Source organism: Inquilinus sp. CA228, assembly GCF_052078665.1.
Classification (GTDB): domain Bacteria; phylum Pseudomonadota; class Alphaproteobacteria; order DSM-16000; family Inquilinaceae; genus Inquilinus.
The window spans coordinates 1-44,634 of record NZ_JBQJIK010000070.1 but is presented as its reverse complement, the minus strand read 5'-3'; the positions used below and the strand labels follow the sequence as shown (position 1 = coordinate 44,634).

At 67.9% G+C, this 44,634-nt stretch carries 33 protein-coding genes and 1 pseudogene; 18 read left to right on the top strand and 16 right to left on the bottom strand.

Features of this window, described 5'->3' with window-relative positions; translation table 11 throughout:
* Positions 1-139 precede the first annotated feature (139 nt).
* The gene (locus tag ACTOWL_RS28640) at positions 140-1,678 is read right to left on the bottom strand and encodes a class I SAM-dependent methyltransferase (protein ID WP_441324690.1); all 1,539 of its coding nucleotides are present in this window, start codon (positions 1,676-1,678) and stop codon (positions 140-142) included.
* A 198-nt stretch (positions 1,679-1,876) separates the two neighbouring features.
* Here ACTOWL_RS28640 and ACTOWL_RS28635 point away from each other — a divergent pair, with 198 nt between their 5' ends.
* From ACTOWL_RS28635 to ACTOWL_RS28620, 4 genes are all read left to right on the top strand, one after another.
* Positions 1,877-2,482: a hypothetical protein gene (locus tag ACTOWL_RS28635; RefSeq protein ID WP_441324689.1), complete on the top strand. Its 606-nt coding sequence runs from the start codon at positions 1,877-1,879 to the stop codon at positions 2,480-2,482.
* An 84-nt stretch (positions 2,483-2,566) separates the two neighbouring features.
* Positions 2,567-3,232: a class I SAM-dependent methyltransferase gene (locus ACTOWL_RS28630; protein ID WP_441324688.1), complete on the top strand. Its 666-nt coding sequence runs from the start codon at positions 2,567-2,569 to the stop codon at positions 3,230-3,232.
* Complete coding sequence (locus ACTOWL_RS28625; protein ID WP_441324687.1) at positions 3,229-3,837, top strand: DedA family protein; 609 nt, start codon at positions 3,229-3,231, stop codon at positions 3,835-3,837. Before ACTOWL_RS28630 ends, ACTOWL_RS28625 begins: the two co-directional genes overlap by 4 nt.
* A gap of 81 nt (positions 3,838-3,918) precedes the next feature.
* Complete coding sequence (locus tag ACTOWL_RS28620) at positions 3,919-4,515, top strand: hypothetical protein (RefSeq protein ID WP_441324686.1); 597 nt, start codon at positions 3,919-3,921, stop codon at positions 4,513-4,515.
* 3 nt (positions 4,516-4,518) lie between these two features.
* Here the strand turns inward: ACTOWL_RS28620 and ACTOWL_RS28615 are convergent, their stop codons facing one another.
* From ACTOWL_RS28615 to ACTOWL_RS28605, 3 genes are all read right to left on the bottom strand, one after another.
* A complete protein-coding gene (locus ACTOWL_RS28615) occupies positions 4,519-5,853 on the bottom strand; it encodes an ATP-binding protein (RefSeq protein WP_441324685.1) in 1,335 nt (444 codons plus the stop codon).
* A gap of 11 nt (positions 5,854-5,864) precedes the next feature.
* Positions 5,865-6,572, bottom strand: coding sequence for a response regulator (locus tag ACTOWL_RS28610; protein ID WP_441324684.1), 708 nt, complete (start codon positions 6,570-6,572; stop codon positions 5,865-5,867).
* A 207-nt stretch (positions 6,573-6,779) separates the two neighbouring features.
* A complete protein-coding gene (locus ACTOWL_RS28605; protein WP_441324683.1) occupies positions 6,780-7,262 on the bottom strand; it encodes a MarR family winged helix-turn-helix transcriptional regulator in 483 nt (160 codons plus the stop codon).
* A 97-nt stretch (positions 7,263-7,359) separates the two neighbouring features.
* Between ACTOWL_RS28605 and ACTOWL_RS28600 the strand changes: the two genes are divergently transcribed.
* From ACTOWL_RS28600 to ACTOWL_RS28585, 4 genes are all read left to right on the top strand, one after another.
* Positions 7,360-8,190 carry a p-hydroxycinnamoyl CoA hydratase/lyase gene (locus ACTOWL_RS28600; RefSeq protein ID WP_441324682.1) on the top strand — a complete coding sequence of 277 codons (831 nt, stop codon included), beginning with the start codon at positions 7,360-7,362 and terminating at the stop codon, positions 8,188-8,190.
* Positions 8,191-8,251: 61 nt separating this feature from the next.
* Positions 8,252-10,099: a feruloyl-CoA synthase gene (locus ACTOWL_RS28595; RefSeq protein WP_441324681.1), complete on the top strand. Its 1,848-nt coding sequence runs from the start codon at positions 8,252-8,254 to the stop codon at positions 10,097-10,099.
* Positions 10,100-10,148: 49 nt separating this feature from the next.
* Positions 10,149-11,486, top strand: a complete 1,338-nt coding sequence (locus ACTOWL_RS28590) for an MFS transporter (RefSeq protein WP_441324680.1) — start codon at positions 10,149-10,151, stop codon at positions 11,484-11,486.
* A gap of 41 nt (positions 11,487-11,527) precedes the next feature.
* Positions 11,528-12,979: an aldehyde dehydrogenase gene (locus ACTOWL_RS28585; RefSeq protein ID WP_441324679.1), complete on the top strand. Its 1,452-nt coding sequence runs from the start codon at positions 11,528-11,530 to the stop codon at positions 12,977-12,979.
* A gap of 29 nt (positions 12,980-13,008) precedes the next feature.
* On the opposite strand, the gene ACTOWL_RS28580 is transcribed toward ACTOWL_RS28585, so the two are convergent.
* Positions 13,009-13,950, bottom strand: a complete 942-nt coding sequence (locus tag ACTOWL_RS28580; protein WP_441324678.1) for a LysR family transcriptional regulator — start codon at positions 13,948-13,950, stop codon at positions 13,009-13,011.
* A gap of 116 nt (positions 13,951-14,066) precedes the next feature.
* Here ACTOWL_RS28580 and ACTOWL_RS28575 point away from each other — a divergent pair, with 116 nt between their 5' ends.
* Positions 14,067-14,777, top strand: coding sequence for an SDR family NAD(P)-dependent oxidoreductase (locus tag ACTOWL_RS28575; RefSeq protein WP_441324677.1), 711 nt, complete (start codon positions 14,067-14,069; stop codon positions 14,775-14,777).
* A 28-nt stretch (positions 14,778-14,805) separates the two neighbouring features.
* Here the strand turns inward: ACTOWL_RS28575 and ACTOWL_RS28570 are convergent, their stop codons facing one another.
* A complete protein-coding gene (locus ACTOWL_RS28570) occupies positions 14,806-15,837 on the bottom strand; it encodes a LacI family DNA-binding transcriptional regulator (protein WP_441324676.1) in 1,032 nt (343 codons plus the stop codon).
* 285 nt (positions 15,838-16,122) lie between these two features.
* Here ACTOWL_RS28570 and ACTOWL_RS28565 point away from each other — a divergent pair, with 285 nt between their 5' ends.
* The 7 genes from ACTOWL_RS28565 to ACTOWL_RS28535 all read left to right on the top strand — a co-directional run bounded on the left by ACTOWL_RS28565 (position 16,123) and on the right by ACTOWL_RS28535 (position 22,798).
* Entirely contained in the window at positions 16,123-17,376 is a 1,254-nt protein-coding gene (locus tag ACTOWL_RS28565) for an ABC transporter substrate-binding protein (RefSeq protein ID WP_441324675.1), read from the top strand.
* A 23-nt stretch (positions 17,377-17,399) separates the two neighbouring features.
* Positions 17,400-18,221 carry a sugar phosphate isomerase/epimerase family protein gene (locus tag ACTOWL_RS28560; RefSeq protein WP_441324674.1) on the top strand — a complete coding sequence of 274 codons (822 nt, stop codon included), beginning with the start codon at positions 17,400-17,402 and terminating at the stop codon, positions 18,219-18,221.
* Positions 18,222-18,313: 92 nt separating this feature from the next.
* On the top strand, positions 18,314-19,201 hold the full coding sequence (locus ACTOWL_RS28555; protein ID WP_441324673.1) for a carbohydrate ABC transporter permease: 888 nt from the start codon (positions 18,314-18,316) through the stop codon (positions 19,199-19,201).
* Complete coding sequence (locus ACTOWL_RS28550; RefSeq protein ID WP_441324672.1) at positions 19,198-20,040, top strand: carbohydrate ABC transporter permease; 843 nt, start codon at positions 19,198-19,200, stop codon at positions 20,038-20,040. Before ACTOWL_RS28555 ends, ACTOWL_RS28550 begins: the two co-directional genes overlap by 4 nt.
* The gene (locus ACTOWL_RS28545) at positions 20,040-20,771 is read left to right on the top strand and encodes an SDR family oxidoreductase (RefSeq protein WP_441324671.1); all 732 of its coding nucleotides are present in this window, start codon (positions 20,040-20,042) and stop codon (positions 20,769-20,771) included. Before ACTOWL_RS28550 ends, ACTOWL_RS28545 begins: the two co-directional genes overlap by 1 nt.
* Positions 20,772-20,787: 16 nt before the next feature.
* Positions 20,788-21,969, top strand: coding sequence for a Gfo/Idh/MocA family protein (locus ACTOWL_RS28540; protein WP_441324670.1), 1,182 nt, complete (start codon positions 20,788-20,790; stop codon positions 21,967-21,969).
* A gap of 34 nt (positions 21,970-22,003) precedes the next feature.
* A complete protein-coding gene (locus ACTOWL_RS28535; protein ID WP_441324669.1) occupies positions 22,004-22,798 on the top strand; it encodes a VOC family protein in 795 nt (264 codons plus the stop codon).
* 278 nt (positions 22,799-23,076) lie between these two features.
* Here ACTOWL_RS28535 and ACTOWL_RS28530 read toward each other — a convergent pair whose 3' ends face one another.
* Genes ACTOWL_RS28530 through ACTOWL_RS28520 form a run of 3 tightly spaced genes read right to left on the bottom strand, consistent with a single transcriptional unit; the run spans position 23,077 to position 32,069 of the window.
* On the bottom strand, positions 23,077-24,855 hold the full coding sequence (locus ACTOWL_RS28530; RefSeq protein ID WP_441324668.1) for an adenylate/guanylate cyclase domain-containing protein: 1,779 nt from the start codon (positions 24,853-24,855) through the stop codon (positions 23,077-23,079).
* Positions 24,852-29,735, bottom strand: coding sequence for a PKD domain-containing protein (locus ACTOWL_RS28525; protein ID WP_441324667.1), 4,884 nt, complete (start codon positions 29,733-29,735; stop codon positions 24,852-24,854). The genes ACTOWL_RS28530 and ACTOWL_RS28525 overlap by 4 nt, the downstream gene beginning before the upstream one ends.
* A gap of 36 nt (positions 29,736-29,771) precedes the next feature.
* Positions 29,772-32,069, bottom strand: a complete 2,298-nt coding sequence (locus tag ACTOWL_RS28520) for a FecR domain-containing protein (RefSeq protein WP_441324666.1) — start codon at positions 32,067-32,069, stop codon at positions 29,772-29,774.
* Positions 32,070-32,542: 473 nt separating this feature from the next.
* Between ACTOWL_RS28520 and ACTOWL_RS28515 the strand changes: the two genes are divergently transcribed.
* On the top strand, positions 32,543-34,291 hold the full coding sequence (locus ACTOWL_RS28515) for a secretin N-terminal domain-containing protein (RefSeq protein ID WP_441324665.1): 1,749 nt from the start codon (positions 32,543-32,545) through the stop codon (positions 34,289-34,291).
* Positions 34,292-34,848: 557 nt separating this feature from the next.
* Here ACTOWL_RS28515 and ACTOWL_RS28510 read toward each other — a convergent pair.
* The 7 genes and pseudogenes from ACTOWL_RS28510 to ACTOWL_RS28480 all read right to left on the bottom strand — a co-directional run bounded on the left by ACTOWL_RS28510 (position 34,849) and on the right by ACTOWL_RS28480 (position 44,243).
* Positions 34,849-35,103 (bottom strand): hypothetical protein, encoded by a 255-nt coding sequence (locus tag ACTOWL_RS28510; protein ID WP_441324664.1) that lies wholly within the window; start codon positions 35,101-35,103, stop codon positions 34,849-34,851.
* Positions 35,104-35,111: 8 nt separating this feature from the next.
* Complete coding sequence (locus ACTOWL_RS28505) at positions 35,112-35,837, bottom strand: colicin D domain-containing protein (protein WP_441324691.1); 726 nt, start codon at positions 35,835-35,837, stop codon at positions 35,112-35,114.
* Positions 35,832-35,960 (bottom strand): annotated as a pseudogene (locus ACTOWL_RS28500) (RHS repeat-associated core domain-containing protein); the annotation flags it as partial. The pseudogene ACTOWL_RS28500 and the gene ACTOWL_RS28505, both read right to left, overlap by 6 nt.
* The gene (locus ACTOWL_RS28495) at positions 35,918-37,393 is read right to left on the bottom strand and encodes a hypothetical protein (protein WP_441324663.1); all 1,476 of its coding nucleotides are present in this window, start codon (positions 37,391-37,393) and stop codon (positions 35,918-35,920) included. The gene ACTOWL_RS28495 and the pseudogene ACTOWL_RS28500, both read right to left, overlap by 43 nt.
* A 144-nt stretch (positions 37,394-37,537) precedes the next feature.
* The gene (locus ACTOWL_RS28490; RefSeq protein ID WP_441324662.1) at positions 37,538-38,452 is read right to left on the bottom strand and encodes a PilN domain-containing protein; all 915 of its coding nucleotides are present in this window, start codon (positions 38,450-38,452) and stop codon (positions 37,538-37,540) included.
* A gap of 395 nt (positions 38,453-38,847) precedes the next feature.
* A complete protein-coding gene (locus tag ACTOWL_RS28485; protein WP_441324661.1) occupies positions 38,848-39,498 on the bottom strand; it encodes a hypothetical protein in 651 nt (216 codons plus the stop codon).
* On the bottom strand, positions 39,495-44,243 hold the full coding sequence (locus tag ACTOWL_RS28480) for an RHS repeat-associated core domain-containing protein (RefSeq protein ID WP_441324660.1): 4,749 nt from the start codon (positions 44,241-44,243) through the stop codon (positions 39,495-39,497). The genes ACTOWL_RS28485 and ACTOWL_RS28480 overlap by 4 nt, the downstream gene beginning before the upstream one ends.
* A 171-nt stretch (positions 44,244-44,414) precedes the next feature.
* Here ACTOWL_RS28480 and ACTOWL_RS28475 point away from each other — a divergent pair.
* Positions 44,415-44,634, top strand: a 220-nt coding sequence (locus tag ACTOWL_RS28475) for a hypothetical protein (RefSeq protein WP_441324659.1), incomplete at its 3' end; no start/stop codon positions are given.

Sequence of the window (44,634 nt, the reverse complement as noted above, 5' to 3'; positions counted from 1 at the left end):
GCCGTCGGCAAGTTCAAGCGCTTCAAGCGCATCGCCCTACGCTGCGAGAAGACCAAACGAAACTTCGCCTCCTTCGTTGCTCTCACCGCTGCCTTCATCTTGGTCAAATCCGTCCACAGAACCTAGCAGCCCTGCTTCCCTACCCGATCTGGAGCGCGCGAAGCAGCGCGTGTCCCCTGTCGAGGAACGCCTGCGCCGCGGGTGTGAACTCCTTGAGATGCTCCTCCTTCGATTCCACACGCTTGCCGTCCCGGATCAGCCGCTCGCCGACGCCGTCGAGAAACTCCCACATGAAGCCGGCGAGCTCGCTGGCGCCGCTCCGGCCCTGCTCCAGGGCCAGCATGAACATCTGCTGGATGTGCGGCACGGCGATTCCCCCGCCGGTGACCGGAGACGCCATGTGGTTGAGATCGGTGTTCATCAAAGCGCGCCGCCGCACATACTGGTTGAAGGCCCGGCACCTTTGGGCAATGTCTTCGGTGACCTGCTGGGCCGGTGCGGCGAAGCCGGCGCCGACCAGGACGACCAGCGCCTCGACGATCTCGTTGACCTTCAGTCCGCGCAGCGCGGGGTTCTTCATGAGATCGTCGATGCCCTTCGGCGCATAGCTGTTCTCGGCCAGCGCCTCGATCACCGGGGCGTAGATCCTCGGCGGCAGCTCCACCTCGCCCCGGGCGCTGGCGACCTTCTTCGGGACGTCCTCGCGGCACGCGGTGAGGACGAAGCGCTGCGCGTGCCATGCCTCGCGCTGCCTCGCCGCGGACATCGGCCTGGGGCCCTTGACGAACACGTCGCAGCGGAAGCGCTGGTTCACCAGATAGTCGCGAACCGTTTCCCGGAAGATCGGATGCTCGATGGTCATCAGCAGCTTCCGCCCATCCTCCGTCAGATGCAGGCCGTCGATCCTGCTGAGCAGCCGGGCCGAGCCGACGAAGGTCACCTTCGCCTCATCCAGGCTGCGGACCATCTCGGCGAAGCTGGGAATGTGCCAATCCGCGTTCAGGTATTCATGGGCGATGTAGTTGCGGCTGCTCGTCGCCATCCGCTCGAAGTGATGGATGGCGGAGGGGTTCTCGTGGAAATAGACCGGCTTGGTCTTGATCAGGCTGGCCGAGAACGCCAGGGCGCCCTCGATCGTCGACCGCGCGCCGGCCAGCGGCATGCCGCCATAGTCGCCATACATGGTCAGCAGCTGGCGGATCGGGATCGCGGGCGCCCAGCCCGGCAGGCAGTTGTAGCTGATATAGACGATGCCGCCGGGCCGGAGCCGCCGCCGGATGATCTCGGCCACCCGGTTGCGATTGTCCTCCGAGATCCAGCTCCAGATGCCGTGCAGGGCGATGATGTCGAAATCCGGCAGGTCGGTGCGCGCCGAAAGCTCCTCGAAGGACTGGTCGAACAGGCGGATGTCGGCGCCGGAGGCCGCGGCCAGCTCACGCGCATGGACCGCATGCTCCGGGTTGAAGTCGGTTCCCCAGAAGCTGCCATCGGTGGCCGCGGCGTGGATGGCGATGGGCAAGCCCTGCCCGAAGCCCAGCTCCAGATAGGCCGGGCGGTCGCTCAGCTGCGGCTCGACATTCCCGCACAGGCAGGCGAAGCGCAGGATCGAGGGGCTGAGCTCTCGATAATAGCCATGCGTATACCCAAGGTCGGTGACGTAGCCGTACGACCAGCTCATCCATCAAGCTCCAAATCATCGCTGAAGATCAAGAACGCCGCGCCGATTGCGGGACGTTGCCTGATAGGAGTCGGTTGTTTCCCCGGTGTGTCCGAGACTCTCTTCCACAACTTGCGTTCGCGGCTCTCTGCCGAAGAAACATCGCGGAAAACTACGGCCTGTATTGCTGGGATCTTCGGATCTCAGGAGAAACACGCGATGCGGACTATGCTCAAATATCTGGTGCTCGCGGCCCTGCCGGTCGCGGCGGCACCCCTGGCGCTGGCCTCCCCTCCCCGCCTCGCGGCCAGCCCGAACGCGCCGGCGGTCATCCTGACGCGGGAGGACGACCGCCGGCGCTCCCCCGACGATTGGATCGATGGGGCCGGCGCCGTGTGGGAACCCCAGGCCCGAGGCCATGACGAGACGGACGCGAAAGGCGGCGGAACGACATCGGAGGTCGAGCTGGCATCGGATCTGGCGCGGATCGAGGTCTATGTCGGGATCAGGGTCGAGCAGCTGGATTCCTGGCGCGACTACACCGCCGCGCTGCAGGATCTGCTGGCGCCCCGGCGCAAGCTCGAGGGCCTGCACGAGCAATCCCTCTTCAGTCCCCCCGGGCCGAAGGACCCGTTCGACCGCGAACAGAAGCTGGCCGAGGAGTTCGCCCGGCGCGGCCAGGCGGCCGAGCGGCTGACGGCTGCCATCGCGGCGTTGCGCACGACGCTGACGCCGGCCCAGCTGGACAGGCTCGCCTGGGCCGGCCGTTCGAAGTGGCTGCGCATTCCCCATGGTCCTTTCGGCAAGACGGAGCGGACCGACTGAGCGATCGCGCTCCGGCCGAATGTCGAAATCCACCGGAAACAATCAGGGGCGCATCTGGCGGTCTCATTCATCGGGAGACTGCAGATGCAAGCCGGCCCCAGCGACCATCGGATCGACCATGCCGCGGCGTCGCCGCAGGCCTGGGAGCCTGGAGATCCCCTCCACCGCCCCTCCGATGCCGCCCTGTTCTTCCGGGCGTGGCTGGACAATCCGCTGCGCGCCGGCGCCATCAAGCCCAGCAGCGCCGGGCTGGCGCGGGCCATGGCCGCGCGGGTCGATCCGTCCGTGCCGGGCCCGGTGATCGAGCTGGGGCCGGGAACCGGGGTCGTCACCGCGGCCCTCGTCGAACGCGGCGTCGACCCATCGCGGCTGGTGCTGATCGAGGCCGACCCGGTGTTCTGCGAGCTGCTGCGCGAGCGCTGGCCCCGCGCCCTGATCCTGCGCACCGATGCCTACACGGCGCCGGCCGTGATGCGGGACCTGGGGATCCCGGCCGCGGCGGTGGTGGCGGGGCTGCCGCTGCTGGTGCGTCCGCCCGGCGATCGCCTGAGGCTGGTGCTCGACTGCCTGCGCCAGGCCACGCCGGGCGCCCCGTTCATCCAGTTCACCTATTTCGTCCGATCCCCCGTCCCGGCGCCGCGCCCCGGCCTGCGGGCGCATGGCTCGGCCATGGTCTGGCGCAATCTCTGGCCCGCCAGGGTCTGGACCTACCGCCTGACGGACCGGCGCCCTGCCAGGGTGCGCCGATGATCCCGGCCGCGGACGGCCTGGTCGACCGGGTGCTGGGAGGGGTCGGTCTCCCCCAGGTGTTCCTGGCGGCGTTGGCCGAGAAGGCCATCCCGGTCCTCCCCTCCTACCTCCTGTTTCCCGCCATCGGCATGGGGGCGGCGACCGTCCCCGACCTGCTGCTGCGCTGCGCCGCCGCGACGCTCGGCTCGGTCGGCGGGGGCCTGGGCTGGTATCTGTCCGGAGCCCTGATCGGCCCCGTCCGCGTCCGGCGCCTGGTCAAACGCCACGGCCGATGGGTGCTGCTGCGGCCGCAGCTCTACGACCGCATGGCCGAAGCCTATCGGCGGCGGCCCTTCGCCATCACCGTCCTGGGCCAGCTGGTGCCGACGGTGCGGATCTTCCAGGCGCTCCCGGCGGGCGTGCTGCGCCTGCCGCTGCTGCCCTTCCTGGCCGCGACGGGCATCGGTGCCCTGTGCTGGATCGTCCCGCTCGCCGTCGCCGGCCACGTCCTGCACCGGTACGGCTGGACCGCATCGGAGGCCGGGGTGGCGCTGCTGCTGACCCTCCTGGTGCTCGAAGGCTCCGCCCTCCTGATCGCGCGCCACCGGGTGGCCGCGAAATCCTGACCAAGGGCGCGGGCGGAAATCTGCCGGAAACAGATCCGCGCGAGCAAACAGGCTGATCGAACGAACCGGAGTTGACCTCGCATGGCCGAAACACCCGAGCTGCTGCGGAGATGGCTGTCCAATGCGCATCCGATCGGGCCGGCCGTCCGGTCGGACTGGGCCCTGGCCGACCTGCTGGCCCGGCAGATCACGGCGGCGGACGCCCCAATCATCGCTCTCGGGGCGAGCGCCGTCAGCTTCGCCCATACCCTCATCCGCAACGGCATCCCGCCGGCGAAGGTCGCCCTGGTGGAGCACGGATCCGAGCTCTCGGCCGCGTTCCGGCAGAGATATCCCGAGACCAGGATCCTTTGGTCCCCTGCCGTCGCGCTGGCCTCGACCTCGCCGTTCGACGGGGAGAAGGCCGGCGCGATCGTCTCCGTCCTGCCCTTGCGGCATCTGCCGGTCGGCGAGGCTCTGGTGACGCTGAATGCGGCGTTCGGGCAGATCCGGGAGGGGGGCGCCTTCTACCAGGTCACCTCCGGCCCCCACTGCCCGGTGCAAGGCGACCTGCTCGACCGGCTGCGTCTCGATGCCTGTGAGGTCGACGCCACCGACGCGGATGACGTGCCCTTCACCCTGTATCGCCTGACCCGGAAGACCGCGATGAAGGGGCTGCGGCTCTTGGATGGCCGATAGGCCCTACACCGGGAGATGGACGCTCGCGCGCAACCCGCGGTCAACCCTGTTCTCGAGCAGGGCGCGCCCGCCATGGGCGATTGCCACCGACCGTACCAGGGCCAGTCCGAGGCCCATGCCGCCCGTGCTGCGGCTGCGGGAGGGCTCGGACCGGTAGAACGGTTCGAACACCCGCTCCAGCTCCTCCTGCGGCAGGCCGGGGCCGTCATCGTCGACCTCCACGATCACCTCCCTGCCCTGCTGCCGCAGCCGGATGCTGGCACCGCCGCCATAGGCCACCGCATTGTCGATCAGGTTGGTGAACAGGCTGCGCAGCCCGAGATGGTCGCCGACCAGCACGATCTCGGGGCCGTCCTCGACCACGACGTTGCGGCCCATATCGGCCTGGTCGTCGGCGATGCTGGTGATCAGGGACCGCAGCTCCTGCCGGGGCCGGTCGTTCTGCATCGTCTGCACGAAGGAGAGCAGCGCCGCCAGCATCTCCCGCATCTCGCCGATATCGTCCTCGGCCTTGGCCCTGACATCCTCGGCCACGGTGTCCAGGCGGAAGGACAGGCGGGTCAGCGGCGTCCGCAGATCATGGGCCACGGCGCCCATCATGGCGACGCGGTCGTCCACGAACCGGTTGAGCCGCGACGCCATCTCGTTGAAGGCCTTCGCCGCCCCCGCGATCTCGGCCGGACCGTCGAGGCGGAGCGGCGGCTCGCGCAGGTTGCGGCCCAGCCGCTCCGCCGCCGCGCCGAACCTGCGGATCGGGGCCGCGATCCAGGACGCCAGCAGATAGGCCAGGGGGACCGACAGCAGCACCGTGCCCAGCAGCCAGATCATCGCCCGGTCTTTCCACAGCGCCTTCAAGGAATCGACCGGGCTGACCACCCGCCAGCTGCCGTCCTCCATCCGCCGCCCGATCTTGAAATGGCGGCTGAAGATGAAGCTGTCCGGGTCGAACTGCCCGTCCTGCGGCGCGTCCTCCGGCAGCCAGGTGGCGGCGTCGAGGACTCCCTTGTCGGTCTTCGTCCCGGTCCGCGACGGGGAGGTGGCGAACTCCACGATCAGGTCGTCGGGCGCAACCCCCAGCCGCGCCGCGAGGCTGTCCCGAAGATCCCGCAGCTGGCTCTTCTGCGGCCGCATCTCCTCAGGTCCCTTCGTCCAGACCTGGAGATTGTCGATATGCGTCACCTTGTCCAGGGCAGCCTTGATGTCGGACACGGTGAAGACGGGGCCCGGCGTCGGCGGGAACAGCAGCACGGCCGCCAGGTTGAGGATCTGGACGACCAGCAGGCTCGCGACCAGAAGCCCGAAGACCCGGATGCCCAGGGGGAGGCGGCGGAAGACCATCGGCGTCCTCCTCACAGCTTCTGCGTCGCCGGCACGAACATGTACCCCTCGTTGCGGACGGTGCGGATCAGCTCGCCGTCCAGGGCCCTCAGCTTGCGGCGGAGACGGCTGACCTGGACGTCCACCGCCCGGTCGAAGGACTCGGAATCCGGGCCGCGCGCGGCGTCGAGCAGCTGTTCGCGGGTCAGGATCCGCCGCGGGCGCTCGACGAAGACGCGGAGCACCGCGAACTCGCCGTCGGTCAGGTGCACCAGGACGCCGGCCGGGTCCTTCAGCTCATGCGCCGCGAAGTCGACGGTCCAGCCGCAGAAGCCGACGCGCAGCACCGCGGGCTCGGCGCCGTCGCCGGCGGCGCTGCGCCGCAGGGTCGCCCGGACGACGGCCAGCAGCTCCCGCGGATTGCAGGGCTTGCCGAGATAGTAGTCGGCGCCGCTGTCCAGGCCGGCGACCCGGTCGGAGGGCCGGTCCATCGCGCTCAGCATGATCACGGGCTGCCGACGGGTCTCCGCCAGGCGGCGGCAGGCCGAGATCCCGTTCTCCCCCGGCATCAGGACGTCGAGGATGACCAGGTCGATGCGGCGCTCGTCGAGGGCGCGTTCCATCGCGCGCGCGTCCGGCGCGGTGAAGACCTGGAAGCCGTGCCCGCCCAGGCTCTCGGCGATCACCTCGCGAATCCCCGGATCGTCGTCGACGACGAGAATGCTGATCGCCTCGCCCATCCCAGCCCCTCTTGGTCTCCTGACCGGCCCTCCGGCGGGTCTGCAGCCGGCGGACGAGAGTGTGATGGCCGAACCGCCTGGTGGAAATGACATTGATGAACCCGAGCCCCATCGGCCGCCTCTCGGTCGAGCGAGGCTGCACCAAGCACCCGATTTGTTTCTGCCGGATGTCTCGCGGGGCCGGGCCGGATAGCGGAAGGATGGAGGTCAGAGTTCGGCGGACATCGCGCTCAACGCCCGCACGCAGTCCCTGAGATTGCTCTTGAGCTCGGCTCGCTGTCCGTCGTCCAGCCGTGCCAGCATCGTCGCCTCGAGGCTGTCGACGGCAGTGTCGCAGCGGGCCAGAAGCTCCGTGCCCTGCGGCGACAGGCTGAACAGGATCACGCGGCCATGCGACGGGTCCGGCTGGCGCAGCACCGCCCCCTTTGCCTCCAGCGCCTTGACCAGCGCATTCATCGATTGCGGGGTGATGAAGCTGCGCTCAGCCAGCCGGGCGTTCGACAGCGGGCCGCGCGCCTGCAGCACCGACAGCGCCGTGTACTCCGGCACGGTCAGCCCGAACGGCCCGACCGCCGCGGCGATGTGCCGGTGCAAGGCGCGATCCAGCCGGCCGATCAGATAGGCCACCCGGGGCGGATGCCGGCCGGAAGCAACGGATTCGGCTGGGGCGGCGGCGGGACGACGGGCCATGGCGAACCTGCTGTTGCAACGCGACGCCGATTATAACGCTTGCGTCGCGACTAAATATCAGTTTAACTGACATTAAAGCTGATTCATGGGAGGGCTTATGGCCAGGTATCAAGATCGCTGGACCTGCGTGACGGTCGAGGTGGCGGACGGCATCGCCTGGGTGACGCTGAACCGCCCTGACAAGCGCAACGCCATGAGCCCGACCCTGAACCGGGAGATGATCGACGTGCTCGAGACCATCGAGCTCGACGACGACGCCCAGTTGCTGGTGCTGACCGGCGCCGGCGAGGCCTGGTCGGCCGGCATGGACCTCAAGGAGTATTTCCGCGAGACCGACGGCAAGTCCGACATCGTGCAGGAGCGGATGCGCCGCGACTGCTCGCAATGGCAGTGGCGGCTGCTGCGGATGTACAGCAAGCCGACCATCGCCATGGTCAATGGCTGGTGCTTCGGCGGCGCCTTCTCACCCCTGGTCGCCTGCGACCTCGCCATCGCCGCCGACGAGGCGGTGTTCGGCCTGTCCGAGATCAACTGGGGCATCCCGCCGGGCAACCTGGTCAGCAAGGCGGTGGCCGACACCATGGGGCACCGCCAGGCGCTGCACTACATCATGACCGGCGACACCTTCACCGGCGCCGAGGCGGCGGCGATGGGGCTGGTCAACCGCAGCGTGCCGCGCGCCGAGCTGCGCCAGGCGACGGTCGAGCTGGCGCGCAAGCTGCTGGAGAAGAACCCGGTGGTGCTGCGCCACGCCAAGCACGGCTTCAAGCGCTGCCGCGAGCTGACCTGGGAGCAGAACGAGGACTACCTCTACGCCAAGACCGACCAGTCCAACCATCGCGACCGCGAGCGCGGCCGCGAGCAGGGGCTGAAGCAGTTCCTGGACGACAAGACGATCAAGCCCGGGCTGCAGAGCTACCGGCGCTGAGCCGGCCTGGTGCTACCGCGCGGAGATGCGGGGCGCGTGTATAAGACCAGAGGAGGATCCCATGTCGGAGGTGCGCTACCGCCCCGTCGCCCTGGGCGGCACCACGGCCGAAGCCGTCGCCGGGCCGGACGGCACGCTGCGCCTCAGCGCCCGGGAGGCGCTGGGGCCCTATCCGCCGCGGCTGATGGACCGGCTGGCCGAGGGCGCCGACCGCCACCCCGACCGGCTGCTGGCGGCGCGCCGCGGCGCCGGCGGCGCCTGGACCGGCCTGACCTATGCCGCGATGCGCGACCGGGCCCGGTCGATCGGCCAGGCCCTGCTGGACCGCGGCCTGTCGGCGGAACGGCCGTTGGCCATCCTGTCCGGCAACGACCTGGAGCATCTGCAGCTCGCCTTCGGGGCGATGTGGGCGGGCATCCCCCATAGCCCGGTCTCGCCCGCCACCTCGCTGCTGTCGCGCGACCACGCCAAGCTGCGCCATGTCATGGCGACGCTGACGCCGGGGCTGGTCTATGTCGCCGACGCCGCCGCCTTCGCCGGTGCAGTCGCCGCGGCGGTGCCGGCGGATGTGGAGATCGCCGCCGCCGGCGACCTGCCGGGACGGGCCCTCACGCCCTTCGCCGCATTGGCGGCGACGCCGCCCTCCTCGGTCGACGCCGCCTTCGCCGCCACCGGCCCGGACACGATCGCCAAGTTCCTGTTCACCTCCGGCTCCACCGGCGCGCCGAAGGCGGTGGTCACCACCCAGCGCATGCTGTGCAGCAACCAGCAGATGCTGCTGCAGACCTTCCCGTTCCTGGCCGAGGCGCCGCCGGTGCTGGTCGACTGGCTGCCCTGGCACCACACCTTCGGCGGCAGCCACAATCTCGGCATCGCCCTCTACAATGGCGGCACCCTTTACATCGATGACGGCCGGCCGACGCCCTCGCAGTTCGGCGAGACCCTGCGCAACCTGCGTGAGATCGCGCCGACCGTGTTCTTCAACGTGCCCAAGGGCTGGGAGGACCTGGCCGCGGCGCTGGAGGCGGATGCGGCGCTGCGCGACACCTTCTTCTCGCGGGTAAAGCTGTTCTTCTTCGCCGGCGCCGGCCTGTCGCAGGAGGTCTGGGACCGGCTCGACCGGGTGGCCGAGCGGCATTGCGGCGAGCGCATCCGGATGATGGCCGGGCTGGGCATGACCGAATGCTCACCCTCCTGCACCTTCACCACCGGCCCGGTCGCCAAGGCCGGCTATGTCGGTGTGCCGGCGTCCGGCTGCGAGGTCAGGCTGGTCCCCGATGGCGACAAGGCGGAGGCACGGTTCCGCGGCCCGCATGTCATGCCCGGCTACTGGCGCGATCCCGAGGCAACGGCCCGGGCCTTCGACGCCGAGGGCTGGTACCGCTCCGGCGACGCGGTGGCGCCGCTCGACCCGGCGCGGCCGGAGCTGGGGCTGCGCTTCGACGGCCGGCTGGTCGAGGATTTCAAGCTGTCCTCCGGCACCTTCGTCAGCGCCGGCCCGCTGCGCGCCCGGGTGATCAGCGAAGGCGACCCCTATGTCGAGGATGCGGTCGTCACCGGCATCGACCGGAACGAGATCGGGTTGCTGGTCTTCCCGCGCCTCGATCGGCTGCGCCCGCTCGCCGGCCTGCCGGACGCTGCCGGGGCAGACCGGGTGCTGGCCGCGCCTGCGGTGCGCGCCCTGTTCCAGGACCTGGTCGACCGGCTGCACCGGGGCGGCCAGGGCAGCGCGGGCCGGGTCGCCCGCGCCCTGGTGCTGCGGGAGCCGCCGTCGATCGACGGCGGCGAGCTGACCGACAAGCGGACGGTCAACCAGCGCGCCGTTCTGGCCCGCCGAGCCGCCCTGGTCGACGCGCTGCATGCCGGCAACCACCCCGACATCATCCTGCCCCGCCCGGCCGTCCCCTAGACCCGCCACCCCGCTTCACTGCCAGCCTTCCAACGACGAGGACCGCGCCATGTCCCTGCTCTCGTCCACGCCCGCCGCGACCGTCGCCGGACCTGCCGTCCGCTCCGGCCTGGCCTATGCCTGGTACATCACCCTGGTGCTGCTGTTCGCCTACACCGTGTCGTTCATCGACCGGCAGATCCTGGGGCTGCTGGTGCAGCCGATCAAACGCGACCTCGGCCTGTCCGACGCCGCCTTCAGCACCATCCACGGCTTCGCCTTCGCCATCTTCTACACCGGCATCGGCGTCTTCCTCGGCCGCATCGCCGACCACGGCAACCGCCGCAACCTGATCCTGGCCGGTGTCTTCGTCTGGGTGCTGGCGACGGCCGCGGGCGGCGCCGCGACCAGCTTCGCCGGCCTGTTCCTGGCCCGGGTCTTCGTCGGCGCCGGCGAGGCCGCGCTGTCGCCCGCCGCCTATTCCATGCTGGCCGATTATTTCCCGCCGGAACGCCGCGGCCGCGCGGTCAGCCTCTACTCCTCCGGCGTCTATGTCGGCTCGGCCCTGGCCTTCATCGTCGGCGGGCTGGTCATCGCCGCGACCGGCCAGGACACCATGACGGTGCTGCCGCTGCTGGGCAGCCTGCGGCCCTGGCAGGCGGCCTTCGTCATCGTCGCCCTGCCCGGCCTGCTGGTCTTCGCCCTGATGCTGACGGTGCGCGAGCCGGCGCGCAAAGCCGCCGCCGGCGACAGCCCGGCGCCCAGCCTGTCGCATGTCGCGCAGCATCTGCGGGTCTATGCCCCGATCTTCATCGGCTGCGCCGTCATCGCCATGATCACCTACGGCCTGACCGCCTGGCTGCCGGCCGTGTTCATCCGCCGCTGGGGCTGGTCGCCGGGGGAGATCGGCCCGGCCTACGGCGCCATCATCCTGACCTGCGGCATCGGCGGCATGCTGGCCAGCGGCTGGCTGGCCGACCGGCTGGTCGCCCAGGGCCGGCGCGACGCGCCGCTGACCCTGGCGCTGGCAGGCGCCCTGGTGCTGATCGCCAGCAGCGCCGCCGTCGCCATGGCCCCGGGCCCGATCTGGGCGCTCGCCGCCGTCGCCGTCACCACCTTCTTCCTGGGCCTGCCGGTGGCGCTGGGGCCGGTGGTGCTGCAGGCGGTGACGCCGGGCCGCCTGCACGGAAGGGTGATCTCGATCTACCTGCTGCTGATCAACCTGATCGGCCTCGGACTTGGGCCGTTCCTGGTGGCGGCCGGCACCGACTTCCTGTTCGCCGACGAGCTCGCGGTCGGGCTGTCGCTCGGCCTGGTCGGCGCCCTGGCGGCGGCGGTCGGGGCCGGCTGCCTGGCCATCGCCGCCCGCCCCTACCGCGCCCTGCTGCAGACCATGGCGTCCCGGTAGAGCCTGATCCCGACCTCCGCGCAACCCATGCGAGACATCCGATGTTCGACATCAAGCTGCTGATCGACGACCGGAACCCCGACGCCTCGGATGCCGCCGTGTTCGAGCGGCGCAACCCGATCAGCGGCGAGGTCGCGACCCGCGCCCCGGCCGCGACCATCGCCGATGCGCAGGCCGCCGCCGACGCCGCGGCCGCCGCCTTCCCGGCCTGGTCGGCGCTGGGGCCGGGCGAGCGCCGGGCCCAGCTGCTGCGCGCCGCCGAGCTGCTGCAGGCGCGAGCCGGAGAGTTCGTCGCGGCGATGGCGGAGGAGACGGGCGCCACCGCGGGCTGGGCCGGATTCAACGTGCATCTCGCCGCCAACATGCTGCGCGAGGCGGGGTCGATGACCACCCAGATCGCCGGCGAGGTGATCCCGTCCGACCGGCCGGGGGCGCTGGCCCTGGCGATCCGCCAGCCGGCCGGGGTGGTGCTGGGCATCGCCCCCTGGAACGCGCCAGTGATCCTGGGCGTCCGCGCCATCGCCATGCCGCTGGCCTGCGGCAACACCGTGATCCTGAAGGCGTCGGAGATCTGCCCCGCCACCCACCGGCTGATCGGCGCGGTGCTGCGCGACGCCGGGCTGGCGCCGGGCGTGGTCAATGTCGTCACCAACGCCCCGGCCGACGCCCCCGGCATCGTCGCGGCGCTGATCGCCCATCCGGCGGTGCGGCGGGTCAACTTCACCGGCTCGACCCGGGTCGGCCGCGTCATTGCCGAGACCGCAGCGCGGCACCTGAAGCCGGCGCTGCTGGAGCTGGGCGGCAAGGCGCCGTTCCTGGTGCTGGACGACGCCGACCTGGACGAGGCGGTGAAGGCCGCGGCCTTCGGCGCCTTCATGAACCAGGGCCAGATCTGCATGTCGACCGAGCGCATCGTCGCCGACGAGGCGGTGGCCGATGCCTTCGTCGCCAGGCTGGCGCAGAAGGCGATGGCGCTGCCGGCCGGCGACCCGCGCCGCGGCGACTTCGCCCTCGGCTCCCTGGTCGGGCGCGAGGCGGTGGAGCGGATCGAGGCGCTGGTCGCGGACGCCGTCGCCAAGGGCGCGACGCTGGTGGCCGGCGGCCGCGCCGACGGCACGATCATGCAGGCGACGGTGCTGGACCACGTCACCCCGGCCATGCGGATCTATGGCGAGGAATCCTTCGGCCCGGTGGTCTGCGTCGTCCGCGCCGCCGGGGTGGACGAGGCGGTGCGCATCGCCAACGACACCGAATACGGCCTGTCCGCCGCCGTGTTCGGCCGCGATGTCGGCCGGGCGCTGGCGGTGGCGCGGCGGATCGAATCCGGCATCTGTCACATCAACGGCCCGACCGTGCAGGACGAGGCGCAGATGCCGTTCGGCGGGGTGAAGGCCAGCGGCTATGGCCGCTTCGGCGGCAAGGCCGCGATCGCCGAGTTCACCGATCTGCGCTGGATCACCATCGCCGGCGGGCCGGGCCATTACCCGATCTGACGACCGCCGTCACGCCGCTTGCCATGCCGTCACGGATACGCCTCGCGGCCCACCGCCATGATGGTGTCGCGGAGCCAGCGGTGCGCGGGGTCGGCATCCAGGCGAGGATGCCAGATGGCGGATATGGCGAACTCCGGCGTTCTGACCGGCAGTTCGAAGCTCTCGAGCCCCAGATTGGCGGCATGATCGGCCGCCAGGGCATTGCCGAGGCAAGACCGTGGCACGACCGCCACCAGATCCGAGCGGCCGGCGATCCGCATCGCATCCGGATGTCCCGGAACGACGAGGAGCACCGTCCGCTTCAGGCCCAATTCCGCCAGGGCATCGTCGACCGGCTCAAGGAACTCTCCCTCGCGTGACGCCACGACATGGCTGCAGGCCGCATAGCGTTCCGGCGTCACGCCGCCGGCCGCCAGAAGCGGATGCCCGACCCGGGCGACGCCGACACGCCGGTCCCGGAACAGCAGTTGGGTCCGCACCTCCGGCGCCGAGGTTCCGAGCACCCCGATCTCCAGATCGATCAGCCCTTCCCGAAGCGGTCTGGCATCCTTGTCGGGCTTCGGCGCAAACCGGAGGCGGACATGCGGGGCGGCAGCGGTGATCGCCGCCACCAGCGGAGCGGCCAGGAGCTCCACGAACCCCTCGCCGGCGCGGATGGTGAAGGTCCGATGGAGTGCGGCAAGGTCCAGCCGGCCGGCGGCCGGCCGCAGCACCGCCTGGGCGTCATGGGCGAGCGCCTGGACACGCCCGCTGAGCGCTTCGGCATAGGGTGTGGCGGCGAGGGTGCGGCCGGCCTGTACCAGCAACGGATCGCCCGTCGCGAGGCGAAGCCGCGCCAGCGTCCGGCTCATGGCGGATGGACTCAGGCCGAGCCGGCGGGCCGCTCCGGTCACGCTGCGCTCGGTGAGCAGCGCGTCCAGCGCGATGAGGAGGTTCAGATCCACGCTTTGCACGGCCCTGGGATAGCCCATCGGCCCGCCCAGGCATAGCGTGGCATGCAATCATTCATTGAATCCTGTGCGTCTGGTGCAAGCCGGCGCGGTCCGCCATATAGCGGCCGGCTTCACCAGCGAAAGCATCGAGCCCAATGCCCCTCTCCATCGATCAGCACCGCCGCACCATTCTGCTCGTCGGCGCTTCACGCGGTCTCGGCCATGCCATGGCGGCCGAGTTCCTGAAACAGGGATGGAACGTCGTCGGCACGGTCCGCGGCGGGGGAACCCCGCTGCACGACCTGGCGGACGAGCATGGCGGCCGGGTCGAGATCGAGATCCTGGACATCTGCGAACCCGGTCAGATCGCGGCGCTGCGCGACCGCCTGTCCGGCCGGATGTTCGACATGCTGTTCGTCAATGCCGGGATCGCCAATCGAGACCCGACGCAGACGATCGGCGAGGTGTCGACCGATGAGTTCGTCCAGGTCATGGTCACCAATTCCCTGAGCCCGATGCGGGTGATCGAGAGCCTGGAGCCCTGCGTCTCCGCGACGGGTCTGATCGGGGTGATGTCGTCCGGGCAGGGCAGCATCGGCAACAACGAGACCGGCCAGCGAGAGCTGTATCGCGGCAGCAAGGCGGCCCTGAACATGTTCATGCGAAGCTTTGCGGCCCGCCGGGCCGGGACGTCGCGCCCCATGGTGGTGATGGCGCCGGGCTGGGTCCGCACCGACCTGGGCGGCCCGGACGCAAGGCTCTCCATCGAAGAGAGCGTTCCCAGCCTGGTGAACGTCCTCATCGCGAAGCAGGAAACCCCGGGCCTGCAGTATCTCGACTATCTGGGCCGCACTGTCCCCTGGTGACCTGTACCCGCCGAACCCTCGGTCAGGGCTATCGCCTCCGGGCCGGTGGCCGGCATGAGCTTCTGACCACGAGTTCGGGATCGATCGTCACCGTTTCCGGCGGGGGCAGGTCTCCCGCGGACTCGATCAGCGTCATCAGCCGCGCCACCGCCTTCTCGCTGATCGGGTGCGACGGATAGCTCACCGTCGTCAAGGGCACGTCGAGGAAGGCCGAGATCTCGATGTCGTCGAAACCCGCCACCGACAGTTCGCCGGGAACCTCCACCCCATTCTCGCGGCACCAGCGCAGGATGCCGATCGCCAGCGAGTCGGCCGAGGCCAGGATGGCGGTCGGCCTCGCGGCGGCGGCCATGACCCGCGTCATCGAACGATAGCCGCTTGGCGCCGAGGTGCCGGCCTCCGGGACGACGACGAGGCTGGTGTCGACGGCGACGCCGAAGGCCTCATGGGCCGCCCGGTAGCCATCGAACTTCTCGAGATTGCCATGGGCCTGGCCGGCATCGAGGAAGGCGATCCGGCGATGGCCGAGACCCAGCAGATGGCCGGTGAGCTTGTAGCTGCCGCTGCGGTTGTCGATCGAGACGAGATCGATCTCGCCGGCGGGCGCGCCGGTCAGCAGCATGACCGGATAGCCGCTCCGCCGCAACGCCACCAGGTGGTCGAGCCTGGTGTGGGAGGTCGGATAGATCAGGATCGCCTCGACCTGGCGGGCCCGCAGGGTGTCGAGGGCCTTCTGCTCGCGGACGAGATCGTTGCCGGTGGCCGCGATCACCGTGTCGTAGCCGTGCTCCGCCAGCTGCTGTTCGATCAGCTGCGCGCACAGCGTCAGGATCGGGTTGAGCAGGTTGCTGAGGATGATGCCGACGGTGCGCGTCCGCTGGCTCACCAGGGACCGCGCCAGCGCGTTCGGGAGATAGTCGAGCTCGCGCGCCGCCGTCTCGATGATGCGCCGCGTCGCCTCGGGGATCTTGGGGCTGCTGCCGCGCAGGACGACCGAGACCGTGTTGATCGAGAATCCGGTCTTCGCCGCGATGTCCTTGAGCCGGACGCGATGGCTCACGCGCAAACCCTCCGGGGACGACACTCGGCCGCCCGGGGCCGGACCGGCCCGGTGCTCCGATTGTTACGGCCTTCATAGCAGGCTCGACCGGAATCTTGCCAGGATTAACGTTACCCCTTGCTCTTTCTCCCGATTTCGGCTTTGCTTCGACATCAGGCAAAGACGACGGCGAAAGCCGCAGGCATCGGACGGTCCGCACAAACGGACCGCCGCAGAACAGCGACGCGCAAGATCGATCCAAGCGACTTCGGCACGACAGCCCGCGCGTCGTCAGGGGAGGATCGCATGAGAGACAGGACGCTCAGGGAGCTGCTGTGGCGATGCGTGACGATTCCGGCCCTCGCCGCCGGGCTGGCCTTGGCCGCCCCCGCTGCGGCGCGGGCGGCGGACGGCACCGTGACGATCTGGGTCGGCAGCTGGTGGGACCCGCAACTGCCGATCCTGCAGCAGCTGTGGCAGCCGGACCATCCGGAGCTGCAGCTGAACGTGCAGCCCCTGCCGATCAACGGCTATCTCGACAAGTTCACGGCGGCGGCACTGGGCGGCACGCCGCCCGACATCATCGATCTCGACTCCACCTGGGTCTCGACCGTCGCGGCGCAAGGCCTGCTGCAGCCGCTCGACGACGTCGCGGCGAAGCTGAACGTCGCCGACATTTCGCCGGCGATCTGGGGGGCCAGCCGCTATCGCGACGTGCAATACGCCATCCCGGCCCGCGGCGGGCCCGAGGTCTGGTATTACAACAAGACGGTCTTCGACAAGGCGGGCGTCCCCTACCCCACGGCCGAATGGACCCATGACGACCTGGTCCGGATCGCCAAGGCGCTGACCGTCCCGGGGCAGCAATACGGCATCGGCGTCCCGGCCGACGCCAGCGACCCGTCCAACGTGCTGTCGCTGTTCTGCCCGATCCTCTGGTATTTCGGCGGCGACTTCCTGACCGCCGACAACAGCGCGCCGGCGATCAACAGCCCCGCCAGCGTGAAGGCGATCGCCTACTGGTCGGACTTCTACGTCACCCACCACGCCTCGCCGGAGGGGACGCCGAACTTCTCGTCCACCCGCGACCTGCAGCCCCTGTTCATGGCCGACAAGCTGGGGCTGATCGCGAGCTCCTCGAACACCTTCGACGCCTTCTCGAAAAAGGCCGACCTGCGCTGGGGCGTGGTGACGGCGCCGGACAAGGTCAACCGCGCCGGCGGCTGGACCATGGGCGTCCCGGTCGGGGCCCGCAACCCGGAGGGCGCCAAGGTCTTCCTGGAATGGCTGGCGCGGCCGGAGATCCAGGCCAAGGTGATGAACCGCTTCCCGGCGAACCTCTCGGCCCGCAAGCTGCCGCCCTGGAGCGATCCGAAGTTCGACATCTTCCGGGAGGCCGAGGCCGATGCGCGATCGGTGCCGTCCGTCGCCGGCTGGTTCCAGATCCAGACCGCGGTGATCACGGAGCTGCAGAAGGTCCTGGTCGGCCAGAGCACGCCGCAGCAGGCGGCCGATGCGGCGGCGGCGCAGATCGAGACCATCATCGCCGAGACCAAGTGACGGGCCGCAACGAAGGAGGCGCCATGGTGATCCCGCTCGGCTTCAGCACGCTCGCCTGCCCCGACTACGATGTCGACCAGGTCATCGCCATGGCCCGCGACAACGGATATGCGGGGGTCGAGATCCGGTTCCTGCGCGGGACCGTCGACCTGCCGACGCTGGAGGAGCTGTCGCCGGGGCGGGTCGCCGAGACGCGGCGCCGCTTCGACAATGCCGGCGTCGCGGTCGTCGGCATCGACACCAGCGTCCGGATGACCTCGCTCGATCCGGCGGTGCGGGCGCAGCAGCTGGAGGCCGCCCGGGCCAATCTCGCGATCGCCGAAGGGCTCGGGGCCTGGTTCCTGCGGGTCTTCGGCGGCCCGATCCCGGCCGCGCAGGACCGGGAGCGGACGCTCGACGCCATCGCGAGCGGACTCGGCGAGGTCGCCGACCTGACGGCCGCGCGGGGCATCGCCACGCTGCTCGAGACGCATGACGACTTCTCGACCTCGCCGGCGGTGCTGGACCTCTATGCCCGCGGCGCGAGCGACAGCCTCGGAATCCTGTGGGACACGCTGCACACGTACCGCCACGGCGAGGACGGCGCCTTCACCTGGGACCGGCTCGGCGACCGGATCAAGCATGTCCATGTGAAGGATTCGAAGGCGGCGAACGCCGGCGGCTTCGATTTCGCCCTGACCGGCGAGGGGACCGTCCCGATCCGGTCTTTCATCGACCTCCTGGAAAGCGTCGGCTACCAGGGCTTCGTGCATTTCGAGTGGGAGAAGGGCTGGCATCCCGAGATCGCCCCGCCGGAGATCGCCCTGCCCCATTTCGCCCGGTTCATGCGCGGGCTGCGCCCGTGACCGTGCCGGCGGCCTTGCGGGGGGTGGAGGCGGAACGGCCGGGTGCCCCCTCCCCTCGCGCCGCCGCCCGTGCCCGGCGCCGATGGATCGCGATGCAGAAATGGGGCCGCGGCTACATCCTGGTCGCGCCCGCCTGCGTGCTGATCGGGCTGATGATGTTCTACCCGGTCATCCAGACCCTGCAGTTCAGCGTCAGCAAGGTGCAGTTGCCGACCTTCCGGACGGTGTTCGTCGGCCTCGACAATTTCATCAGAATCCTCGACGACCCCGGCACCTGGCCGCTGTTGCAGCGGACGCTGATCTGGGTGATCGGCACCGTCGTGCTGCGGTTCGCGCTGGGCTTCCTGGCCGCGGTGATCTTCAACGCCAGGGTGCGCGGCACGGTGTGGATGCGCGTGCTGGTGATCCTGCCCTGGACGATCCCGTCGGTGGTCGGCGCCAACCTGTGGCGCTGGATCGTGCAGACCGACACCGGCCTGCTGAACCAGACCCTGCGCTCCTGGGGCCTGGGCGATCTCGCCCTCAACTGGCTCGGCGACCCCGACATCGCCATCTTCACCGTCATCGTCGCCTATTCCTGGGCCGGCTTCCCCTTCGTCATGCTGCTGATCCTCGCCCGGATGCAGGGCATCCCGAACGAGCTGTACGACGCGGCGCGGGTCGACGGAGCCAGCTCCTGGCAGATGTTCCGCTACATCACCCTGCCGCTGCTGCGGGGCGTCATCATCATCGCCCTGATCCTGGAGACGGTCAGCGGCATCAACTCCTTCGACACGCTGGTGATCATGACGGGCGGCGGGCCGGCGGAATCGACCCGGGTCTGGGGCCTGGAGATCTACAAGGTCGGCTTCGGCGAGTTCAACCTGGGCGGCGCCTCCGCCTTGAGCGTCCTGCTGTTCATCGGCGTCCTGTCGCTGTTCGTCGTCTACGGGCTGGCGAGCAGGAGCGTCCAGGGCGGCCGGAGGGGTGCAGACGCATGACCGGGAAGGCGACACGAACCGCCGGGCGCTATCTCCTGGTCCACGGCTCCGGCCTGGTCCTGGTGCTGTTCAGCATCCTGCCGCTGCTGTGGGGCGTCAGCACCGCGCTGAAGGAGGAAAGCGACGTCTATGCCTTCCCGCCAAGCTGGATCCCCAGCCCGCTGACCTTCGAGAACTTCATCGGCGTGTTCCGCAACCCGGATCTGATCCGCAGCTTCCTGAACACCCTGATCGTCGCCAGCGCGACGACGATCGTGGCGCTCGTCGTCGGCGTCCTCGGCGCCTATGGCTTCTCGCGCTACCGCTTTCCCGGCCGCAACACGCTGCTGTGGTCGGTCCTGTTCACCCAGCTGTTCCCGCGCGTCGTCGTCATCGTGCCGTTCTTCGTGACGCTGCGGAACCTCGACCTGATGAACACCTATCAGGGGCTGGTCCTGGTCTATCTGATGGTGATCTTCCCGATCGCGATCTGGATGATCAAAGGCTTCTTCGACAACCTGCCGCGGGAGATCGAGGAAGCCGCCATCGTCGACGGCTGCTCGCTGCCGCAGCTGCTCTGGCTCGTCGTGATCCCGATGTCGAAGCCGGCCCTGGCGGCCGTGGCGATGTATTCCTTCATCCTGGCCTGGAACGAGTTCCTGTTCGCGCTGGTCTTCACCAACGGGCTGGACCGGCGACCACTGTCGGTGGCGCTGGCCTTCTTCATCGACGAGAACGGCATCCATTGGGGGCAGTTGATGGCCGCCTCGGTGGTGATGAGCATTCCGGCCGTCCTGGTCTTCACCTTCTCGCAGAAGCTCCTGGTCCGCGGGCTGAGCGAGGGCGCGGTGAAGGGCTGATGGCCGGCCAGGTCGCCATCGTCACCGGCGGCAGCCAGGGCATCGGCCTGGCGACGGTCGCCGCCTTCGCCGGGCACGGCCTGCAGGTCGCCGCGGTGGCGCGGGACCGCGGCCGCCTGGACGAGGCGATCGCGTCCCTGCATCCGGATCATCGCGGCAGGGTCGTCAGCGTCGCCGCCGATGTCCGGGACGAGGCCGAGGTCGCGGCGGCGGTGCAGGGGGTCGTCGACCGGTTCGGCCGCATCGACGTGCTGGTCAACAGCGCCGGCGTCAGCATGAGCGCGCGCCGCCGGCTGGCCGACACGACGCCGGAGGAGTGGCACCGGCTGATCGACACCAACCTGACCGGCACCTATCTGATGTGCCGCGCCGTGCTGCCCCATCTCGAACGGGCTCCGGCGGGCTGGATCCTCAACGTCCAGTCGACCGGGGCCTGGCGCAGCACGCCGGGCGCCAGCCTCTACGCCGCCACGAAATTCGGCGTCCGGGCCCTGACCGAAGCGCTGGTCGAGGAGTATCGGAACTCCAGCATCCGTGTCACCTCGGTCAGCCCCGGGCCGGTCGACACCACGATCTGGAGCCACAAGCTGGAGCCGCCGTCGGAGGCCCAGCGCGCCTTGATGCTGCGGCCTGCGGACATCGCCGAGATCTTCCTCTGGCTGCTCGACCGGCCGGCCCATCTGCACATCCCCGATATCACGGTCACGCCCTGGGGCGGCGGCCGGAGCTGAGAAGGCGAAGCGGCGCATGAAGACGATCTCGGTGGGGTTCATCGGCGCGGGCTTTTCCGCCCATCTGCATGTCGAGGGCCTCAAGCAGGTCCATGGGGTCGGCATCCGCTTGGCCACCGTGACCGCCACCAGGCCCGAGCGCGCCGCCGCCTTCGCCCAGGCCCATGGGGTGGCGAAGACCTGCGCGTCCTGGCAGGAGCTGCTGGCCGAGCCCGGCATCGACGTCGTCTGCCTGTGCGTGCCGAACGCGCTGCACGCGCCGATCGCGGTGGCGGCGGCGAAGGCCGGCAAGCATGTCATCTGCGAGAAGCCGATGACCGGCGCCTTCGGCAGCGCCGGAGGCTCGGCCGGTCCCGAGCGGGCGCGGCGGGAGCGCGAGCAGGCCCTGGCATCGGTCGGCGAGATCGAGCGGGCGGTGCGCGAGAACGGCGTGCTGTTCCTCTATGCCGAGAACTGGGTCTACGCCCCGGCGATGGCCAAGACCAAGCGGCTGCTGAAGCAGGCGAAGGGGGCCATCATCGACATCCGCGCCGAGGAGAGCCACAGCGGCTCGCACGCCCTGCGCTCCCGCCGGCGCGAGACCGCGGGCGGCGGGTCGCTGCTGATGCTCGGCTCCCACCCGATCGGGGCGGCGCTGCACCTCAAGGCCTATGAGGGCGAGATCGCCGGCACCGGCCCGATCCGGGCCACCTCCGTCACCGCCGAGGTCGCCGCGCTCTACGACACCGACGCCGTCCGCCGGGCCGGCCACAGCTGGCTGGTCTCGGACTGGCAGGATGTCGAGACCTGGGCGAATCTGGTGATCGGCTTCAGCGACGGCACCAAGGCCGTCGTCACCGCCTCCTTCGCCGCGCTCGGCGGCGTGCGCAACACCTTCGAGGTCTACACCACCAACGCCGTCTATCGCGGCGCGATGACGCCGAATGATGGGCTGACGGCGTTCACGCCCGACCCGGCCGCCTTCGGCACCGAATATCTGCACGAGAAGATCGAAAGCCGCACCGGCTGGATCTCCGTCGCCCCCGACGAGGACTGGGTGCGGGGCTATCCGCAGGAGATGCAGGACTTCGTCGAGGCGATCGCCCAGGCCCGCGAACCCCTCTCGGGCCTGGCGCTGGCGAGCGGCGTCGTCGAGGTGATCTACGCCGCCTACGTCTCGGCGGAAGAAGGCCGCCGGGTCGATCTCGACCGCAATTGACGCCACACCGCAGGAAACCAGGGAGACCAGGGCCGTGCTCACCGAATTCAACCACTATGGCATCGTCATCCGAGACCTCCGGAAATCGCTCGCCTTCTACCAGCACATCCTGGGCGCGAAGATCGTGTTCCAGGGCCTGATCCCGTCGACCCGCACCGACGTCGTCTATCTGCAGATCGCCGGCGGGCTGATCGAGCTGCTCCACCGGGCCGAACCGGCGCCCGACGAGGTCTTCGGCGTGACCCATATCGCCTTCCTGAGCGACGATCTCGACGCTGATTACGCGCGCCTCGTCGCGGCGGGCCACGAAGGGCTGGTGGCGCCGAAGGTCGCGGGGACAGGCCATGGCCGGCTCGCCTTTCTCCGCGACCCCAACGGCGCCCGGGTCGAGCTGATCCAGCGCGACGGGAAGATGCGCGTCGATCCGATCGAGCACCCGATCGTCAAGTCGTTCGACCACTATTCGCTGACGGCGAATGACCTCGACGGCGCGCTGGAGTTCTATCAGGGCAGGCTGGGCATGAAGACGCTGAAGCTGATGCAGGTCCCGGCCACCCAGCTCTCCATCGTCTACCTCCACTATGGCTACGACGTGCTCGAGCTGCTGCACCGGCCGACGCCCAGCACGGCCGGCTCGATCTACGGCCATTTCGCGCTGCGCGTGGACAGCGTCGACGCGGCGCTCGCGGCCTTCGCCGCGCAGGGCGTGCCGGCCGAGCCGGGCACGCCGAAGCCGGCGGGAACCGGCATCGGCCGCATCGGCCTCATCCGCGATCCCGACGGCGTCAAGATCGAGCTCGTCGACCGGTCCGACCTGCGCGACCTGTGAGCGGGCTGCCGGGATTCAGTCCGACCCGGAGCGTGGTGGGGATAGCTCCGGGTCGGACTGGATGGCGCCTAGGACCACGGCATCCAAGCATATTTAGCGCCTCGCCGCATCGGGCCGTCGATCCCCCATTTCGAGGGGATCGGGCCGTCCCAGCCGGGTGTTCGTGATCCGATATCCGTCGCCGCCCTCCTCCGCGGCGGCCCGACGCCGGACGCGCTGACGGCCTTCTCGCCAAGGCGCTTCCATTGAACGGATCTGACCGCAGGGCGCCGGTCGCCTCAGGCAACCGCGCGGCTCGCCGGCTGGATGTCATAGACGCTGAGCGGTGCGCTCTTGCCCTTGAGGGCGATCGGGTCGAGCGCGCGGAACGCGAGCGGCAGGTCCAGGCCGGTCGCGGCCTCGACCACGGCGACGGTTGCGAGCGTCTGCCTCGGCTTGGCGGCCGCACACAGGCGGGCGGCAATGTTGACGTGATCCCCGAGCACGGTGAAGTCCATGCGATCCCGTGCGCCGATCGCGCCCATCACCACCTCGCCCATGTCGATGCCGATGCCGATCGCGAGGTCCCGGTCGGGGCTGGCAGCCGAGGCATCGGCCATGTGCGTCTGCATGGCCGTGGCGCAGCGCAGGGCGTCGGCGGCCATGGTCGGGCCCTGGAACACGGCCATGACCTGGTCGCCGACGAATTTGTCGATGTCGCCATTGTGGGCGGCCACCAGATCGGCCTGGGCCGCGAGATAGAAATTCAGCGTCTCGACCACCGTCTCCGGGTCGCGGCTTTCGGCGAAGGCCGTGTAGCCGCGGATGTCGGCGAAGAGGATCGCGACTTCGCAGCGACTTCCGCCCAGGCGAACGCCGGCTTCGTCCGACTGCCGGATGGCATCCATCGTGCCGTGGGACACGAACTTGGCCAGTTCGAAGCGTTCGTTGATCTGCACGATCATGTTGTTGATGCGCTTCGCCAGCTCGCCGATCTCGTCCCTGGAGCGCACATTCCTGACCTGGACCCGGTAGTTCCCCTTGGCCACCTCGTTCGCCGCCTCCCCGATCGCCAGGATCGGGCGGCTGATGCGATGGGCGAACACCGCAGCCCCCAGACCCGCGACGGCGAGCCCGCCGATCACCCAGTAAAAAAGGCTCTCGATCATGACATCGGCGGCGTAGTACGCGTCGGCCTCCCTCTGCTCGACGATGACGGCCCAATCGAAGCTGCGGACGAAGGCGAAGCTGCCGAGCATCGCGGTTCCATCCGGCCGCGAATAGGTGTCGACGCTGATGGCGCGAGCCTGATCGCCCTCGCGCGCGGCGAGCGCCTTGCTCACGATCTCGCGCCGGCTCAGCTGCTTGACCTCGCCCGACTCTTCCAGCTCGGGGTCGAACAACTTCCGCCCCTGCGCGTCGACCGTGGTGATCATGCCGACCTGGCGGAACGGCTGGCCGGCGATGAAGTCCCGGATGCGGCGGAGATCGATCCGCGCCGAGAGCACCGCGCGCGCGCCGCTGAACCTGCTGTCGAGCGGAAGGACCACGGTCGCGAGCCAGGTGTCGGTCTTCGGCTCGTAATCGACGGCCGTGATCCGCGCCGCCGTCCCCCCATCGGGCGCCACGGCCAGGATCACCTCCGGCGGCACCCGCAGCAGGGGCAAAGGCTGGATGCCCGCTTCCGTCAGCGTCGTGCTGAACCGGTTCTGCGAGATCACCAGCGGCAGACGGCCGCCATCGAGGGTGATCTGCAAGGCGACGATATCCGGCAGCTGGGCAATGCCGTGGGTGAGGATGGCGACCTTCTCGCCGACGCTCGCCTGCTGGCTGTCGACGGCGCTGCGGATCAGCAGGAGGGGGGCCAGCCAGGCGCGCTCATAGATGTCGTCGATCTGGCCGGTCACCTCGCGGACCGTGGTGACCAGCCGCTCATTGGCCGTGCTCTTCATCTCGTCGCGGGCGATCCGGATCAGCGACTGCCCGGCGAAGAGCAGCGGCAGCGCGGCGATCAGCGCCGAGAACAGCAGCAGCTTGCGGCGGAGGCTCAGCGACAGGGGCCAGGACAGCGAGCTCACTCCGGGGATCCGGGCGTGGGCGTCCCAGTCACCTGCAACGGCGACCGCCGGCGGACCGTGGCGACGGTGTCGTCGGTCGCCACGCCGCAGGGCAGCCCCGAGCTGTCGGTGACCGTGAGCGCCACCGGGATCTCGCCGGTCTGCCGGAACAGGTGGCGGACGCGCTCGCCGGTCTCGACCGTGCCGTCGCCGATCCGCCACACCTGCGTCAGCGCGCCGCCGTCGGGGTCGCTGGACCGCGAGCCGTCGAGCAGCACGGCGTCCGCCGCGCCGCCCACGAAGGCCTCGAACGGCGGCCCGGCATCGGCGATCGGCGGCGCATTGACCACGACCCGCGTCGACCTGCTGGCCGCGGCGCAGCTCGACGCCGTGTCGTCGGTGACGGTCAGCACGACATCATAGGTTCCGGGCTTGGCGAAGACATGGGTCGCCTTCGCCTCCTGGGCGCTCTCGCCGTCGCCGAAATCCCACTGGTAGCGGACGATCTGGCCGTCATCGTCGTAGGACGACGTGCCGTCGAAGGCGACCTCGGTCATCGGGCAGACCAGGCGCTGCGGGCCCGGCACCGGCACCGGCGGCCGGTTCACGTGCAGGATTCGGGTCTGCGGCCGGCGGCTGACGGCGAGGGCATGGCCATCATCCGGGATGACCGTCACGTCGTAGCGGCCCGGATGCTCGAACCGCCTGACGAAGGTGCGGGCCCCCTTCGTCCCGCCCGCGTCGCGCCAGCCGTCGCCCGCCGGCTTCGCCGCGGCGTCGACGACGAGACGAACGTCCTCGCCGATGCAGGCGGCGGCCGGCAGGCCGATCTCGGGCGTGGGCGGCGGGCGCACGACCAGCATCTGCTCGACCGTCGCGGACGAGTTCTCCACGCCGGCCTCGTCGGCGACCGTCAGGCGCAGCTTGCGGGCACCAGCGGTGCCGAAGCGACGGTTGACCCGGACCCCCGTCGCCGTCTCGCCGTCCCCGAAGTCCCAGCTGTAGACGGCGATCGCCCCGTCCGGATCATGCGATCGGCCGGCATCGAGGAGCAGCTCCTCGCCCTGGGAAATGCTCTCGGGCGCTGTGATCACGGCGACGGGCGGGGCATTGACGTCCACGACATGCGTGCCGATCACCCGCTGGCAGGTGGGGGAGGTCGAATCGCTGGTCACGGCCAGGGTGACCTTCTTCCGGCCGGGTTCGGTGAAGCGGTGCGTGACGACCGCGCCTTCGGCGGACTTGCCGTCGCCGAAATCCCAGCTCCAGCCGGTGATCTTGCCGCCCGGAATGGCGGAGCCGGAACCGTCGAAGGTGACGTCGCCGAGCGGCGCCGCCGCCCGGGCGACGATCTTGACGACCGGTCCCCGCAGGATCCGGACCGACATCTCGTCGGTGGAGTGGGGATCACACTTGCCGAAACGCTGGCCTTCGATCTTCAGGAACAGCCGGTAGTCGCCGGGACGTTCGTAGATATGGTTCGGCTTCTCGCCGATCGCGGACTTGCCGTCGCCGAAATCCCAGTCGTAGCGCTTGATCGTCCCGTTCGGATCAAACGAGCGCGAGGCGTCGAAATCGATCGGGGACATCGCGCAGGCTTCGATATCCGGGCCGGCATCGGCATAGGGGCCCTGGTCGACCTTGACCGACACCCGGTCGACACCGTCGCTGTTCGACAGGTTGGCACTGTCCCTCACCGACAGGGTGACCGGGTAGACCCCCTCGCTGCGATAGGTCTTGGTCGGGTTGACGATGCCGGAGCCTGTCCCGTCGCCGAAATCCCAGGTGTAGCGCAGCGCACCGCCCTGCGGATCCGTGGATTTCGATCCGTCGAAGGTGATCACGTCGCCGGTGCAGACCTCGCGATTGCCGCCGGCATTCGCGATCGGCGGCTTGTGGATGACCAGGGATCTGGCGGCCTGATCGACCGAGTTCCGGAAGCCTTTGCCGTCATCGACGACGAGGATGATCGGGTAGGTGCCGCCGCCCGCATAGGTGTGCTGCACCGTCGCGCCGATGGCGGAGGCGCCGTCGCCGAAATCCCAGCGATAGCTGAGGGCATCCCCATCGGGATCGACCGAGCCGGTGCCGTCGAAGGAGACGACCAGGCTTTCGGTCACCACATCGTCGCCGGGGTCGGCGACCGGGGCGTGGTTGACCGCGATCTCGACCTCGCGGGACTCGAAGCCGTTCGACGCGCCGCTGTCGTCGGCCACGGTGAGGCGGGCGGTGTAGAGCCCGGGCTCGGTGAATGTCCGCTCGACCTGCGCGGTGGACACGGCTTTGCCGCTGTCGCTGAAATCCCAGCGGTAGCTGACGATCCGGCCGTCCGGATCGTAGGAATTCGCGGCGCTCAGCCTGACCACGTCGCCCGGCGCGGCGATGCGGTCGGCGCCCGGGTCGGCGACCGGCGCGGCGTTGACGGTGATCCTGGCCTCCTTGTAGTCGACGGCGTCGGCATCGCCGCTGTCGTCGGCCACCGCCAGCCTGACATCATAGATCCCCGGCCGGGCGAAGCTGTGCGACGCGACCCGGCCGCTCGCCACGCTGCCGTCGCGGAAGTCCCAGCGATAGTCGGTGATGTCGCCGTCCTGGTCGAGCGAGCGGCTGCCGTCGAACACCACCTTTTCGCCGGGCGCGACGATCCGGTCGGGCCCGGGGTCGGCGACCGGCCGGGCATTGACCACCACGGTCAGGCTGTCGGTCGCCGCGTTCAATTTCGTTCCCGACCGATCGGTCACCGTCAGGCGGACCTGGTAGCGGCCATGGGTCTCGTAGACATGGGTCGGCCGCGGCCCGGTGCCGGTGCTGCCGTCCCCGAAATCCCAGGCGTATTCCGCGATCGCATCGTCCGAATCGGTGGAGGCGGTGCCGTCGAAGGTCACGGCGCTGGCGGTGACCAGCTGATCGGCGCCGGCCAGTGCGACCGGCGGGGCGTTCACCCGCACGCTGAGCGTGCTTTCATTGGTCGCGGAATCGGTGCCGGAATCGTCCCGCACGGTGAGCTTCACCCGATAGAGGCCGGGCTGGCTGAAGGCGTAGGTCGTCTGTTCCCCGGTCCCCGCGCGGCCGTCGCCGAAATCCCAGTCCCAGGCCAGGAGGCGGCCGTCCGGGTCGCCGGAGGCCGAGCCGTCGAACGCCAGCGGCTCGCCGACGGCGGCCGTCCGGTCCGGACCGGCGACGGACAGCGGCGGGGCGTTGACGACGATCGTGGCCGTGGCCGATGCCGTCGAGTTGGGCAGGCCGGCGTCGTCCGTGACGGTCAGCGTGACGGTGTAGGTGCCGGGCTTGTCATAGGCATGGGGCGGCTCGGCGGCCGTGCTCCGCGTGCCGTCGCCGAAATCCCAGGCGTAGGCCGTGATCCGGCCGTCGGGATCGAAGGACCGGCGGCCGTCGAAGGGGATGCTTTCGCCCACCGAGACGCGGCGGCCGGGGCCGGCAACGGCGACCGGCGTCGTGTTGACGACGATCGCGGCCTCCACGGTGTCGGCACCGCAGGGCTCGCGGGAGCTGTCATCGACCGTCAGGCTGGCGAGATAGCGGCCCGGCTTGTCGAAACGCCGGCTGACCTTGGTGCCGGCGAGCGTGGCTCCATCGTTGAAGTGCCAGGTCAGGCGCCGGATCGGCAACCTGCCGGCCACCGACCCGCTGCCGTCGAACGCGACCTCGGCGCCCGTTGCCGCGGATGCGGGGGACGCGATGCGGGCCTCAGGGGGCACCTGCACGTCGACCGGGACATCGGTCGCGGCCCCGTCGCCGATCCTGGCGGAGGAGCCGAGGATCTCCAGACGGGCCTTGTACCGGCCCGGCGCCCTGTAGTCGTGGCGGACCAGCGGACCGTCGGCGGTGGCGCCGTCGCCGAAGTCCCAGCGATAGGCCAGCGGACCGCCCTTCGGATCGACGGACCTGCCGGCATCGAAGGAGACCGACCCGCAGGCCGCGAGATCGACCCGGTCGACCGCCGGCTTCGGCCGGACGAGGGCCGGCCACAGCTTCACCGGAAGCTCGAACCGTACCGGCGCGCCCGCGGCATCGGCGATCATGAAGGTGGCGTCGTTCGGCATCTCCACGCCGCGGCCGAAGTCGAGAGCGGCCTCCGCCCCGGCCGGGCCCGGGACGGAAGAGACCTCGGTCGTCGCCCACTCGTCCTGGCCGGACGCCTTGAGCGGAACCGAGGAGAAGGCGGTCGTCAGTTGCAGGGTCCCATGGGCCAGATCGAAGCCGTGGACGACCAGCCGGTCGGCCCCTGCCGGCGGGCGGAACCGCAGCTGCGCGAAGGATTTCTGATCGGGGACGCGGACGACGGGCCGGTACGCGAAGATCTCCAGCCCCTCGGGCTCCACCTGCCGGGTTTCGCGGGCGCTCACCGCGACGTCGTAGACGTTGCCGGCGGCCCCCTCGAGGCCCTGCACCAGCAGGCGGAAGATCCGCCGCCCGTCCACGGCTTCGCCCTGGCGCGGATCGACGACGGCCACATTCCGCCACTGGCCGACCGCCTCCGGCTCCGCGCCGAAGACCTTCTCCGCGATCAGCGTGCCCGCAGCCGACTGCTCGGGCGATGGCACGGCGGGAACCAGCGGGGGAACCCAGAACGCACCGGGGCCGCCGAACACCGCGTAGCGGGTCCGGTTCGCCCCGGCCGGACCCATCGTCTGGTCGAATTCCGGGCCGATTCCGGGATCGAACACGTTGATCCACAGCCGCTCGGTCGAGCCCTCCGGCACGCTGACATAGATCGTCTGCTCGCGGTAGAAGTCGCCTTCCCGGGTGGGCGCATCCCGGCCGAAGGTGATCAGGGCCGGCCTGTCGTCGGCCTGCACCGGCGACGCCCATGCCCCCGCCAACACCGCCAAGGCGATGCCGAACGCTGTCCTACCCGAGTGTCCTGCCGTCTTGCTCATCGCCCCCGCCCAAGCCTTCCCTCGATGATCTCCCGCTCAATCCATGCGGTATGACTGCCGGTTGCCGGCAGCATCCGTGAGCTCCACCTGCCTGACCGCCGCCGATTTCAGCCTTCCGCGGGGGACCGGGATCGAGCCCTGATAGGTCTGCGTGGTGCGGTTGAACCGGAGCACGCCCTCGGCCGCCTCCGCCCCGTACCCCACGGTCGCAAGCGCGGTCGCCGCGAGCCCCGAGGCGTCCGAGGCGCGGATTTCGAGCGCCGCGAAGGACCCGGCATCGCCGGTTTCGGGCGTGAGCTTGGCCGCGACCAGCCGGGGCGGATCCTCGTCGAGCGTGATCGTGAACCGGGCGACGTCGGTGTTGCCGAGCCTGTCGGTGGCGACGAGCTCGATCGGGTTGTCGCCGGCGCGCAGGCTGACGATCTCGTCGAAGGCGCCGTCCTTCAGCATGACCTCGCCGCCGTTGAGGAGGAGCGTCGCGCCGGCCTTGGCGACCTGCCCTTTGACGAACACGGTTTCAGAGGCGGTGAGCCGGGGCAACTCCTCCGAAAGTGTGATGGTCGGCCGCTCGCGGTCGACCACGATGTCGAGCCTCTGCGCGGTGCGGAAGCCCGACGGGGCGGTGACGACGACCGAGAGCGAATCCTCGTCGGCGCCGAGCTCGATGTTGAGGGCGAAGCGGCCGGCCGGATCGCTGGCTGCCGATCCGCGCAGAGTGCCGTCGGCGCCGACGATATCGATCCGGGAGTCCGGCTTCGTGCGGCCGGCGAGGGACACGGTGTCGCCGGCGGCCAGCACCCGGCCCGCCGGGTCGCGGGGAACCGACGCGTCCAGGACGACGGGCTCGGACCGGTCCGGCATGTGGCTGAAGCTGCGCAGCAGCCGCGTGACATTGCCGGCGGGGTCGGCCGCGACGATCTCGAGGCGGTTTTCGCCCTCGCTGGCCGCCAGTGGCCCGGCGAACCGCCCGAGGGCGCTCACCTCGACCGGACGGCCGTTCACGGAGACGGCGGCCCCCGGCTCCGTCTCGCCCCGGATCTCGATCGCGGCGTCGCGCTCGATCACCCCCTCGCCCGGCGCCTCGATCCTCAGGAAGGGCGCGACCTTGTCGATCACCACGGTGAAGCGCCAGGGGGCGGTGCGCTCGCCGGGCAGGCCGAAGGCGTCGAGGGCGGAGACCCGCCAGTAGTATTCGCCGGGCGGCAGCTGCTCGGCACGGAAGGCGGGCTTCTGCAGGCCGAACTCGGACACCAGCATGGTGTCGAACGACTGGTCGGCGCCGATCTCGAGCCAGTAGCCTCCGGCGCCCTCGGGGCCGGCCCAGGCGAGCTCGGCCGCGCTGTTGTAGGCGACGCCGTCATTCGCCGGCGCGGAGAGCCGGGGCGCGCCGAGCACGGCGCGCTTCTCGCCGGCTTTGCCCTTGGCGGAGAGGACGAGCCCCTCGTTCCGCCCGAGCACCACCGTCTCGCCGCTGGCCGCGACCGCGACGGGACGATCGTCGTAATTGGTGAACCTGGCGCCGGACGCGTTGCTGCTGACCCAGAAGTCGCCGGACTCGATGCGGGCCTTCGCCTCCGGGATGTCGACGGCGAAGCTCGTCCGGTCGCTCTCGCTGCCGAGCAGGGCGTAGAAGTCGCCCTCGACCAGGCTGACCTTCGCCTCCTCATGCCGGGTCAGCGGGTCGTAGCGCATCTCCTGGATGATGGCGTTCGAATTGGCGTTGAGCCGGAGCCGGCTGGCGTCGCGGAAGGTGAGCTGGGCCGTCGACTCGGACAGGGTGCGGACCTTTTCCTCTTCCACTAGCACGGCGCGGAGCTGAGCGTCGTTCCACGCCAGATCCTTCGGCTTCTGGGCCTCGACCCGTCCGTTCCTGTCGCTCAGCAGCGCCTCGGCGGCCTCGTCGCGCCGCTCTTCCGAGAGGACGAGGGCCTTCGTGGCCTCCGAGTGGGATTCGAGGGCGAGGTCCTTGGCGTCGCCCCAGGCGCGCTCGACGCGACGGCCGAGCGCCCGGTCGTAGAGATCGACGGCTCTGCCGATCTCGTCCGGCGCGAACAGCTGGGCGCCCGCGAGATTCGCCACCCGGATCTGGTCGGCGCAGCGCTCGAGGGCGCGCATGGCGGCGGCGACGAGATCCACCGGCACCCGCAGCGGCTGGCCGGGTGAGAGCTGGGCAACCGAAGCCAGATTGCTGGCCTTGAGGATTTCGGGCCAGAGATCGGGGTCGCCCAGATATCGTTCCGAGATCTGCCGGATGCTCTGGTTCGGCTCGAGACGGATTTCGACGGTTTCGGCCCGGGCGACCGGGATCGAAGCCGCCAGGGCAAGCACCGCCATGGACAGCCCATCAAGAGCTGTCCGTCCAGCCAATCTGGCGAGAGCGGCATAACCCACGGATACCCCCGTAGTTGGCGAAGGATCTCGGCGTCTCTCCTGAGGGTCTGTTGGCTCCCTGGAGCATGCCGCCAGATTGCGACGGTTTCTTTCGAGCTAACTATCAAGAATTATCAATAATTATCTCACAAAGCTGCAAAACGTCAATCTAATAGGGATTTATGCGGAGTGGCGGCACGGACCAGTCTCGCGCCATGTCGCCGGGCGCACAGGAGATCGTGAGTGGAGGCCGTTCCTTCCGGTATCCGCTGCTTTGCGGCCAGCGCGCGATAACTGACCCCGTTATCGCGCGCTGACCGCCGCTCTGGCGGGCTTCGAGGGTCGAAGACCGTCACTTGCCATTGCGGTCCCGGCCCGGCATGGTGAAGGTGATCCGAATAGGCACATATTCGGACGCGTGGGGGACGGTTCGTCGCATGTACCGTGTGGGGAAGGCCGGCTGGCTTGCCGGTTTGCGGGTTGCTGCAATTCTGGCGGCAGCGCTGGGCGTGGCCAGTTGCCAGCAGATGAGCCAAGACTCCCTCCCGCGGTTCAATCCATTGGCCACGGCGAATTTCGATGTCCCGTCGAAACTGGCGCGGCAGCCCTTGGGCTCGGTGGCGGTGACCTCTGCGCCGACCGATCTTCGCGCCCCACAGCTATACTTCGGCACCGATGGCGCCCCCGTCCCGGCCGGCGCGGGCGCCGCGCCGGTCGTTGTCTCCGGCCAGGGCGCACAGATCAACTTCGAGAACGCGGATATCCGCGACTTCCTGAAGGCTGTCCTCGCGGACACGCTGAAAGCCTCCTACAGCGTCGATCCGCGGATCCAGGGAACTGCGACGGTGTCCAGCAGCGCCGCCCTCAGCCGGCAGGACCTTCTGGCGACGGTCGAGACCGTGCTGCGGATGAACGGCGCCGCGTTGATTGCCGAAGGCGCGGCCTATCGCATCGTGCCGGCCGCCGAGGCCGCGGGCGGGCGGGTGATGGTGCAGCTGGGATCGGACCCGACGCCGCTGCCGACCGGCTACGGTGTGTCGATCATTCCCCTGCGCTTCGTCCAGGCGGCCACCATCGCACCGCTGATCAGCCCGGTGGCGAACAGCAACATGGTCCGGACGGATCCGGCCCGGAATCTCGTGGTGATCTCCGGAGCGAGCGGCGACCGGGCGGCGATCGCCGAGATGGTCGCGGCCTTCGATGTCGATGCCATGCGCGGCGTCTCCGCGGGGCTGTTCCCCCTGCGCCGGTCCGATCCCGCCTCGATGATCCGGGAGCTCCGCTCCGTCTTCAAGCTGGGCGCCGAGGGCACGCCAATGCAGGGCGGGATCGACTTCATCCCGGTGCGCCGGCTCAACGCGGTCATGGTGGTGGCCAGGCAGCCGGTGCGCCTGCGCCAGGCCGAAACCTGGATCAACCGGCTCGACCAGGGCGACAAGCAGGGCGTCCAGCTCTACGTGTATCGGGTCGAGAACGGCACGGCCGAGAACCTCGCCTCGATCATGGGCCAGTTCATGGGCGGGGGGCGCGGTGGCTCCTCGGGCGGGGGCAGCAGCCCGGTCGCTCCATCCTTGCCGGTTCAGACGGCGTCCACCGGCGCGTCCTCGATCCCCTCGCGCGCCGATGGCGGTGCGTTGGACACGGGCGCGGTAATGTCCGCCGGCGACAAGCTCGGCATCCTGTCGGATGATCTGAATAGCATGGTCGGCGGCAGCTCTGGCGGAGGTGGATCGGGTAGCGCGGGACGCGGTCCCGATCCGTTCGACGGCGCGCAGATCGTCGCCAACAAGGAGCGCAACTCGCTCATGGTCATGGCGACGCCGGAGGCCTGGCGGAAGATCGAGGCGGCGATCCGGCTGATGGACACGCCGCGGTACCAGGTGCTGATCGAGGCGACGATCGCCGAGGTCACCCTGACCGACCAGCTGCGCTACGGGGTGCATTTCTGGCTGGAGAGCGGGAACTTCTCCAGCGTCTTCACCCAGAACAACAGCTTCGGGGTCAACCCGGCCGTCCCGGGCTTCAACTTCATCATCAGCAGCGGAAATTTCCGCGTCATCCTGGATGCGCTCGCCAGCATCACCAATGTCCGGGTGGTGTCGTCGCCGTCGCTGGCGGTGCTGGACAACCAGACCGCGCAGCTGAAGGTCGGCGAAGCGACGAATTTGCTGTCGCGGGAAGCGTGAGCTCACGGGACAAACCGGCCTCCGGGGGAAGATACACGACGATCGGTCGTCGCCGGCTCCGCGCGGCCCAATCGGCCAAGCCCCTGACCTTCGATCCTGTCTCCACCACCCAGCCATGGCTGGTCGACCTCGCCACCGGCAGCCCGTGGCGCGGGCCGACGGTCCCCGTCAGCTGCTCGGGCAAAAATCCCGCCAACTCGCCGAGCCACCAGGCGAAGAAGCGGCTCCAGGATAGCCGAAGCAGATACAGCGGTACAAATTGCGACATGGCTGAGCCTGAAAGCGGCCTGGGTCAGGCGCAGAGAATATACCTCAAAGACGTTGAAGAACGGCTCCGGTGGCAAGGCCATCGCCGATTCCCGCCGAAGGACGGAACCCACCCGACTTGCGGTGTCACCGCAACTTCGCCCTGCTCCGGATCATAGGAGCCCCGTGCGCGTCACCCGAAATCCGGGTGTTGGGGCGGAGGAAGCGGTTACGGTGGCGACCCCGCGCCACTCCACAAGCTCGGATGGCCAACAGCGTCATCACCGAAGCTACCGTCTCGCCTATTGGCCTCATTGATCTAGGCGTGAATTATCTCCATAGAGTCGGAGTAGTTCGGATCTCGCTTCTTCAATAGTGGCTTGGTAATCGCTCGAAAACAAGACATCTATTTGCTTTTCGAGTTTACCTTCGAGTCGCCACAACACGATTTGTTCCGTGGAGTGCTGCGTCGGAAGCAATTGAGCGTCATCTGTTCGAGAGAGCCACTCAAACAACACCAGCGCCTCAGCCGGAGAGAGAGTGATTGTGATGGGCTTCTGTTCCATAATCCATCCTACCAGAGAACGCCGTGATTCAACACATCACTAAGCTGTCTTGGCCCGAGTTGGAAGCCCGTCACGAAGTTGCCCGCTGGTCCCTCGACAACATTAAGGCCGGTGGTCGGGTCGACATGATGAGTATATCCTGGCTGACCGTGATACTTTCCCGTTTTAGTTTGCACTCCGGGGCTATTGATAAATGATGTCACTTTTTCCTCGAATTGCTGTGCTGCTTTCTGGTTGAAGTTGCCCGTGAAGCCAAAATCTTCACCATGCTTCCTAAAGGCCTTTTCAACCGGTCTCCTCGCGAAAGTTAGCACCTTTCCTACCACAGGCGCCGCTGCCGCGCCGAGGCTTTGCGCCACATTCGCTACGCCTCCTGCTACGGAACCACCAACGACACCTCCAACTTCGTTAGTGACCGTTACACCGACGAGTCGACCGATCCCTTTCAAGACTCCGACCGCGAAACCGCCGGTTACAATATCTGTTGGAGATACTATCGGTGATTCGATGGAGTCTCCCGCATATCCCGGATGAGTTCTCATAAAATCATGGCGCGCTGCCATATGATATGCTTCTAAATCCCCGTCACGCAAATCACGGTTGTAATTGCCGCCAACTGATGGCGAATCGGGCCCAAGTTTACTTGCAGCATAATCCGATCCAACCTGATGTCCTGTCGGATCGCTCGTGTTGATCGGATCGTTAAAGGCATAAGCATACCGGTTGGTCCCCACGCCCGGCAGGGACGGATCCCACCAATCCGGCGAGATGAAGCGGCCGATGTCCGGGTCGTAGAGCCGGGCGTTGAGGTAGACTAGTCCAACCTCCGGGTCCTCCCGCTCGCCGATGAAGCCCTTGGTCTCCTCGGTCGTCCCCGCCGCCGCCGGCGTCTGCGTGCGCTTGCCATAGGGTGTGTAGGTCGAGAACTCCTCGTACCCCCGTTCCGGTTGGTCACCATCCGGACCGTGTTCAGGCCGTCACGGTGCAGGTAATAGGTCGCCAGCGAGGCGCCGCTGCCCACCCGCTTCACGTCGGGATGCGGGTACTTGGTCCAGGTCTCACGGGTGGTCGCAGCATTGTTGGCGCAGGTGACATCGGTCTTGCGCTCGATGTCGGGGCCAAAGCTGTCGACGCTCGGCTGCGTTGCACCCGTCGGGCAGCCTGCGCCCAACGGCAGTTCTTTGCGCCAGCGCGTCCCGTCCGGGCCGTACTGGAATGTCGCTGATGTTCCCGCGCCCGCGGCCACCGTGATCGACGTGGGCCGGTTCTCGCCGTCCCAGACGAAAACCCGTTCTGCGTTCGGCCCCTGCTTGAGATTCCCGGCGCCGTCCCACAGGTAGGTCTTGCCTCCGACGCTGATCGGCGCATGCGGCTTTGTCGGCGTAACGTTCGGATTGGCGGCGACGGCCGGATAGGTGTAGGTCCCCCGCGGGCCGCTCGTCATCCGCCCTGCCCAATCGTACTCGAAGCTCTCGTCTCGCGCATTGTCGCTGGAATCCGCCTTGGTCAGGCGGAACATCCCGTCATAGGTGTAGGTCCAGCTCTCCGCGGTGGCCCCGTTGGAAATGTTGGCCGTGGCGATCAGGCCTGTCTTAACGTCGCGACCATAACGGGCATAAAACCGCGTCGCTGAAGACCCTCCTGAACCGGGCTGGGTTATCGTGCGGTCGACGAGCCAAAGCCGTTTGGGATTGTAGGTGTTGGTCGTGGTCACGCCGCTGCTCGTGCCCAGGTTGCTGGCGTAGTACGTCGTCAGCGGCTGGCCCGACGCGGTGTAGGTCAGGGCGACGAAGTTGGGGATTTCCTTGAGGCGTCCTGCGCCGTCATATTTCCAGCTGCCCGCCGCACCGGTCGTCCCGATTTGGCCGATCTGGTCCCCGTCCGGATATCTGCGCCCCAGCACCCGACCGCCGGCATCGTACTGCGTCGTTGCGGTAACGGTGCCGGTCGGGTCAGCCTGAGTGCAGGTGGTCGCCTTGGTCGCACTGCTTGCCGTTGGCGCCCATAGCGTCCATTTCTGCCGGAGGACCCTGCCGGCGACGTCGTAGTCGGTGCACAGGCGCCCGATGGCATTCACCTGGCGCACCAACTGGCCCTTGTTCGCGTATCCCGCTGCGCCGCCATCGTAGAAATAGTCGGTGACCTGCCCTCCACCGACCGGTTCGGTGTCGAGCCGAACTCGTTTGCGCGTGACCCGGCTGAGCGCGTCGTAGGTGTAGCTGATCGTCGTTTTGCGGGAGTCCTTCTGCCACAGCAGGCGATCGGCGACGTCGTAGTGATAGGTCGTCACTCCGAGATCCGGGTCGTTCGCGGAGGTCCGCCGTCCGAGCGTGTCGTAGCCGTAGACCCACTGCGCCCCGATCGGGTCGGTGATCTTGATCAGCCAGCAGGGCCAAAGCGAGCCAGCGCGTGGGGAGACGGAGCAATGCCATGCTCAGGGCTCCAGCCGCGGCTCGATGCGGGCGCCGACGCTGAACCGGTCCCGGCCGGTCTCGCGGTCGCGCGTGCTCGGGGCCAGGAAGCGGGTGTCGGCGAACCGGCCGGAGCCTTCGAGCACGCCGATCAGGGCGGAGGCGTCGGTCGCGCTGCCGCCGGCCCGCAGCGCCGCGTCCGCGATCGACAGGTCGGTCAGCCAGACATCGTCGGGCAGCAGCCGGCTGACCGATTCGAGCACGATCGACGCGGCCGGGACGGACCGGCGCTTGTCGTCGAGAAAGCGTTGGCTGTCCGACAGACCGGCGATCTCCTGCCGCAACTGCCGCACCTCCTCCGCCGCCGGCCGCGCCGCCGCGATCCGGGCCTGCAGCGCCGCGATCTCGTGGCCGCGCTGCCAGCTCTGCCAGCCGATCCACCCGCCGGCGCCGACCGCCGCGACGGCAAACAGGGCGGCGACGGCCAGCGCCGCGCGCCGCAGCCGGCGGCGCCCGGCCGTGGCGCGGTCCTCGCCAGGCGGCAGCAGGATGCGCTTACCGGCGGGCCCATCCAGCTCGACCGCGGCGATCGGCACATCGAGGCCAGCCAGGGCGCGCCGGGCTGGCTCGACCGCGGCGTCCGGCACCACGGTCAGCTCAACCTCGATCTTGCGCCCGCCCTCGGTGCGGCGCAGCACCTGCGTGGCGAGCCACACCCGGTCGCCCGGCCAAGGCATCAGCCGGTCCATCTCACGGCGCAGCAGATCCGGCAGGGACAACGTTGCCGCGGCCGGGAGCGTCAACTCACGGGACAGGCCGGCCTCGGGCGGCAGGTGCAGCACGACCGGGCGCCGCCGGTTCCGCGCGGCCCAGTCGGCCAGGCTGCGGACCCTGGAGCCAACCTCCACCACCCAGCCAAAGTCGGTCGGCCTCGCCACTGGTAGCCGGTGGCGTGGACCGATGGTCCCCGTCAGCCGCGGGGGCAGGAACCCGGACAGCTCGCCGAACCACCATGCGACGAAGCGGCTCCAGGATCGGTAAAGCGGGAGAAATGGTGAAGGATGGATCATGGCTCCGTTGAAGGGCTGCCTGCATCGGATAGCCGCCAGGGAAGGAACTCGCGATGGACGACCGTGTGTCACCTGCCTTGGCGTGCGGCACTGACTTTATTGCCTGCTGCTAGAGATCTTCCCTCATAGCCCGAAAATTCTTGGCTGAGTCTATTGGCGACCACAATCGCCAGCATGCAGTTCGCACCGAGGTTAGGATATAGAACGACAAGCCAACGGAGCAATACGAAGGAAGCAACATGTCCAGACAACTTTAACATCGCTCAAGCTCTTGGAGCCAATTCCATAATCTTTGACGAGAACGCTATAAATCGGGGCAAGGCAAGGTCACCCGCCTCTTTCAGGCGCGCCGATGCACTTTCAGCCAGCTCCGGCAAAAGATCCCATCTATGTAGAACTGCCGCGATTGCGAGTATTTTTTCATAGCGGACGGCCGGGATACTCACCAACGTTTCCGCCTCTCCGCCGAATGAACGTAGTATGTCAAAGACATCCTCTAATTTCCCGCCCTTCTTGAAGTACTCAATGCCGTGTGCAATCAGAGTTTCTGCAATGTCATCGGAGGCGCGATCAACATCTAGATCCGTAGACAGATTCCATCGCTTCTGTCCAATCCCCAATAGATTGCCTAACTCGACCCCAACAGTAGCGGTACTGCTCTTTTGAGTTTTTGAAAGTGATCTATAGCCATTCATCAGATCTTCAACAGAATCGAAGCGGATAGCCAGATTTACAATTACGTCAACATCAGAATCATCATGAGGAACAAATCCAAGATGAATCACATTTCGTCCCGAAGGTGTCTGTGCGTAGAAGCTTTGTCCTACTGGACGCTTGGAAAAACCAAGCGCACTTACCCTCTCGCCAATCTTCATCAGAATCTTGGTTTTTAGCTCGGAGACATGGCTGCTCATGGATATCGCATTTCTTCGGTTTCAATGCTCAACGTGACGCCCCGCAGATCTTCAGGAGAATTTTTCCCAACTATGGCTCCACCTTCTGTCGCCATTGCTGCGTCCTTCTCTCTTTGACTTTGGTTACGCACCGCATTACCAGATTTTATCTCGACGGCAACAACGCGCCCTTCAGGTGTTACAGTTAGATGGTCAACCACGCGACGGCCCGCCGACGTGTTCACCGAGACATGTGACCCAACGATCGTACTCCCCTTAGCTTGTATATCTAGCACTGCCTTGGCTTCGGCCGCGAGCCCGACCTCTCTATTTACCTGAACCAAAGCTCGTTGAGCAACGGCCGGTATGGATGCCTCGACGGTTTCCTTCGTGGCGAGTCCAATAACTTGACGCCCAGCCCAAACAGTACCACGCTTAGCAATGCCCGCCGGGCCAGTCGCCACCGTCTCTAAAGTTTCCCAGTCGCTGTAGACTGTCCCACTTTTAAAGAATCGGTCGGCTTCGTCTCTTTTTTGCTGCTCAGCTCTCTGCCTCTCTGCTGCAGCTTGGGCTTGGAGCCCGGCAGCCTCACCTGTAGGCATACGTCCTTGCGCATCGGCCATTCCGGCCCACTGGTGACCGGTTGGATCACTTTTGTTGATTGGGTCGTTGCCCGAATACGCATACCGGTTGGTCCCCACCCCCGGCTTGTTCGGATCCCACCAGTCCGCCGAAATAAACCGGCCGATCGCCGGGTCGTAGAGCCGGGCGTTGAGGTTGACCAGGCCGACCTCCGGGTCCTCCCGCTCGCCGATGAAGCCCTTGGTCTCCTCGGTCGTCCCCGCCGCCGCCGCCGTCTGCGTCCGCTTGCCGTAGGGCGTGTAGGTCGAGAACTCCTCGTACCCCCCGTTTCGGTTGGTCACCATCCGGACCGTGTTCAGGCCGTCACGGTGCAGGTAGTAGGTCGCCACCGCGGCACCGCTGCCCACCCGCTTCACGTCGGGATGCGGGTACTTGATCCAGGTCTCACGGGTGGTCGCAGCATTGTTGGCGCAGGTGACCTCGGTCTCCCGCTCGATGTCGGGGCCAAAGCTGTCGACGGTCGGCACTGGCGCCCCCGTCGGACAGCCAGCGATCGGCGGCAGGGTCTTGCGCCAGCGCGTCCCGTCCGGGCCGTACTGGAATGTCGCTGACGTTCCTGCGCCCGCGGCCACCGTTATCGAAGTGGGCCGGTTCTCTCCATCCCAGACGAAAACCCGCTCTGCGTTCGGCCCCTGCTTGAGATTCCCGGCGCCGTCCCACAGGTAGGTCTTGCCGCCGACGCTGATCGGCGCATGCGGCTTTGTCGGCGTAACGTTTGGATTGGCCGCTACGGCCGGATAGGTGTAGGCCCCCCGCGGGCCGCTCGTCATCCGCCCTGCCCAATCGTACTCGAAGCTCTCGTCTCGCGCATTGTCGCTGGAATCCGCCTTGGTCAGCCGGAACATCCCGTCATAGGTGTAGGTCCAGCTCTCCGCGGTGGCCCCGTTGGAAATGTCGGCCGTGGCGATCAGGCCCGTCTTAACATCGCGGCCGTATCGGGCATAAAACACCGTTGTTGGAGAACTTCCCGAGGTGGGACGAGTGATCGTGCGGTCGGTCAGCCAAAGCCGCTTAGGGTTGTAGGTGTTGGTCGTGGTGAGGCCGTCGTTCGGGTTCGCGTCGATGGCGTAGTACGTCGTCAGCGGCTGGCCCGAGGCGTTGTAAGTAAAGGCGACAAAATTGGGGATTTCTCTCAGGCGTCCGGCTCCGTCATAGCGCCAGCGATCCGACACCGTACCAATCGTCCCAACTTGGCCGCTCTGATCGCCATCCGGATATCGGCGCCCGACCACCCGGCCGCCCGCGTCATATTGGGTAGTTGCGATGACGGTCCCGGTCGGTTCTGGCTGCGTGGTGCAGAGGGTCGCCTTGGTCGCGCTGCTTGCCGTTGGCGCCCATAGCGTCCATTTCTGCCTCAGGACCCTGCCAGCGACGTCGTAGTCCGTGCACAGGCGGCCGACGGCATTCACCTGGCGCACCAGCTGGCCCTTGTTCGCGTATCCCGCTGCGCCGCCGTCGTAGAAATAGTCGGTGACCTGCCCTCCACCGACCGGTTCGGTATCGAGCCGAACTCGTTTGCGGGTGACCCGGCTGAGCGCGTCGTAGGTGTAGCTGATCGACGTATTACGGAAGTCCTTCTGCCACAGCAGACGATCGGCGATGTCGTAGTGATATGTCGTCACCCCGAGATCCGGATCATTCGCGACGATCCGCCGCCCCAGCGTGTCGTAGCTGTAGACCCACTGCGCCCCGATGGGGTCGACGATCCTGACCAATTGGTCCGCCGCGTCCCAGGAGAAGGTAGTGTAGGCCCCGTGGTCCTTATCCAAAGAATGTTCGGTCCTGCGTACCCGGTCAAAGGCGTCGTAAAACGTCACCCAAATCTTCCGTTCGGTCGGGTCGAGTGTCATTTCCCAGCGGAACGACTCGATGCCGGGGTGGACGCCATAGAGGGTCTGATAGGTCTCGCCATCCGGCAGGATCCGGGCGATCTGCCGGTCCAGCGCGTCATACCGATAGGTCGTTCGGGGTGCAGGATTCGCCGTCGAGTATTCGCCGAAATAGTACGGCACCGTCTCTCTGATAAGATTGCCGCGGCCGTCATACTCCTTGTCAACCGCGATGGTCTTGCCGTCCGGCCCGTCTGAAAAGGAGTGGCGGACCCGGCCGAGGCCGTCGAATTGCACTCGGCTGCTGATATACGCCTGGGTTGCGTTTGCCGGAGCCGGCCGGCGGCTTTCGACCTTTTGTGCTGCAGGCGAGCCGATTCCCGAATACAGCCACTCCTCATAGTCGTTCCCGGTCTTGACCACCTTCGTCGGTCGGCACAGCCAGTCATATGTCCATTCCGACCTCCGACCGTTCACGTCCGTGGTAGACCAGGGCTTCAGGCACGCCGGATGGATGCTGGCTTCAGTGACGTGCGGGTCTGCTGTCGATCCGACCTTCCTGATCACCTTCACCGGATAGAGGTGGAAGTCGCCATCATAGATGATGTCAGTGCGGATTTCCTGGTCCGTCCTGGGCTTCAGCGACGAAGCGATCTGGTTGCCCCGGCCGTCGTAGCCGAACCACCGCCGCACCCAGCCCCAAGTGCCGTTAGGCCCAGCTAACCCTCGCAGCTCGGCCGTCAGATTGCCCGTTGTGGGCGACTTTGTGCTGTCGATCTGATTGTCATAGACAAACCGCGTGTCCCGCGCCGCGCCGGCGGCGCTGCGCAGCAGCTTTCTTGCGGGCAGGTTGACGATGTATCGGCCGTCCGTAGTTGCGGGTTTGAAAGTAACGTCCGTGACCCGGTCGTCGAAGCCGCCCGCCGTACTATTGGGAGTATGATGCCCAAGCTCCTTCAGCTTCGTGACATTGCCGTAGATGTCGAACTCTCGCTCGGTCCGGCTGAATTGGACTTCTCCTTGGAAAAAGAGAGCGACCGTACTGCCTATGTTTAGCGATTTATAAGGAACGCGCGCACCGGCGACCGGCGGTGTCTCCTTGTATGTTTCACGTTCCTCGCGGAGTAGATACTCTTTATCATTATTCGGCTTGGCGCCGCCGGCCGGCCGCGAAAAGTAGCTGACCTTTTGGACCTTCCCTGCAGACGCAACGGTCTGCCTGAAGTCGTATTGCACGCCCGCAGTGTAGACGGTGCCGGTCGAGGTTCGCGGCGGCACGACGAAGGCGCTGGCGAAGCCGAGGAACTTCCGCTCGGCCGCGTCCCAGCGGCCCCCGGTGTAGGTGAACGTGGTCTGGGCCTGCGGCCCGACGCCATCCCATTGCTTTACCCAGCGGACGGTCTGCTGGACGAAAGGCAGGTTGAAATTCTTGAAGGTGGCCTGATCCGAGGACGGGGTGTAGCCGATCCAGGTCTGCCCACCGATCGGGTTGATGGTCCAGATCAGCAGGTCGGGAGCGACCGCCTGCAGGTCAGATCGGACCGGCGAGTACATGACGGTCACGGTCTTGCCGTAGCGGCGGAGGATGTCGGCCTTGCCGTCGCCGTTGAAGTCCGCGACCCCCTCGACTGTGTCACCGATCTTCAGGTAGCCGTTCGTATCGACCCACCTCTCCATCCAGCCGCCGCCTCGCGACAGCAGGATTTCCGCGCGCCAATTGGTGTTCGGGAACGGGAAGCCGCCGTCCGCCAGATTGGTGACAAGGAGGTCGGAGCGGCCGTCGCCGTCGAAATCGCCCGAAAACAACCGGCAGTCGATGCGGCAGCGAGAATCGCCGAACGGATATGTATTTTGATAATCAACGAGCTTGTCGCCACCATGTGACAGCGCCGTGACGAGCGCCGGTTTTCCATCCGGCGCCTCCCAGATCCTGGCGAGATCGGTGGCACCATCGCCGTTGAAGTCGCCTTGCGTGCCGACGAACCGCCAGCCGTTGTCCATGACGTTGTTCGCCACCCGCTCCATATAGAAGCGGCTGCCGGTCCGGTGCTCCAGCACGGCCGAGCTGGTGCTGTTCGGCGTGATCGTCGAAACCACCAGCTCCTGGCGGCCATTGCCGTTCAAATCGGGCGTGGCGACGACTTGTTCGTTATAGCCAATGTTGGGATTGAAGGACGTCGAGACAAAACCATTGCTCGTCCAGTACCACACCTTCTTTTTCTCGAACGGATGAACTTCATTGTTTTCGGCGAGGATAACAAATTCCACGCGGCCATCGCCGTCGATATCCGCCAACACGACGTCGCTCCCGTTGACGACATCCGGCGGATCGCACGGACCGCTATTGTCGGGATTGCCGCCGGGACAATACTTTCGAGTATCCGCGATCTGTAACCGATACGGAGATGTGTATTTGAGGCCTGACTGCCAGTATGCAAGATAGACATCGATCCACTGGCTGGAGATATGCGCGATATCGGCCTTTCCGTCGCCATTGAAATCGCCGGTGCGATAGCTGTAGTTGCTGCCATCCTTGTCAGCAAGATCACAGGTGGCGTCAGAGACCGTTTGGAAATTGCGGATGGGGGCTTTCTCGGCGAGCGAGGATATGATTCAAGCTATGGATGTGGACGGAACAGAGCCGTGGCCGGATGGCCGAGATCGCAAAGAAGACCAAGCGCTATCC

Bases quoted from the DNA above. Each gene is read 5' to 3' on its own strand.
- ACTOWL_RS28540 (WP_441324670.1), top strand. From the start codon at position 20,788: ATGAAGACGATCTCGGTGGGGTTCATCGGCGCGGGCTTTTCCGCCCAT.
- ACTOWL_RS28555 (WP_441324673.1), top strand. From the start codon at position 18,314: ATGCAGAAATGGGGCCGCGGCTACATCCTGGTCGCGCCCGCCTGCGTG.
- ACTOWL_RS28595 (WP_441324681.1), top strand. From the start codon at position 8,252: ATGTCGGAGGTGCGCTACCGCCCCGTCGCCCTGGGCGGCACCACGGCC.
- ACTOWL_RS28565 (WP_441324675.1), top strand. From the start codon at position 16,123: ATGAGAGACAGGACGCTCAGGGAGCTGCTGTGGCGATGCGTGACGATT.
- ACTOWL_RS28525 (WP_441324667.1), bottom strand. From the start codon at position 29,735: ATGAGCAAGACGGCAGGACACTCGGGTAGGACAGCGTTCGGCATCGCC.
- ACTOWL_RS28615 (WP_441324685.1), bottom strand. From the start codon at position 5,853: ATGGTCTTCCGCCGCCTCCCCCTGGGCATCCGGGTCTTCGGGCTTCTG.
- ACTOWL_RS28600 (WP_441324682.1), top strand. From the start codon at position 7,360: ATGGCCAGGTATCAAGATCGCTGGACCTGCGTGACGGTCGAGGTGGCG.
- ACTOWL_RS28610 (WP_441324684.1), bottom strand. From the start codon at position 6,572: ATGGGCGAGGCGATCAGCATTCTCGTCGTCGACGACGATCCGGGGATT.
- ACTOWL_RS28585 (WP_441324679.1), top strand. From the start codon at position 11,528: ATGTTCGACATCAAGCTGCTGATCGACGACCGGAACCCCGACGCCTCG.
- ACTOWL_RS28510 (WP_441324664.1), bottom strand. From the start codon at position 35,103: ATGGAACAGAAGCCCATCACAATCACTCTCTCTCCGGCTGAGGCGCTG.
- ACTOWL_RS28580 (WP_441324678.1), bottom strand. From the start codon at position 13,950: ATGGGCTATCCCAGGGCCGTGCAAAGCGTGGATCTGAACCTCCTCATC.
- ACTOWL_RS28545 (WP_441324671.1), top strand. From the start codon at position 20,040: ATGGCCGGCCAGGTCGCCATCGTCACCGGCGGCAGCCAGGGCATCGGC.
- ACTOWL_RS28575 (WP_441324677.1), top strand. From the start codon at position 14,067: ATGCCCCTCTCCATCGATCAGCACCGCCGCACCATTCTGCTCGTCGGC.
- ACTOWL_RS28605 (WP_441324683.1), bottom strand. From the start codon at position 7,262: ATGGCCCGTCGTCCCGCCGCCGCCCCAGCCGAATCCGTTGCTTCCGGC.
- ACTOWL_RS28640 (WP_441324690.1), bottom strand. From the start codon at position 1,678: ATGAGCTGGTCGTACGGCTACGTCACCGACCTTGGGTATACGCATGGC.
- ACTOWL_RS28630 (WP_441324688.1), top strand. From the start codon at position 2,567: ATGCAAGCCGGCCCCAGCGACCATCGGATCGACCATGCCGCGGCGTCG.
- ACTOWL_RS28520 (WP_441324666.1), bottom strand. From the start codon at position 32,069: ATGGCGGTGCTTGCCCTGGCGGCTTCGATCCCGGTCGCCCGGGCCGAA.
- ACTOWL_RS28560 (WP_441324674.1), top strand. From the start codon at position 17,400: ATGGTGATCCCGCTCGGCTTCAGCACGCTCGCCTGCCCCGACTACGAT.
- ACTOWL_RS28620 (WP_441324686.1), top strand. From the start codon at position 3,919: ATGGCCGAAACACCCGAGCTGCTGCGGAGATGGCTGTCCAATGCGCAT.
- ACTOWL_RS28590 (WP_441324680.1), top strand. From the start codon at position 10,149: ATGTCCCTGCTCTCGTCCACGCCCGCCGCGACCGTCGCCGGACCTGCC.
- ACTOWL_RS28625 (WP_441324687.1), top strand. From the start codon at position 3,229: ATGATCCCGGCCGCGGACGGCCTGGTCGACCGGGTGCTGGGAGGGGTC.
- ACTOWL_RS28485 (WP_441324661.1), bottom strand. From the start codon at position 39,498: ATGAGCAGCCATGTCTCCGAGCTAAAAACCAAGATTCTGATGAAGATT.
- ACTOWL_RS28515 (WP_441324665.1), top strand. From the start codon at position 32,543: ATGTACCGTGTGGGGAAGGCCGGCTGGCTTGCCGGTTTGCGGGTTGCT.
- ACTOWL_RS28635 (WP_441324689.1), top strand. From the start codon at position 1,877: ATGCGGACTATGCTCAAATATCTGGTGCTCGCGGCCCTGCCGGTCGCG.
- ACTOWL_RS28550 (WP_441324672.1), top strand. From the start codon at position 19,198: ATGACCGGGAAGGCGACACGAACCGCCGGGCGCTATCTCCTGGTCCAC.